The sequence below is a fragment of the Clostridium sp. genome, assembly GCF_047718555.1.
Classification (GTDB): Bacteria; Bacillota; Clostridia; order Clostridiales; family Clostridiaceae; genus Clostridium_I.
Genome location: NZ_JBDNRK010000028.1, coordinates 1 through 50,617, shown reverse-complemented (window position 1 = coordinate 50,617; position 50,617 = coordinate 1). Strand labels below are relative to the sequence as shown.

The window sequence follows — 50,617 nt, the reverse complement described above, 5'->3', positions numbered from 1 at the left end:
ATAGTGGGCTATCTGAGGGTTCTGCTGACGCAGTAGGATTCAAAATAGGCTAGCACTGACTAGCTATTTGTTTGAATATGCCTAAAATACTAAATAATAGAGCTTAGTGAGCATAGCCCAAATTATTAAAATTCCTCACTAAGTTCTATTTTACGTTATATAAATTATGTTTTAGCAAAGAGTGGCCACGTCCCTGGATAACGACTTACCCTAAAGGACAACGATTTCTAAGTATCAAAAATACTGATACTAAGAACTCTGTTAGTAAGCATCAGAGGTCATAACCAAAAACTCCACCTGATACCAAGAATTCTGTTTATCAGTGAAGATAGTATACTTGGAAATAGATATTAAAAATTTGATTTATAGGGTTATTGTTATTATTTGCTAAGAATGATAAAATAAGCTTATAAAATATATTTTAGGAGGTGCTTAAAATGACTAAAAGAATTAAAAATTTAAATGAATTCAAAGACGCCACTATAGATGCTTCTAAAGTTACTGCTAAAAAGGTAATTGATGCATCTGAAACTGCTAAAGAGAATATACAAAAAAATTTAAATGAACTTAAAGACGTTTCCAAATCTACAGCTCAAAAAGTAAAGGTTGCTTCCAGAACTGCTAAAAAAACAATAGCTAAGACTTCTGAAGACATAGCAAAAGTAGTTAACATAAAGGGGATCAAAGAAAATATAGAACCACCTTTAAACAAATCTAAAGAAAATATACAAAAGAATTTAAGCGATTTAAAAGATGTTACCCTAGATGTTTCTAAATCTACTGCTAAAAAGGTATTAAATGCTTCTGAAGAATTAGTAAACTCTGTTAAATCTAACATAAATAAACCTAAAACTTTTACTAAATCTCTCTATATACAATACCTCGGTAAGGAAATAAGTGAAGATTATTTAGTAGAACAATTTAAACTAAAATGGTCTGAAACTCATAAATTATCGGATATAACAGACTTAAAAATCTATTATAAAGTCGAGGAAAACACAGCTTATTACTTGGTAAATAATGAAATTACTCTATCCATAAAATTCATCTAAACTTTTATATCATCAGTATAATTCCGTAAAATAAAAATTATTTTTTAAAGGCACTATGAAAGCTTTATAGTAATCATAGTGCCTTTAAATTAATAAACAAAAGAGATTTGGTATAAATTTTTTTCATTTTAGTTAATATCATTAATTATACTTTCATTCCCTTGTTTTTTTGCTTCTTTCCAAAGTTTAAAGAGTACATATATTCCTATAAAGCCAACAATAATTTCTGCTAATAAAATAGCAACATATGATGGAGTAAATATTGAAATAATTGAAGGAAGCCCATCCCAAAATCCATGTAATAAAACCACTAATAAATATCCTTGAATAACTTTCAAGTTTAATCGAAAATGTCCCATTGCCCTTTCTCTTAAAAAAATGCCTGCAAGTATTGCTGTCCATGTGCCATGGCCTAATGGCGCCAGTATCCCTCTTAACAATGTAATATATACAGTAAGTGTTAAATTTCCACCACTACGAAGAAAAATAGTAAAAGCATATCCTGTACTTTCTAAAGCAGCAAATCCCATTCCTGCCGCAGCTCCAAGAATAATTCCATCTAACATTAACTTGTGCTGTTTACGTCTAATAATAAATAAAAATCCTAAAAACTTTGTAAATTCTTCAATAAAGCCAATAATAATTGCAGTTCTAAAATTAAGAGTATGAATAAAAATAGGCTCTAATACTGCAGCTGCAAAGGTTCCAATAAAACCACCATAAAAAAAGCTTGCAGCAGTTTTTAACATACCTACATTGCTTCTATTCTTTCTTTCATAAAAAAAAGTTAAATAGGTTACTGGTATCAAAAAATTCCCAAGCATAACTACAGATGGAAATACATTAGAATTTTGTGTAATTATTAATACCACAAGACCCATTACATATGTAACGAATCCAATAATCATAACCTTCCACCACTTGCTGCTCTTTCTAGAGTAATGATTATCTGTTTTTTCTAAAGTTTTATATTCCATTTTATCCTCTTTTATCCTCATTTCATAGTGAATTCTCTTCACTTTTATAACCACTATTATTTTCAAAACACATAAAAAGTATGCTTACTACATACTTTGTTCTATGGTCAACATGCTAAGTCCAGTTAAGAAAATATTAAAATTCATAATTTAATCTACATTAGTAACATAAATTTCCTTATATAAATATGCTATTATAGAGGTCTTTATTTAACATTTTGGAGGTCAGAATATGAATTACGAAATAAAGGATTGTATTGATGCTGGAACAGAATATTGCCCATGTCATCTTGCTGAAACCGGTGATTGCCTACTTTGTTCCCATCTTCAAGGGAAAAATTTTTGTGATTGTACTAACTGGAAGGGAGTTTGTATATATCAGGAATATGCCTGGAATAGTAACCATGCAAAAAACTTAAGAAAAGTATCACTATGCAAAATACTGAAAAAAGATTTATTGGATACAAATGTTATTTGCTTTACTATAGTTGCAAAACATAAGCTTGTTCAAGAACTGTCACATCCTGGTAGTTTTGTTTTTGTAAGAAATCCTAAAAGCAGCGGATATTTTGATGCTCCAATTTCAATAATGGATACAGATGTAAATGAAAACATTATAAAAATAGTAATTGAAACAAAGGGCATAAAAACTAAAACCATCGATGAACTTAAAGAAAATGACAACATAGCCATAAGAGGACCGTATTGGAATGGTATTTTAGGGCTGAAAAATATATATCAAAGTAAGGATGGTACATCTTTAATAATTTCCCGAGGTATTGGAATGGCACCTATGGTACCTGTAATGAAAAAATTATATGGAAATGGCAACGAAATTATTGCCGTAGTTGATAAAGGCAAATTCAAAGATATCTTTATTAAAGAGTATCTTGATTTATGCAATACTAAATTAATTCAGTGTAATATTTTAAACACTGATGGCACTCTTTCTGATGAACTAAAAAGTATTATAAATAAGTATGAAAAAGATATAAATATTATATATTGTTCCGGTCCAGATATATTTATAAGTAACCTTCTAGAAGCCACTAACGATGATACTAAAATAGCCTGCTGCAATAATGCAAGAATGTGCTGCGGTGAAGGTATTTGCGGTACCTGCAGCACCCGATATGATGATGATATAGTAAAAAGATTGTGCAAACTACAAATTGATCCCAAATATATATTTAAAGGCAGAAGGTCATTATAGTTAAAATTTTAACCTGACTAACTTGGCGTAAGTCTCCCACTTATTCAAGTGGGAGTTCAACGCCAAGTAAGCCATGCATTTGCAGTTCTAAAATTCAGATGGGATAAAAGAATCCCCACCTGAATTAAGAACTTGCTTCAATGAATTTATTGGGGAGGATTATTTTATATGAAAGTTATAATTATTGGAGGCGGCTGGTCTGGCTGTGCAGCAGCTATTACTGCTAAAAAAGCTGGCGCAGAAGTTGAAATCTACGAAAAGACTGATTTGCTATTAGGACTTGGAAATGTTGGCGGCATAATGCGAAATAATGGGAGATACACTGCTTCTGAAGAACTGCTTGCGTTAGGTGCAGGTGATTTAATAAACATAACGGATAAAAATACAAGGCATAGAAATATTGATTTTCCAGGGCATAAACATGCCTGGCTCTATGACGTAAATAAAATCGAGCCATCAGTTAGTAATTATTTAAAAGATCTAGATATATCAATAAACTTAATAAAAAGAGTAATTGATGTAAAAAAGGCTAATAAGAAAATAGAAGGAATTTATCTTTCAGATGGCACTTATATAACTGGAGATGTGTTCATAGAAACCACTGGTTCCACTGGTCCTATGGGCAACTGTCTGAAATACGGTAACGGGTGCTCCATGTGTATACTAAGGTGTCCTGCCTTTGGACCAAGAGTAAGTATAAGCAGTAGAGCAGGTGTTGATGATCTCCAGGGGGAAAGAGAAGATGGAGATCTTGGAGCCTTTAGCGGCTCCTGCAAGCTTGCCAAGGAGTCATTAAGTCCTGAAATAGTTGAAGAATTAGATTCAAAAGGTGTAGTTGTACTAAAAATTCCTTATGAAGATGTAAACTTAGATAAACTTAAAATAAAGGTTTGCCAGCAGTATGCTCTAAAGGAATTTGCTGAGAATGTCATACTTTTAGATACCGGTCATGCAAAACTTATGACCACCTTCTACCCATTAGAAAAGCTCAGAAAAATACCGGGTCTTGAAGGTGTTAAATTTATAGATCCTTATGCAGGTGGTAAGGGAAATTCTATTCGTTATTTATCTGTTGCACCTCGAAATGATGATATGAAGGTAAAAGGTATTGATAACCTGTTTTGTGGTGGAGAAAAAAGCGGTTTATTCGTTGGACATACGGAAGCTATATTAACAGGTTCTCTAGCTGGTCATAATGCTGTAAGAAGTGCTCTTGGAATTCCATCTTTGATTTTGCCAAGAGATTTAGCTACAGGAGATCTTTTAGCATTTGCAAATTATAAAATGCTGGAAAAAGACGGAAGAAGAAAGCGTTACACCTTTGCTGGTTCTGAATACTTTAAAAGAATGATCGAGTTAGGTTTATACACCACAGATAGTGAGGAAATAAAACGCAAGGTTGAAAAATTAAATCTTACTGATATATTTAATCAAAAGCTAGTTTGAAAAAGTTTTAATGTAAAAATATAGGAGTCTGTGTTAATAATTTTGTGTATTCTCAATAAAAATTTTTCCAGTATACATTATTTTAAGAGGATAACTTTGTAGATTATCCTCTTAAAATAATATTACATTTTTACAAAATATTTAATTTAATAATTTAATTGTTTTGCTTTTATAAGCTTGCAATTATTCATCATAAAAATGATATGGGTAAGTTGATACTATGATATTTTCATTATGTAAAATTGATTCTCTTAGCAAGAAACTTGTATGATTGTGAAGTAAACTTCCCCACCACTCCTTAACCATAAATTGTGATAATAGCAATGTTATTTTTTCATCTTTTCCAGCTGCTTTTGCTATAGTATCAATATACTTTATTAAAGGAGTAATTATGGCTCTATAAGGTGAATATTCAGTTACTAAAACTATATCCGTATTTAAATCTTTCCACTTATTTTGTAATTTTTTCAGTTCATTTTTATCTGTATAAATGCTAAGCGCTATTACATTAGATGTGATACTTCTTGCATATTGCAGTGAATTTAATGCAGCTTTATTCAAACTCTGCACAGGTACTATAACAATATGAGTGAATTCTTTACCTATGTTAGCATTAATCAAATCCTTATCAGATGTGCCTAAATTACGTGCAACGTTAGTATAATGTTTTCCTATAGCCATCATAATAAGCACAAGAATAGGTATAATTATTATAACTATCCAAGCTCCTTCATAGAACCTTGCATATATTATTATCATTGCTGTTATGAAAGAAATAATAGCTCCAAGTCCATTAATAAATGCACGAGGTTTCCATCCAACTTCTTTACTTTTTTTCCAGTGGATAACCATTCCTGTCTGAGCTAATATAAAAGAAAAGAAAACCCCTACTGAGTATAATGGAATTAACCTATGGGTATTTGCATTAAAGATAATAACAAGTATACAGGCAATGAAGGAAAGTGCTACAATTCCATTTGAAAAACTTAATCTCTTCCCCCTTACCGTGAATTGCCTAGGCGCCAAACCATCCTTTCCAACTACATACATAAGCATTGGGAATCCAGTAAATGCAGTATTACATGCCATAAGTAGTATGATTGCAGTAGTAATTTGGACTACATAGAACATAAATGTATTTCCAAAAACACCATGGGCAATTTGTGACACAACAGTTGGGCTACCTAGTGCTGTTGGATACGCATGATAAAATCTTGCCAGTAGTGAAGTACCACCAAATATAAGAAATATTAAACTTGCCAATAAAAGCATAACATAAGTAGCATTTTTTTGACTTGGCTCTTTAAAATTAGGGACAGAATTGCTTACAGCTTCAAGACCTGTTAAAGCTGAACATCCTGATGAAAATGCTTTTAAAATTAAGTATATACTTATATCCCCAGTAATTTTAATTTGTGCATTTATCATAGGCTTCGGAGCCCCATATAAAGAATATCTTATTAAGCCATAGACAATCATAAACAGCATACTGAATATGAATAAGTATGTTGGCACACTAAATATTTTTCCAGATTCACTGACACCTCTTAAATTTAATATGGTTAATACTATAATGAGTATTACAACTAATATGACTCCATGTTTCTCAAGACTAGGAAATGCTGATACAATTGCTTCCATTCCAGCACTAGCACTAACTGCAACTGTCAGTATATAGTCAATAAGCAACGCTGCTGCTGCAATTAATCCAGCTTGAACACCTAGATTTTCCTTTGCCACAACATATGCTCCACCACCCTGAGGATATGCTTTTATGATTTGAATATAAGAAATTGTAAGCATAAAAAGCAGCCCTATAATCATTAATGAAATTTTTCCAAGCCATTGATAAGATGCTAAGCCTATTACAACTATTAATACCCCTAAAATTTCTTCTGCTGCATAGGCCACAGATGAAACTGCATCGCTGGCCATTACTGCTAGTCCAAAAGGTACATTATATTTTTCACCAGAACGTTGTTCATTGGATAATGGTTTTCCTGTTAATATATCAAAAAATCCTTTTAACATTATATTTCCTCCTATGTATTATTTTTGTATATGATATCCATTATAAAGATATAATTACTAAAATAAAATATAGAGAAATCAATTACATTATTACAATTATGTTAATTTTGTTATCCAAACTTTATATATTGTAATATGCTTAAGGCATAAAAAGCTGTAATATAATCAAAAATCATTTTTTGATTATTTATATCCTCTATAAAAATGTAAATATATTTGATAGAGAATTGATAAGTCCATTTTTCAAAATAAATACCTCCATATTTGTTAACACTATGAATCAAGGAATTCATCAATATGCAACTTTGTCCTGGATCCATTTGTAGTTTTAGACATTTATAGCTTCTATTATTAAGACTTACAAAATATCAGATAGACGTTTTGAATATTTAAGAAATCCATGGTCCATATTTAACTCTATAATTCCTATCTCATTCAAATATTCAACATATGACTTTAACATTCTTTCTATTACGATATATTTATATTTGCTATTTACATGAATATTAAAATTTTTAATAACTGTCTTCAAAATATCTTCCATGGTCATTGCACCATCTATTACAGCATTTACCCTTTCTGCTATATTCTTATAGAAATTTATATTATCAGTTATAAGTTTTTCAATATCATCATACATACCTTTATGTGCCACTATGTATTTACTGCATTTTAAGTCATAAAGCTTTAATTTACTTTTCAAATCCTCTCTAAGTATATAGGCGTAAGGCATTTTAGCCCCCTTCATTATTTCGTAGCTTATGAGAACATCTCCTAAATATGCAACATCATCAGGGGTAGTAATGCATATATGTGCAGGACTATGTCCAGGTGTATGAAGAATTTTAAATTTAATGCCATACACATATATTTCATCTTGGTTATTCAAAATCATAATATCTGTTTCACAAACCATATGTCCAAAATGTTCTGTAACTTCTGATAATGTTTGGCTGCTGTAATAAACCTTTAGATTGACTGTGGAACTGCAAAAAAGAGCTTCATAGGCTGACATAGCTATAACACAATTATATTTTTTCTTCAAATATGCATTATTTCCTATATGGTCTATATGAGCATGACTGCATATTATGCCAACTACCTTAAAGTTGTTTCTTTCCAAAATCTCATCTATACCTTTTCTCTCCCCTTTTGCCCATCCTGAATCCAACATAATAATTTCTTTATCGTTAACTTTATAAAAAGGTATGTACGTCATTCCAGTATTAATAACAAATGTATTCCCCTTTACTTTTTTTATATCCATTTATTATCTTTAGTGAAAGAGTGTATAATAATTACACAAAGACACTAAATTTCACTTCCTCTCTATATCCAGCTTATAATCCCATGCTCAGGTGAATCCTCATTAACTTTTTCTTTTACGAAAAATATAAGTAACAAAAAATCCTCTATCATCTTGATTTTCAATATACTTAATTAAATCAAATAACTTATTAATATCTTCCAAATCAGTTGGCTGAATCAAATCCTCTTTTCTAATTTTAGGGTCAACTTTATGCTTTTCTCCAAAACCACATATAAATAAAATACCACCATCAATTATATGATTTTTAATATCTGCAAGTTGCTCTTTGTTTAATCTATAATGATTAATTAAAATATTATCAAATATGCCGATATTCTTTAATGAATTAGCTATACTTAAATCAATTTGTTTTGTATTCACAGAATAATTATTTCTTTTAGCAAACATTTGTAAACGAGCAAGTGCTTTACTGCTGAAATCAACGCCTGTTACTTCAAAACCATTTTCAATAAAAAATAGAGTGTTCCTACCATCACCACAAGCAATATCAAGAACAGAACCATTTCTAAAATATCTTATATTTTCAACTACTGATTTTTCAGGACTTAATAACTTATCACCCCTATTGGCAAATTTTTCATCCCAATATTTTTTGTTTCCCATGTACTCCATTTTGGACCTCAACCTCAATTTATTTCGTATAAAATTACTTCTCTGCATCATCAAACTTTCAATTATTCAATACATAAATAGTATAATACATCTCTTGAATTATCAATTAATAATTAGAATGCTTCATAAATATATCCATTATCTTTAAGTATTTGTTGTCTAATATCCATATTTCAATCCTCTTTATAATAACAAAATTTAATTTTAATTATGATTTAATATTATTTGATATCAAAGTATTATTAAATAAAAATACTTATAAAGTACCTAGACTACATACCTTTTATTGCATCGCCAAACAATTCTACTGCGTATTTCATTTGTGGAGTTCCAAACTTTCCTTCCAAATGGACTACCGCAAAGCCCACATATAACTCTTCCTGCAAAAGGATTATCTAATGTTGCATAGTCTAACTTAAATACACCATAAGTTTCAGCAAATACCCTCCTTCTTTCCATTTCAAGCTGTACTGCTTCCCACATTTCTTTATCTATTATTATTGTTAGATGGCTTTCTTCCACATAGTATTGGGGAACGTCTCCATGCTTTCCAAGCTGTCATTATGATAAGAATTATTAAAATCGCTAAATATATAACATATAAAGTCCATTTCATAATTGTCATTACATTAGCTATACTTGCAACGACTATTAATTCTTTAGGATAGTTAAAAAGCATTATTAATATAAAGCAGTTTTCTAAATAGTCAAAAGTGCCTCTAATATAAGGAAGTAGATTTATTTTTTGCATTTTCCCTAGGATTGATAGCTTCTTAAGAAAATATGTGATCAGTATTGAACTGAATATCATCAATGAAAGTGAGAATACATAATCTATAATTAGCCATTTAACATAAAACTGTCGACCTAAAGCTCCCATAGCCTTGATAGTATCATAGGCTTCTCTTGAACTATAACTTAACTTCATATCCAAGGTTCCAACACCATTACTAACTTCTTTAAGTCTAGCTTAGCCAGTAATATTATTAATAGACAAATATCCCATGAATAATAAAATTCCTGCAAAAACTAAGATATATCTTTTTGTTGATATCTTTTCCGTATTACTTGATAATTTTAATAATAACTTTCTCATAAGTCCCCCTTAAACAAACTTTCCTTTTACATTTATAATTTTACTTAATCAAACCCCTTTGCTGAAGGCTGTTATATGTGGCTTTTTCTTTTGCATCTTTATTACGTAAAATGTTCTTTTTAAAAATAGGTTTTAACTGAAGTGCAATAATTAATCTCATAAATAAGCACTGAAAAGGATATTTATTGTCGTTTTTAATATCTTTTGTGATTTTAATTCCAAGCTCATGTGCTTTCCTTAAATATTTAGGACTTTCAATCGCTTTCCTTTCAACTCCCTTAATCATTGTATTGAAACCTAATGATCCCGAAATGTAACTTCTTTGGAATATTCCAAATTTGAATATTTCAGTAAGACTCTTTGCAACTTTTTTTGCTATAGTTCCGTATGCTGAAGATATTCCAACACCATATTTCCCTCCAAGCAAAGATGCATACAGTGTATAAGGTCCCAACCTCTCAAAAAAAACCTTCATTATCGCATTATATCCCCTTTATCATCAGTATAAGAAATCACTTCAATTGGCTTTGCTACAATTTTCATAATACTTCATCTCCCCTATAACCTAGAACTCATGATTTATCTTTAGTGAGAGTGCGTATCATAAGTCCCAAATCCTCACTAAAACTAACTTCTTTTCTTTTTATACTTTTTTATGTGTATAACATGTTAATAACTTTATTAATAATTACCCCTATTTTAATGATATATCTTATGAACCAGTTGATTTATATCTACTCAAACCAAATCTAAAAAATGCATAACTGGGAATCAAAAATAACAATGCTATCACAGGCAAGAACATAAAAAGCGGGTTCCGTTCTCTGTCCATCAAATATAATAGTGGGTAATATTGAAACAAAGCCAGCGGAATTACAAACGTGAGAAATTTTAAAACACCGTTGCCGTAAACCGAAAATGGGTATCGGCCAAACTGGCGTGCACCATAAGTAAAGATGTTTATAAATTCCAAACCCTCCATTGTAAAGAATGCACATGCTGCGTTAATGAGAAATAATCCAAAAAACAAAGCTCCTCCACAAAGAATCATGAGGTCGAGTGTCAAAATTTTTCCCAAAGACCAAGCGATTCCACTGATAGGGATTGAATAGCATAACACGAGCACAGACTGTACCAGTAAACCAAGTCGTGTGAAATCCATATTTGGCATCAGAACTTGTAGTATGATATTTCTCGGCCTGACGAGAACGCGATCAAACTCGCCATTACTAAGCATACGCGGGAAGACAGCCAATCCTCCTCCAAACATTTCTCCCAGTGAAAAAGCCATCATCACAATCGCGAAGCATAGGAGTACTTGGCCGTAGGTGAAGTCATCTACGGAGTTAATCCGTGAAAAAATAAAATACAAGCCGAAAAACGCTGTAAATGCCGTGATAAACTGTCCAACTGTAGTTAAAAAGAAAGATACTTTATACTGCATCTGGCTTTTCAGATTCAAGGCTATCATATTTAAGTACAACTTCATATTATCCCCCCTGCACAATTACTTTTTTCAAAGCGCGGCTCATAGTAAACCTTCCGACGATAAACAGCACCGTAAGCCAAAATAATTGAAAGACGATACCCTTCAAGGCATCCACACCTGCAATATTGCCGCTATATATACGAAGTGGCATGTTTTGCATGGCCGCAAAGGGAAGCAGTTGAACAACGGCAAGAACCGGCGCCAGAAAAAACGGCAAAGGTATTACGCCTCCAGACAAAAATGTTGTCAACGCAGTTACTATTATTCTTATGCCTCTTTGAGACACAATATAGAACAACAAAATATACATAAGCATTGCAAAGGCCACAACTACACACAACGCAATCATTGTTGACAGTAAAAACAGTATAAACTGTCCCATAGCAAGCGGCATGGACATTCTGAACGGCTCAGGAATGATAAGTGCCACAAGCAGCGCAGGCAAGCAGTTTATTATTGTAAACGCCACGCGGTTGGCGGCGGACTGACAAAACCAGCGGCCATATAAATCCATTGGCCGGACGAGTTCATAGGCAATGGAACCATCTCCAATGGCCGAGTAAATTTCTCCGTCGGAAAATACCACCGAGAACAGCACTATTAACGTCTGCTGCATCCATATGTAGGAAACAGTCTGTGAAAAATTCATTGGAAAAGCGACACTGCCGGTGCGGTAAAGCGCCGAGTACGCCAATACCTCCATAAATCCCCACGCAAACCTAGTAATAATCGCTCCAACCGTCACGGCACGGTATTGCAGGCTATTGATAAACCGTATACGGAACACTGATATGTACATTTTCATATGCGATACTCCTTATATAGCGTGGCAACCATTTCTTCAGTGGTGATGCCGGAAATAGAAATATCAATCAATTCCGTCCGCTCAGCAATATACGCAATGGCATCCGACACCTGCAAAACTGACGGATCAAGCTCAATTACAAGATGTCCTTCCTTAGCTTCAGCAAGTGCCATACCCTCACAAATTTCAGGCTCTTTTCCACTATACTTTATGATAAGTGTCTTGCGTTCGGATACATGTTTTTTCAACTCATCCAAGCTGCCATTGAGCAGTATTCTCCCTTTTCCGATTAGCAATATACGTTCTGTCAGTGCCTCAATATCCTGCATATCGTGGGTTGTCAGAATGACTGATGTGCCACGTTCGGCATTCAACCTTTTAATAAACTGCCTTACAGCGATTTTAGAAACCGCGTCAAGTCCGATGGTGGGTTCATCCAAAAACAATATTTTGGGATTATGCAGCAGCGAAGCAGCAATTTCACAACGCATTCGCTGGCCAAGGCTTAGGCTTCTTGCGGGGGTTTTCAATAATTCGCCTAAATCAAGCAGCTCAGAAAGTTCATCTAAATTATTTTTATATAGTTTTTCGTTTAGCCTGTACATGTCACGCAATAACTCCAAGCTGTCTATTACAGGCACGTCCCACCAAAGTTGGCTCCGTTGGCCAAACACAACTCCAATTTCACGGACATGAGCCTTACGCTCTTTCCAAGGTGTACGCCCGTTTATAATGCATTTTCCACTGTCAGGGGTAAGAACACCGCACATGATTTTTAGGGTAGTGCTCTTGCCTGCACCGTTGGGCCCGATATAACCCACCATTTCACCATCATCGATGGTAAAGCTAACATCGCTCAAAGCGTTAACAAGCTCATACTGACGTGAAAACAGCGATTTCATGGCATTACCTAATCCGGCCTGCCGTTTTGCGACACGATAGGTCTTATTAATATTTTGAAATTCAATCATAAAATTGTCCTCCAATCTAACATAAATAATCTTAATGATAGCTGTAAAATAACCTAAAACCTCCAAAAATAAATTCTAAAATAATTTTACTTTAGATAGAGAAAAAAAGGAAATAATTGAATATACCTAATACACCTTCCCAAAAGAATTACAAACCTTTTTACTTATTTTCTCATTTTTCCTAAATATAGCTTGACAATATAGTATTTTTGATATATGTTATATATATGATTAGTGCTAAAGCTACTATGGTTAGCTTTGCTTATGTCAAAAAATACTGATTTAGTTTTTATGTAAAACAAGAGGTTGCCTCAAATGATTTAATAGGATCATTTTGTGGCAACCATTTTTATTGTATAACCTAAAACAATAAGTTCTGTTTTTGATTTTTGCTCACCTATGGAAAGAATATATTAAATTATCGAATATGGTAGATATGTCCTAAAAAAATACGAATTATAATTAAAAAATATAACTATTTACTCCTAATCATTTTTCTTATTTGCTCATAAATGTCCTGTTCAGTATATTCATTAACATTCCCATCTTCATCTGGCTCAGGGTCTTTGCCAAATCTTTCAAGAATAAGTTTTTCCTGTTCCTTGGATATATTTAAGAATAACTCTTCTCTTAACTTTTGTAGATACTTTTTAGTAATAATCACACTCTTTCTCCTTACCCCTTTAATTTTACGAGTTGTTCTCTTAATCTCTTATTTTCATCTTTAAGTTCTTCCATTTCAACTAATTGAATAATTAATTTTTCCTTATCTTCTTTAAGTTTTTTAATTTCTCCATACAACTGCTTTATCTTATCATCTTTAACTTTTGCTTTATCTTTAGGTGCAGCAACTATACCTTCGTAAGTAACACCTTTATCAATAGCCCTAAGACTTAATATACGCTCTTTTAAAATATCATTATTATACAGAGTAGCCTTAGATACACCAGTTTCCTCAGCCACAGTTTTGAAGTTAATAGACTTTGTTTTAGAACGCTTTAATTTATCAATAACTGCATTAACCTTGTTAATAGTTTCTTGGTTCTTCTTTTCTGCATATTCTTTGAGACCTTCAGATTGTTGTAGAGTTTCCTATGCCTTTCATCTCAATATAATTACTTTTTCTAACCTGCGAATTATCTATACCATTAGCATAATTCCATATTACTTCTCCATGGCTTTTTAGAATGTTTTTTAATATATTTACATCATAATTGGCTAAATCTCCAATTGTATTAATGTTTAACTTGTGTAATTTGGGAGCTGTAGCTCTACCCACCATAAATAAATCTTCAACGGTCAGTGGCCACATTTTCTTTCTTATCTCATGTGGAAATAAGGTGTGTATTCTATCTTGCTTTTTTAGGTCTGAAGCAACCTTTGCAAGCAGCTTGTTATTTGATATACCTATGTTTACTGTAAATCCCAATTCTACTTTTATTCTTTCTTTTATAGTTTCAGCCAGCCTTATATAATCTGTATATAAATTTTCCATGTTAGAAAAATCCAAAAAACTTTCATCCACTGAAAACCTTTGTATGATAGGTGTATATTCATATAGTATTTTATGCATTGCTGAACTGCATTTCATATACAGCCAATATCTTGGTGGTACTATGACTAGCTCTGGACACTTTATTCTAGCATCATGCAAGGTTTCACCAGTCTTGATATTATATTTCTTAGCAGGAATTGACTTTGCTAAAACAATTCCATGTCTACTTGTCTCATCCCCACCTACCACAGAAGGAATTGTTCTAAGGTCTAATGTTTCTCCTTGCTGAAGCCTATAAGTTGCCTCCCAAGAAAGGTATGCACTATTTACATCAATGTGAAAAACTAATGTACTCATAATTTTCAACCTCTTAATAAATATTAATATGCTAATTCAAGAACATATGTTCTTATATATTATATACCATTTCTATACTTTTTATAAGAGGTTTTGAAAAAATATGAAATGTTTATATAATTTAATAACATGAAGAGACTGTTTGTAGTTTGCTCTGGATCTTATATTTACAATTAATTACAATAAAAGTTTTTCATTACTATTTTTAAACATATTTCCAACAATAGTCTAAAGCATTACTTTAACTTTAGGTATGTCGATTATAGATAAAAAAGACTCACCATGTGCCTTTGCATGATGAATCTTTTTTAATTTCCATTTTATATATTTTCAGGAGCGACGATTGGAATATGGCCACTTCTTATTAAAATAAATAGCAACAGAAAACAAACTTTTCTGACATTCTTTCAATTTTCTGTAATGTAACTGTTAACTTTTAAAAATTGGTAACAGAGTGGAGAATTTTTCTTTCTATACACCAATGCTTATTGAATAAGCTTCATCATACTAAAGAATTGCATAACTAATTGTAAATCAACTGTGAAATTTAAAAAATTGTTAATATAGTAAACAATTTTTTACCACTTATATCCATTTAAATTTTTTCATCATTTATCTACATTACATATTATATCATCTATAGAAACTATTCCAAGATCATTGAATTTTTCTACATCCATTTCTTCTGGTATAGCAATACATAAAAAATCTTTTGCCCTACTAAAAGCTACATAGTAAATTCTACAATCATCTTCTTCATACTCAATATTAGGATTAATAATATTCTCTAGTTCTTTATCATCTTCCATATACACCAAAACAGATTCAAATTCTGCTCCTTTAGTTTTGTGTATTGTTCTAATGTTAGTACTTTTTTCTTCATTCAATTTCAAGTTATTAACAAGTTCTTTAAATGCTACTGATTCATAGCATTCTTTTATTTTACCTTTTTTGCCTATTTGAGAAATTTTCAAATTAAGTTTTTCTAATATATCACTATTTAATTCATTATAAAAGTTTATTAATTTTTTTTCTATATTACATAATCTATTATTTACTAAATACTCTAATATACTTACAGCACAACTTCGTTTTTCTATATCATTAAGCTCTTTACATGATTTAAATGGTTCTTTTAATTCAGCATTTTTAACACCTTTAAATATCTTTAAAATTTCTTTCATAGCCACTTCATACCTATGATCATTTGCATATTCTTGAGCTAATAATAAATGTTCTAAAAAACTAGCTCTATAAAAATGTGCTTTATAAACTTTATCCCAGACTTTACAATCACAATCATTATCGTTGTTCTTTAATTTAATTACTCCGTCATTACTTCTCGCAACAATGCAGTACTCATTTTTTAAACCTAAAAGTATTCTACATTCATTAAATCTTTTTATGATATGTGCTGGATCACTTGATTTAACATAAGAAACTTTTATGCCCTGGCACTTTCTAACCCCTTTTTGTATTATCTTATCTCCTTTTCTTATATAATTTAAAACGTTTAAAATGTTATCAGTGCTTCTTCTATTATTTTCTATTAAATAGTTTGTTTGACTTCGCAAATTAAAATTTAAAAATTCTTTTCTTGAAGCTCCATTAAATTTATAAATAGACTGTGCTGGATCTCCTATGACACCAATAATACTTTTTCCCTGTGCAAACCATTTAACTATTTCTGTCTGAATAGGATTTGTATCTTGAAATTCATCTAAAAAAATATATGGGAATTTTATCGATAGGAATTCTCTTAATATAGCATTTTCTTTAAGTATTCTATATGAAAAATATAAAACATCCTCATGGTGTATTATTCCTTCAACCCAATATAACTTTTTATATGACAACAGTTTATCTTCCATATAACCTCTGTTATATTCTTTTTTTGCTTTTAAAACTAAACTATCATCCAAAAACCAATCTAAATCTAAAAATATATGCTTAATTCTCTTTTCATTAACATGTTTATAAAGTTTGTTTTCTCTTATCCATTCATTTATCTTTCCTGGGCTAGCTACATTATTTGTATGACCATTCATCTTCTGATAATTTACAACACATTGTCCATTTTCATCTTTTAATAAGTAAATATAAGGTTTTACTACATTATTATATAGAAAACTATGAATAGTAGATATTTCTACTCTGTCAGAATTTGCCTTCAATCTCTCGTTTATTTCTTCAGCAGCTACCGTAGTATACGTTATACAAGCAATTTTTGAAGCTGATTTTAATATTTTTGATTCTTCTAATACATGCTTAATATGTTTTACCAACCAATAAGTTTTACCTGCACCAGGACCAGCTGTGATTTTAAAATTTGTATTTATGTCAATTAGCTGTTCTGAATTAATTGTTTCATATTCAGTATTACTCATCCTCTTTTAACTCCTTATTATCCATATAGCACACCCAAATAAATGCTTTTTGGATATGATTCGGCAATTTAATATCTATTTCCTTACTTCTTACTTTCTCTGCCAATTCAAATGCAGCCTCACCTTTAGTGTCTTCAGCATATTTCAAATAGGATGCTGCTTTTTTAGCTTTTACTTTTTCTTCTTGTTCCCAAGAACTTTTCTCTAATTCTTTAAAGTTAATAATCTCAATTTCATCATTAAAAAAATCTTTATTATCATAATTTTCAAGTGCAATATCATATTCTAGTGTTTTTCCTTTTTGAGAAGAATTATAAAATATGCTTACATTGTCACAATCTTTTGTATACTTTAATAAATTCTGAACTGCTCCTGAAAAAAACTTATATTCACAGTTTTCAGTATCTGAATTGATTTCAAAAGGCCAGCATTTTTTCCAAGCACGTCTTTTTTCCTGTGACTTTTCTTTTTTAATAATTTTTGATGGATCTGAATCAATTATACATGCTACTCTTTTTGTCAATGCATATTTAAGGTTTTCTTTCTTTATTCCAGCTCCAAATAATTTTATAAAATGTTTAAACGTTAAAGCATCTACTCGAACCATAGAAACATGGTTTTTATCAAAACTTCTATTAGCTTGCTCTGCTAACACTGGCAATAATATTTGTTCTGCAAGTCCTTCCCCTAAAAGAACTGATTTAGCAAATAACATTGTAGATTTTGTAGCATCTAAATAACGTTCAACATATTTTTTTGATTTTATATCTTCTTTATCAGCATCTGAAAAAACCTTGCCTGGATATCTAGCAGTTGTATTACCTGCTTCATCTGTCTCCATACATATTATTTTGTCTAATCCCACTGCTGCTGTTATATGTGTTGAGTGAGTTGTTATAAATATTTGTCTACTTATTTTTTGATTACTAACTTCATCTTTTAAGAATTTTAAAAAGTTGTATTGTAATGCTGGATGGAGGTGTGCCTCTGGTTCTTCAACCAATAATATTGGGAATACTTTAGCATTCTCACCATATTCATCCGAAGTAATCATTTTAAACTTTGATAATAACAATGATATATAAATTAAATTATTATATCCCATTCCATTGTTAATAATAGGAACTTCAATTCCTATCTTATTTTTAATCATTAATTTCAATACAGATAATACATCGTTTTCTTCTAGATTTCCTCCTAAAGTTGGAATGCCTCCTATTGAAGCACCTGTTTTTTCTGCAAAATCTAAAACATCGTTATTCCCTACTCTCTTACTAATGTTTTTTACAATCTTATCAGCATATTCATCAAACTCTTTTTTTCTATCTTTTTTTTCTTTCTCAACTATTTTCTTTTTATCTTCTACTGAAAGTTCATCTCCATTTTGAATTTCTATATGAGAATCTTTAAAATATCCTAAAACTTCTTTTAGCAAAGCATTTCTTCCTGTAAACATTTTACTTTCCACATCTCGTAATGCATCAAGTAACTCGCAATGGAATTTATCTAAGTATTCACTTTCCACCTTATTTTTACTTTCACTATTCCCTCCATATATCCTTGAAACATACTTTTTCAAATATTTTTCAAAGGTAGTCCACCTTTTCTGAATATAATTTCTTTGTGATTTCTTAATATTTTTTATTTCTTCTCTATATTCCTTATTATTGCTTTCTGGCAAATAAAATTTATATGTAAGTGTAGCTTCCCACGGTGTTTCTAACTTTGTAAGCCAACTAGCTACAACTGCTTTATCTTCTAGTTTGTCACTACTCGATGATTTGAGAGTTGCAATTATTGTTATTTCTGGTGGTTGTTCGCATATTTCTAGAGCTTTATTAACTAATTCTTTATTAAAATCATTAGTATCAGGTGTCCTCACTCTTGAACGATTAAATATATATTCCAACGCCCTCATTATAGTTGTTTTTCCACAATTATTTTCTCCAATAATTACATTTAAGCCTTCATTAAATTCTATCTCTACATTTTTACAGCATCTAAAATTATTAATTTCTAGCTTTGATATATACAAGATTATCCCCCTTTTCAATACCTACTAAAAATTTCATATTATACTTTTAATTGTAACTCACATTTCCTCAAAATTCCACAATATAGCTTCTATTTTCGTCTTTCTTTTATTATCTCAAATAAAAAGTCATGCAGAAATATTGTTTTCATATATCTCTACATGGCTATCAGTATAATCAACTATTATTTACTTTTTCCGTATACAACCCTATGATATATTAATACTTCTTTTTAAAAACACACCACACATCAAAGATTATTCAATTATATTATAATACTTGTAAATAACCTAACTTCCTTCAAAAACTAGAATAATTTTTGTTGCTAATTTCTTAGTTTTTAGATACAATATCATGCTCTTGAATAACTAATCTGCTTTCTAATTCTTTTGAAAACTTTTCAAGTCTTTTATTATAAAAAATATCGTAGTCATCATCCCATATACCGAATGATTCTAAATCATCGATAAGATGACTCTCCATTGCTTTCTTAAGCTCTTTATTATGTTTACTAAATTCTTTCATATATTTACTTGGAGCTTTATCCTTTATTTGACGTTTGTTTAAAAAATCATCTACAATTGTTATATTTGCTATATGATTAATAAAGAATTCATCTTCTCCTTGCTTTCTCAAATAAGCACGTGGAAAGAAATGATGATAATTTTTACTATTAGCTTGTCTTAGCCAGTTATTGTTTATATTTACTTCAGAATTATCAACAAATGATAATGGATGATGATATGCTAATAAACATAAAAATCCCTTTATATACGCTTTACCTGTTGAAAACCATCCATTAGTCGATAATGAATCTATGCTTATATCAACAACTTGTTCATATTTTGGCAATCCTTCATTCAATATTTGATCCATCTTCTTAATATCTTGTCCTACTTTAGTTTCTAAAGAATTTGAAAATCTTGAATTTAATACAGTACGCCAAAAGTAATCTTGTAGATATTTTTGCTTGCTCCCAATAGGCTTATCCTTATGTTTAAAAAAGAAATAAGTAAATGGTATTAATAAAGCATCATATGGTAATAATTGTGATACTGGTATTCTATAAAAATTTCTAAAATAATCTACTGCACTTTCAATTGCTATAATAACTTTATCCCAAATATCAATAAATGCATTTTTATCTAACTTAAGAATTTGCTTTTTTGAACATTCTTTTACTAGACAAACCGCTACTGCTTGTAATACTGTTGAGCTTGGAATGGTATCATAATTTACTGTTGCCAATTTTTCTATAAGTTCATCGTACTTCACAGATAAATCAAAATCTCTTTCAACATCAAATGTCTTAGCAACCATTATTTCAAATACTGATAAACTTTTTCCTCCAACATTTATACGTGTAAATATTTCTGTTGCTACATCTATTGGAGCTTCATTAACTGCTATTGTTGAAAATGCATAAGTTTTAAATCTATTAGCATACTCTTCAAGTTTTTCATGATATTTTTCATCATATTTTCTTGCTAATGATAGCCCCCCAGAAATCAGTTCTGTTACTTTAATTAACTCTTTAGCATCCCTATTTGATATATCAACAGTCACTATTTCTCCATCTTCATCAGCTTCAAGGTCTACATATATCTCTGAATAATCTTCATCTTTACCATCTTCATTTTTAATTGTAGCACCCTTGATACTGACATATAAACTTGTCATTCTTTGCTGTCCATCCAATACATATTGAACAAAATCACCATCTGGTGTATCTGGAAGTTCTATTCCACCTATATTTCTTATTGAACGTAATCTTTCTTTCGTTTTCCATAATATGAAAGTTCCTATTGGATACCCCTTAACAATACTATCCAATAAACTTGCTGATTCTTTTTTTGACCAAACAAATTCTCTTTGAAATTGTGGTATTTTAATTAATCCTTTTTCAATATCATTTATTAATCCATTATATTGAATTGTTCCTGGTGTTGGCTGATACATGTTATCACCTACTTCTATATAATATTTAAATTTAATTTAATAAATTATATCTTTTCAAATACTCTCTGTTTTCTCAATTCCTTTAATATCTGTTCAACTTCTCCTGATTTCTTTAAAGATTCTATAACAACTCCCATCTCTATATTTCCTTCAATCCCATGATAAGAAAGATTTGATGATGAAATAAGTGTTCTATATGAATCAATAACTATTACTTTTGCATGTAGAGCTGCCATTTTATCATTTGAATTTTTATTATAATCATAAATATTAAGATATCTGCTTTTGTACAATAATAATTTATCTAGTTGTTCTTTCTTGTTTTCAAAATCATTAAGATATAAATTTACATATATGCCTCTTTGACTTTTATTAATTATTTCATTAAATAATTCCATAGCATAATCAGATATTGAATATCCTGTTAATGTTATGCTTTTCTCTGCACTATATATTAGTTCTTTCATAACTGAGCTTGTTTTTCTTGCATGTAATTTAAAGCTATTGGGTGCTGTTATGACAATCTCAATTTTTTCAGTTTTTTTGTAGTTATATAATCCAATCGCAATTTGCAATAGCCTATTAGCTTCTTCAATTGATAGGTTTGGAAATTTCTTATGAATTTCCAAAAGAGATTCCTGAAAATTTGAAACTAAATCTGTATTTGTTTTAAATTTCTCAATATCAGACACAATTGTCTCTACCAAAAGTGCATCACTTATACTTCCATTCCACATAATTCTTTCACCAAGTCCTTAAAATAACTACAATTGCTATCTATTGCTAAGGGTACTACAAGTTTTCTGTCTAATAACCTATTTCCATTTTCGCAAGCTGTTTCTGAAATCATCGCACATGAATGACAAGCAGCGCCACTTAAACGTTCAGTTGAAGGCTCATTAGCCATGCATTCTGGATCTGTTGTACATGTTAAAGCATTTTCCAATGCTTGCTTTAATAATTTATTAAAGCTTCTGACTTCACCCATTTCAACTAATCCACCTAAAGATCCTTCCTTATCAGCGCTTCCAGTATAAAGTAAAATGCCACACATATTCTCACTACTATATATTCTTTCTTTAATAGCTGAAGATGAATAACCACATAGCATAGCCATTTCCTTAATTAACAAATGAGAAAAAGTATGTAAAAGTACATATTCAGCATTTCTTTCTTTAAATTTTGTCCATCCTCTTGCTTTGCAAAAATCATTATAATAATCTTTATACATTTCTGAAAGTTTTTGAGTTTTCAAGTTTTGTTTCCACTTTTTAATTGTATCTTGATTAAATTCAATAAAAATTCCTTCTCCATTGATTTCTACTGCTGGTAACCAAGGTTCCACTTTACTCGTTGTAAGAGGAACAATATTTTTAGGATCATCAACTTCTGGTTCTGGAGCTTCCATCCTCATAAATCCTAACAATACCATTACTTCTCTTAATCTATGAACTTTAATAATTCTGGAAAAATATTTTGAGAGATAATTTGGAACTTCTTCCTCTTCAGCTTTAAAATATTTTACATTTGTCTGATATATCATATCATCGTGGTGAGTAATAGCGGAATATTCCATTTCTTTTATTTCAGTAAACTCCTTTATTTTTTCATCCCTTTTTTTAACTGCATCATCAAATTCTTCTCTTGAGCATACATCTTTAAAGTACTTTTCATAAATTTTTGTTACTCCCATTTCTCCAAAGTCTTCTCTATAATTAAGAATATCTCTATAATGTTCATCGACTAATGCATATAATGGGTTTATCCATGGTGGAATTGATATTGCGCTTCTAATTACTGAAAAATATACATTGGACGCTCCACGTTGTGAAGGAATAACCTGTTTATTACATTTAGAATAATACCCTTTTGTATTTTTCATTATCTGTGGGTTATGTGGATGCCTTCCACTACATTTTAATTCTTTAAAGTTATCTGGATTTGTTGCACCACTCATATTTCTTGAATCTCCACATTCACACTTAACAATTAATTCTGCTAATGAAGATGTATTTCCAGTAGAAATCAACTTCATACTTTTCTTACATGTTGTTTCTCCTCTATGTACCCACCATCTCCAAGGGAAATCATCAAGATGTCCATCTGTACATGCAGTAATAAATCTTGCTGGATATGCTTTGAAACCACACAAAGGGCAAACTGGACCATTTTGAATGTATTTATCTAAATTAAAGTTCTCTGTTATATCAAACAAATTATTGCATTTACTATTAGAACAAACATGATAGCTTGGAAATGATACAACAGGAATATCCCCGGTAAATGAAGCTTTTGGTGTCTTAAAACAGTCTACTCCTAAATAAGAAGCTAGCCTTGAATCATATATGGTTTTCCCATAAGATGTCCAATAATTAATATCTAAAACTGTTACTGAGTCATTGAGAGCATCTAATATAGAACCTGGACCAAAAGTTGTTATTAATTGATTAGGTCTTAGCTCTCCAAGTTTATTTATTTTCATGTTTCTTCGCCTCCTCAGTAAAATAATATAGTGATGATGAACTTTCAACTTCTCTCATAGAATTAAGAGTAGGTTTTTCTTTTGGTGTACAATACTCATTATAGTAATTTAGTAATCTGTTATATTTATCAGTATATTTAATGTAATAAAGCAATTCTTTTTCTTCATTTGACAAACATTTCCAATCTTCAATAAATTGATTTATTTCAAATAAAGTATCTTCTTTTGCCTTAGCTGATACTATTGATAGTCTTTCTAATATAACTTTTTTTGCTTCTTCAACTATTTCACTTTCAATATCACAGATGTTCTTTGCTCCATTATTTGGTGCCATAGTTTCATTTTTTAATCTCAATAAAGCTACAACTATTGCATGTAAAACTCTATCTCTTGCACGAGCTGAGAATGGTGTAGCTGTAGTTCCCTCTACATACCTATACATATGAGAATGAAAGCCTTTAAAGTTTTCATAATGGGATAAATCCCTTGGTCTATATGGATTATAAATAGTTACTACAAGTCCTGGAAATTTTCTCCCTATACGGCTTGTAGCTTGAATATATTCAGAATTCTGCTTAGGTTGTCCCATTACAGTCATTAATCCTAATCTATCAACATCCATACCAACAGCAATCATATTTGTAGCTATAGCAACATCTAAACACTCCTCATTATCATGTGAAAGTGTTAATTGTTCCAATAATTCAGCAATCTTGTATGATGAAATACGTGATGTTATCTCCCTTGTTCTCCTTAAGAATCTTTCTTGCCCATAAGCATATCTTTTCTTTATTCTTTTTATTCTCTTAGGAATGTCATCTTGCAATAACCTTACTGTACCACCTAACTCTCTTATACTATTAAAATAGCCAATTAAAGTATAATAAGGATCTATCCATTCCTTATATGATTCATGAGTTGATAGTTCTTTAACTGCCTGTAATAACACTGCATATACCCTAAGTACAGTAGTTTTCATTGACTGTCCACTTGCACACACAGCACAATATTTTCTAAATGGTTTTTCATCTAAACTAATTTCTTTAATAAAATAACTGTCCCCAATATCAAAACCACTTGGAGGAAATTGAGTTAAACTATTTCTTCCATATAAACATTTTATCTGTGCATCTGCATTTTTAATAGTTGCAGTAGAAACAATGTATTTAGGTATTATTTTATATCCAGCTCTAGTAAATGAACACATTTCTTCTATTACAGTTTCATATCCACCATATATTGTTCCAAGTGGTCCAGTTATCAAATGCAATTCATCTTGAACAATAAGTTCTGGTGGATAAAATTGCCTTGTTTTAATAACCTTTGCTGCACTCAAGTTTTCTTTTTTATTATGGCTTTTTGAATGTTTTTCTCCACATGCTATATATCCATGTCTTTCGCAATATCTATCAGTTCTTCCAAAAATCAACCCAGTTTTTTCATCCCAAGGAAGCCTTGCAAATTTATCTACTGTGGAGATTATAACTGTTGGACATTTTCTGTATATTTCCTCATCTATAACATAAACTGGTATTGGCTTTCCTTTATATTTATAGAAATAACAATTAACATCATGGCAATAAATATTAACTTCTCCTTTTTCAGTATCAATTTCATAATCCTCTTTATTTATTGGACTTCCACAGAAAGGACAAGTAATTATTTGTTTTTTAAGTTTATTTTTAGCTTTATCGCTTGCTGTAGGGTCATCTTTATTAAACTTAAATTCATTAAAACTATTAGGTGTTACCCCTCCACCTACCCAAAATCCTATTGAAATTGGTGCTTTACCATAATCTTTTTCATGCTTACTTCTAATAATTTCTGCTGCACATATCATTTTAGTTAATCTATCACGCTGTTGTGTTGTCAGAAGTCTTAATGTATATCTTAAAATAACTGTAACTCCACCATCTTTTTCAAATTCTTTTTCAAGCTGAGCAGTTAGTCTTCTATATCCAATTACAAAAGCAATTAACCCTAAATAAGCCTCTGTTTTCCCTCCTCCGGTTGGGAAATAAAGCAAATCTACATTTTTACGTTCATCATCTAAAGGATTTAAGCATCCATTAATATTTAGTAATATAAATGCTATTTGGAATGGTCTCCACTTGCTATGATCTTTTTTACAAAATTCTTCATCTCTAAAACTACATTTTATTCCGCTACCATATTTTTTAGAGAATTCACTTATTCCTCTTTGCAAATACATAGATTGATTCATAAAACAGAAGGCTTTAAAAGCATACTCATTTTGTTCAATTTGTTCTATACCTTTAGAAATTCTGCTATGAGCTTCAAAACACGTATTTATTATCTTATTACCTCTGTCTTTAAATTCTTCATCTTGCATTTTAACATTATTTTTTAAAGCATCAATCCATTTAAAATACTCATTATTTAAAGCTTTTAGTCTACTAATTATTTCAGCCTTATTGGAAGGCTTTGCCATAAATTGCATAGAAAAATAATCTTCTGAAAATCCCTTAAGGTTTGGGCTAACAGAATTAATCTCATGTTCTGGTATAAAAATAGTTCTAACTTCTACAGCTTTTCCTCCATCTGATTTAATCCAATCTGCAGCACATCCATTACCACGAGCATAAATTGGTCTTTTTTCATAGTAAAATTCATCTTCTATTTCAATATCACGGCAAAGGTGTTCTGGTTCAAAAACAGCTTCATTATCAATACCTTTAACTATAAGTTCAGCTTGAAACATTACATTTTCAAAATCTCTATCATCTGAAGTTTCTCTGCAATTACTTAAATAAATAGCTACCAATTTAGAGGCATTTTTAAGTAATATTTGTGATGATTTAATTTTAATTGATTGATCTTCCTTTAATGATAACTCTGTATTCCTGTTTGTATTTCCTAAATCAAGAATCAATTCTTCTTCTTTTGGAACACGTACAAAAACAGTTCTGCCTGTTTTCTTTTTATTTTCTTCATTGTTGTAATTTTCTAGTTTTAATTTATCTTTATAATATTGTCCCCATTTAACCTTAACCTTTAACTTTTGGATATTATTATTGACATAGAACCTTATGCCCATGGATGATTGAAGCTTAAACTTAGTTCCTACTATTTCATCAATTTCATCCTCTTCCTCTTCTCCTCTATAATCTTCATCTCTAGCTGATGTGAAATCTTTATTTTCATATTCCACATCAGATGAAACAGAAGCTTTATGAGGATACAACATACCTGTTATATAGCTACTTAATGGAAACTCATCCAATTTTTCCTCCTCTTCCAAAGGACCCACTAAATCAATTCTTAGAGCATCAAGGATCTTATTTCTAACTTCACTATATGCTTTATCACTCATTCTCAATTACCTCCAAGTTTACAGTCATACCAGCTGTATATCTAAAAGAATTACCTATAATAACATTGTTACCAGCAATAAGTCTATATTTCCATTTTTTACTATCTGCATCTACTTTAGTTGCACACTCACACCACTTTATTGCTGCCTTTGCTTTGTCAAGAACATCTTTATTATCTGTTTCATTTTTAGCTTTAATCTCAACTAAATATTTTGAATCAGCTGTTTCCACTATAAAATCAGGATTATATTGTTTTCCAGCTTTATAGAATACACCCATTTGGTTTAGTGGTGGTTTAATCCATCTTAATACATCCTTATCTTCTTCTAATATAACTGAAAATCTTCTTTCATCATCACTATCAAAGCCATATTCAGGATAGTAAGATTTTTTATATCCTGTAAATAAGTACTGCCTAATATTCTTCTTGTCTTTTATATCTTTATGAAAATCAACAGTACCTTCTGGCTTTATATTTTTTACAAAGGCCTTAAATAAAATTAAGTCTTTTTCTATTCTATATACAAACTCAGTATGTTCTTCTTTTACTGCATAAATTTGTTTCTTAATATCGTTAATTATTAAGGTAGCATATCTTCTAACTATTTTTTTCTTATCTTCATAAGATCCATCAATAAGCTTAAGATATTGTTCTACAACATTTAATATATAATCAGCATCATCTGCACTAAATTCTGGTACACTTTCAAGAAGCATACATGCAAGTTCATTTACTGGATCATCAATTTCTAATGCTACTGCTTCAAGTGATTCAAGCAATTTATTATTTATAACATCATATCGCTCAATATAAGATAACTCTATTACAAAATCCTTTATATTCTTTTTAATAGTTATTGGTTTAAACTTTACTGTTGAACTATATCCTATACTTATTTTAGGTACAGAAATGGCAAATTGCTTTAATTTATTTATTTTTTCAATGAATTCATTCTTTTTAAGCACTGGTGTTTTACTATTCTTTCCCTTAGCATGTACCTTTGAAAGTTCTCCACCAGCTTTTTTTGAATTTTCATCTATCTTTTCTTCAACTGTCTTTTCCAGTTCAAATAATGACATTTGTTGAATATCAGAATCGTCTTTTGACTTTACCACTTTGGCATAGGTTTTTAAATAGCCTTTATACAATTCTTCCTGTATTCTACTATTACTAATATCTTGAAATGACTTCATATCAGTATAATTTATTGCTTTTTCAAATAATTCTAATTGTACATTATTAAACTCTGGCTCTACGTCTACTGATTCAGTTGACTCTATTTCTTCCTCGTCAAGATTACGTCTTTTAAATACTGGATTTGCTTTTATTTCATCAACTAATTCTCTATAATGATCGTGAGCCACTATGTCTAATGTGTCTAGTTCTTCTTGTCCAGTTATTTTTCCAAAAGGTAAACGTAATCCTCTTCCTATAGTCTGCAATGTGAGTATTTCACTTTTAGCAGCATTAAGAGGAATTATAGTAAATAGATTATTAACATCCCAACCTTCTTTTAGCTTGTACACATGAAGAACTATTTCTATTGGATTTGTATTTTCTTCTATAGTTAATAATTTTTTAATGTTGTCCTCAGTTTCTACACTACCTGTTTTTGAATGTATTTCTATAACTTTACCTTTATATTTTCCATCAAAAAATAAATCTGAATCTATTATTTGTCTTATCTCCATAGCATGACTAGTATCCTTACATGATATCAACACTATTGGTTTCACTTGAGTCAGACCATTTTCACTACAATATTTATATACCACTGCTTTACGATGTTCATGTAGCTTAATACCATCTTTTATTTTCATTTCTTCAATATCTTTTTCAGTAAATCCTGCGGTATTTGTTCTTCCCATAACTACTGGTATTTTAAGAAATTTGCCTGCTCCTTCTGCTAAGCCATAGCTATAAATAATATTCTTATTTGTTGGTTTTGGAGTAGCTGTAAACTCTAGCCCTAATATTGGCTTTAAATAATCTATAGCTTTCATAGATGCAGGTGCATAATACCTATGGGCTTCGTCCATACAAATCACTAAATCATCAAAACTAGCAAGTACCTCAGCAAATGATTTTCCAAGAGCTTCTTGAAATTCATGAAATTTAAACTGAACATCTCCTCTTTTGAATATCTTTCCAATATTAAAAACAAACAATTGAATTTCAGAAGATTTGTCAGTTTCTATTTCTCCCTGAACATATTTCACAGGATAAGATAAATAATTTTCACCATCATATACCTTAGGTCTTCCCATTTCCGATTCTAACCCTTTAAACATATATTTAGGATGGTGCGGCATTACCTCTTTACGTAACTTATCATATATTGTATTTCCAGGTGCTAAAATAAAAAAGTGTCTATATCCTTTTGTTTTATATAAATAATATATAGAAGCACCCATTAACCTTGTTTTACCAATACCAGTTGTCATTTCAAAACAGAAAGAAGGAAAACTAAGATTATCATCCACCTTTATCTTAGATTTTATTTGGCAACTTTCTGAGGCTGTTTCCTCTACTTGCTCTTTAGTATAGGCTTTATAATCAATTTTTGAACATATATTATCTAAAGTTTTCATAGCCTCAAATTGAGGTTCTCTAAGACTCATTGCCCAATTTAATTTATCAACAATACTCATTTTATATTCCCTCACTTTCAAAGGAACACTTACTTAAAAGGTCTTTTGGTATTTTCTTTATTTCAACATTATCTGGCAAAGCAATATCCGATTGCATTTTAGTACAATATACTAGTAAAGATTCTTTATCTCCCAATTCATTAACGAGAGAAAATACATACTTACTATTAACAAATTCATTTGTAATATGAATAAACCTATTTTCAGAGGACTTTCCTTGGAAATTTCCAACAGGCTTATACTTAAAACATTCTATTTTGCAAATAGCCTCTGCCATCATATCAAAGGTATAGGATGGATTGATTGTATAAATTGGCAACTTAGAATTTTTAACAAGTAGTGGTTCTGCAAGTTCATAAAATTTAAAACCACCACCACCTTTCCAACCAACAGATTTAGATATCCCTCCTTGTTCACCATTAACTACTAATTTGAGTCTTGGAATACAATGTGTATAACAATGTTGTCCAAGTTCTATACCTATATACTTTCTTCCCATTTTATGTGCTACAGCTGCAGTAGTTCCTGAACCAAGGAAACTATCGATAACTATATCGTTTTTATTTGTTGTTAAATGTAGTATCCTTTCAATTAATGCTTCTGGCTTTGGAGTACTAAAAATATCATTAGGATTTATTGCTTTTACTTCTCGCTTTGCATTTTGATTATCACCAACTTCACTTCTATACCAAATAGTTTTGCATACTGTACCTTCCTTAACTTCTGATAAAAATCTTTTTAATTGAGGAACATTATTACCATTTTTGCCAAACCAAATTCTATTGTCTGAAACAAGTTCATTGAACTTGTTTTGAGAAATCCCCCAGCTTCTTCCATCAGGAGGCATTACTTTTCTTCCGCTGGGTGTAATTATTTCATAAATATCTTTTGGAGTTACTCTTTTAACAGACAAATCACTTATTTTCCAATTCCCTCTTGGGTCATTATCTGGATTCTTATACCTAGCATTCATTTCATCTGTTCTTGATAATAAATTAGGCCTCCATATTTGCTTATTTTTTGCATAAACAATTATAAAATCATGGCTATCTGAAAGCCACTTAGCATCATTTTGTGGTGAATATTTCTTTTCCCATATAATATTTGCTACAAAATTGCTCCTTTGAAAAACTTCATCGCAAAGTATCTTTAAATATGCTTGTTCATCATCATCAATACTAATCCATATACTTCCATCTTCACTAAGAAGATTTCTTAATAATTCAAGCCTTGGTTTCATCATACATAACCACTCTGAATGCTCTAGACCATCATCATAATGTTCAAATGCACTACCAGTATTATATGGCGGATCAATATATATACATTTAATTCTTCCTGCAAAGTCCTGTTCTAAGGCCTTCAACGCAATAAGATTATCCCCATGTATAAGCATATTTTCTGTATTAGGGTCACCATAGGATTTTGACTTATCTTCTATTAATATTCTCGGTTCAATCTTTTTTTCTTCATATTTACCTACCCAAGTAAGTTCTAACTTGCCTTGTTTTAGCATTATTGTTCCTCCAATCAAAACTTTAGTATTAATCTAACTATCAAATATGGATCTATATTAAACTGTTTCTTAAAATCCTGTTTAAGATTGTCTGCTTCATTATCTATTGCTTGGATGGCCTCATGGTATTTTATTATAATATTATTCCGTTGTTTTTCTCTTTCTTCTGCTTGTCTTTTATAATCTATTTTTTCTTTGAAATTTTTAGTGGCAGCACACTGTTCTTTTATTTCTTCTATTTCAGAAGTAATAGTCTCTATCTCCATATTAAATTGTTCTTTTCTAATTTCAGTCCAATTATTTATTTTAGAATTGTTATATTCAATAATATTTTTGTATTGAGAATAATATTTTAGCATTAGTTCGCTATATATATCTTCTCCACATTTATCGACTTCATTTTCCTCTATATTTATCTTAGTAATTTTACTCTCATTAATATTTTTAATTATATTAATTATATTTTTTTCATCTAAATTAATTTTATTTTTACTTTCATCAAAAATATTTAACACTGGATATATAAGTTTTTCATTATTATAAAATCCACCGATGAAAATATATCCATGATTTAAATTATATTTATTTAAGTCATAGCTTTCCACTTTAAAAGCTGCTGGTAAATCTATTTTTATATTTGGCTTATCAATATTTTGCCAAACCTCATTTTCATCTAAAAAATTTATTATATTTGATAAGAAGCTTTTAAAATATTCACTTTTAGTATTCTCATCCTTACCAACAAGTAATGATTTTAATTGCTTAAATTTAGTATTTCTTTTTCTATCAAATTCCTTTTCAAGAGATTTAAATTCTTTATTAAATTCACCTATGCTATCACAACATTGGTATATTTGCAATATTCTCTTTTCAAAGTTCATGCCTGATTCTAACAAGCCAAGAGCTTGGTCTGATGCACCAAATACACCTTCAAACAGCATAAATTTTTGGGATAAAATTTCATAAACTCTCCTATCTGCTAGATTTTCGGTATTTAATAGATTCATTACAACTGTATCATTTTTTTGACCATATCTATGACATCTACCTATACGCTGCTCTATTTTTTGTGGATTCCAAGGCAAATCATAATTTATAACAGTATTACAAAATTGCAAATTTAAACCTTCTGCCCCTGCATCAGTAAGCAAAAGAATTTTACAATTATTTTTAAAATAATCAACAATAGCATGCTTAGCTTCCACATTTCTACTACCAAATACCTTTCCAAAACTTTTAGCCTTCCATGCTCTATAAATATCACCTGTCCGTTTATCTGAAGTACTTCCATTAAAAATTAGCACCTCATTCTCATATCCATTCCTAACAAGTTCATTAAAAAGGTATTCCTGAGTTCTAACAGATTCTGTAAAAATTACCACCTTTTCATTTATGCTAATTTCCTTCTGTCTTTTAAATGCAATTAATAGTGCCTCAAATAATGCAGATGCCTTTGTGTTTTTATCTATACTTTTAGCTAATTTTATAATGTTGTCTACTATATCTATTTCATGTTGAATAAATTCATTTACCTTTTCCTTATCATAAAGTTCACTAATTTTATTTTCTTCCTCTTCATCGCTATCATCATCTAAATAAGAAAAGAAGTAATCAAGTCCTTTATCCACATTCTCAATTTTTGTACTTTCTTTTAATAATTTAAGTCTTTCTTTTAGGACTTCAAAAGTTTCAGCAACTGCATAACTTGATGAGGCAAGTAATTTTCTTATAACCACTGTAATTAAAATTCTATTAGATGTAGGAATTGAATATAATATATTTCTCTTCAAATAATCATTAATTAATTTATATAGAATTGCCTCTGATGGTGATAATTTAAAATCTACAGTTATACATATTCTTTCCTTGAAAGACAAATAATCTGCTACATCTTTTCTTAAGGTTCTATGAATAATGTGATTTATATGCTTTTTTAATTCTTCATAATTCTTATCATTTAAATATCTATTTGCATATATTTGTTTATCAAAGAATATTCTTTCATCTATAAAATAAACTAATCCATATAAATCAAATAAGTTATTTTGAATTGGGGTTGCTGTAAGTAGAATTTTAGGAATTCCTTTTGTTAGTTGATATATATTTTTTGATGTCTTTGTGCCTGATTTATGCACATTCCTTAATTTATGAGCTTCATCAAATATAACAAAATCCCAAACTGTTTTACTAAATAAATCACCTTTTTTAGAAGCATAGTTATAAGAGCATATTATTACAGCTATATTTTCATTTGTTGTGTCAACCTTATCATAATACTCATCCATGTTGCAGCTATCAACAATTATAGAGTATATATTAAATTTTTCTTCAAGCTCTATTTGCCACTGTTTCCTAAGATTTGATGGCATAATTAACAAAATTCGTTTTCCACCGTTATGAATAACATATTTTAATACAAGACCTGCTTCTATAGTTTTACCTAATCCAACTTCATCAGCAAGTATAAGTCCACCTGTCTTCAAAAAAGCTACCGCTGAACAAAAAGCTTCTACCTGATGTGGATTAACATCAATATTGGAACCTATTAAACAACTATATGGATTATTTTGTAGAAATTGCTTTTTAATACTTGCATAATGTTGTATAAATATATTATCCCCCATAATTCTAACTCCCCCAAAATAACATTACTCTAACATTTCCTTAATTTTTTCTGCAATCCCTCTTGCCATTAGAGGTGGAACTGCGTTACCAATCTGCACAAATTTTGCTGTTCGAGGTCCTTCAAAAAAATAGTTATCAGGAAATGCTTGAATTCTTGCTGCTTCTCTAACCGATATTGAACGGCATTGCTCAATATCAGGATGGATAAAATGGTGGCCATCTTTTGAAATATGAGCTATCATGGTATGTGAACAGGCAATATCCGATGCCAGTACTTTAAATCTATCTAAAAAAGACTCTTTATTTTTATGGGTACATAATCTTTCCGGTAAATCAGTATATTTTAACCTTCTATGACCATTATTCCAAGCGTTAATAGCCAATCTGTATATTTCCCTATCCCTCTCATTATGAGTTCTGCACATATGAAGTGTTAAAACATCATTCTTTTTCCTAATACCACTCCACTTTAAATATCTGTTAATGGTCTCAACATATTCATTTCTTTCTTCTCCAGGACTAAGTGGACTTAAATCTCTTAAAATATCATTTACTTTCGCTTTTATATTTACTGTTTGCAGTTCTGGATATTTTAGTGCACTTCCTTTTTTCCATCCAATAATTATAATTCTTTTTCTGTGTTGTAAGACACCAAAGTCAGCAGAATCTATAGGTTTTGCCTCTACATCATAACCGACTCTTTTCATAAAAGATATAATGTCTTTAAATGTTCTCCCGCCTCTTGCAGTAAGTATACCCGGAACATTCTCAAATACAAACATATCTGGATTATATTTTTTTAAAAACTTAATATATTGTTTATATAAATAATTTCTCGGATCATTTTCCATACCATCATCATCTCTAGCTCTACCTATAAGTGAATAAGCTTGGCATGGTGGACCACCAATTATAACATTTATTTTATTTATTCCTCTATTTTGAATTATATTATCAATATTATCAAACAAATTATTAATTGTTTTATCTGATATTTCTTCGTTCATAACTGTGTCTAGTAAATCATTTGGTACTAAATCATATAGTTCTTCTCGAGAAATTTCTCCTCTTAGATACCTATAATATACTCTTAACCTTCTACGTTCTTTTAAATAATAATAGCAAGTTCTTGTTTTCAATGTTAATGATGCATATTCATTCATTTCTATATGTGCAATAGGGGTAAAACCTACTGAAACAAATCCATCTGAAAGTCCTCCTGCTCCTGCAAATAAGTCTATAAAATTCATATACTATTCCTCTCTAAGCTTTATAAGTTTTCATATTTTCTGTATTTTCCTGATACAATACGTGCATCAGATGGCTTTTCTGCATTTTCAGGAATTGCCCAAACAGATGCATGCTTCGTAGCCCCTTCTATTCTGCCTTCTGCACATAATGCTTGTACTCTTCTTATTGTAATATCCCATTTTTTTGCTGCATCCTGAACTGTAATATATCCCTTCATATTGCACCTCACTAATACCTAATTCATAGACTTTACTATTTTTTATTTTATTCGTTTCTACGCAGAATTACAATACAATTAGACTTAATTATTTAAATTACACCATATACCACTATAATAATCTAATAAATAATATTATTTATTAATAGTTATACTTATCTTTCAATATCCCTATAAACCTTATAATATATAGTTCATGGAGGGTACAAATTGTCGCCCACCCCATGACATATATAATTTATTGTTAATACTTTCCTAAAAATATTAACCTTTCTACCAATCTTTTTAAATGACTTAGGGTTACATTTTGGATTTTTAGTATAATTCCTATCACACGAAGGTTTCTGAAGTAAAATATTAAATGCAGTTTCTTTTTCCATATCCAAGTGATTTTCTTTTGTTTCATTTACCTCTATATAATCATTAAAAGTTATTGTTTCAATACTTTCCAGAACATCATTCTTTTCTTCCTCTGATTCTATATTTTCTTCTTTAACTTTATCTTCGTTAGTATCAGACTGATTATCAACTTTATTTTCAGGCTCTATTTGAAGTTTATACAAATTAGAGCTTTGACCTCCATTATCTCTATATCTATTGTCCTTAATTACAAATCCTGCTTCTAAAAGAACCTTCATAGTTCTCTGTACCGTTCTTTCAGATACACCACAATCTCTTGCTATAGTTCTTACAGAAGGAAAACAAGTTCCTTCTGCATTAGCTCTATTTATAAGATAAAACATTATTTGCTTAGCTCTGCTTGGTAAATTTGATTTATATACTTTATCTAATATTTCTCCATTTTTCATTGAAAGTTCCTCCTATAGTGTTAAATTTCAATAATATAATCTTTTGCTATTTCCTTATAAATTTTTTCATTTGTTTTTCCATCAAATAGGCTTGGTGAGTAATCTTGAAAATATATTTTATTTATACTGCTATCAAACATCTTTCTTATTCTCACCTTTTCTGTCTCCGCAGTAAAAGAAAATAAAGTGTTTAAATACATATCATCATGAAGATTAATTGCTTTATGAGTGTCATTTAACTCATAAGGCTTACTTCCACTGCATAAAATTTTAATATCACAGCTTTTAAATATTCCTATAGTACCAAAATTTAAAATACCTAAATCAAATATATTGAAGTTATAATCATCTGAAAATTGCTTATTAGGATAATATTCAATACCATTGTATTTATAATAATTTTCAACCTTTAAGAATTTATAATATGCTGCTATTTCCTTTAGATGCTCATTGCTATTGGCTTCTGTATAGCTTACTTTAGCACCTATTTCAAGTAAAAATTTTGCCATGTTAAAAGCAGTTGTAGTTGTACCAACCTTTGATGATACTCCTGCAACTGCTATTTTTATATTCTTATGATTAAATGTAAATTGAGTTTTTAGATTTTCTCCCTCATTTGTATTTATCCCACTTAAAATTGGCCAATCTTCCTGTGTTTTTCCTTTATTACTTATACATTTTAAAATTTCATTCTTAATCTCTGGTATTTCTTCTGATATTATTATATTATATATTTTTTCATCTAATAATCTTGATATAATTTCATTTTCTACTTTTACACCTTCTGCAAATAAAATAATCCTTGAATCATACATAGTTTTAAATGCTATAACTGCTTCAATTATTTCATTTTCAGTATCCTTAAGAGCTTTTAAATCAATTGCAAAATATGAATAATGGCTTAGATTTCTCATATCATGTATTACAAATTTTTTTAAATAAAATTAACCTGACAGCTTTTTTATAACCATTCCTTTTTCCTTCGATAAAAAATCAAATATGCCTATATTTTCATTGCTTGATAGATATAGAAGCATTACCCTCACTCCTTACAATTTTAAAATCTGATGGTACATCTATAGGTTTTTGATTAGGTTTATAAGTAAATAGCAATATAAAACTTATAATTACAATGACTACATATATGAATAATTCAATTAATAATTTCTTTTTCAAATTCTTCATCCTCCTATTATTTTATTATTTGCTAATTATCCAGAATGGACCTCCTGCATCTGCACCTTTGTTTGCTTCATCTAAGATAATAGATAAGTCCCATTTTTCTTCACTTCTTGTCCTGCTTACTGGATCAGCTACTAAAATCTTTTTATCTAAAGTTACTCCCCTAAGTACAATAAAATGGCCATTTCTTGTAAAATGACCTTTTGCCATAATAGCAATTACAAGTTTTCCTTGAGAAAGTGCATCAACTATTCTTTGAGGTTCATTTGATGAACACCCTTCTACTTTAAGACCAAATTGTTTGGCTCCAGCAGAAATTAAAGTATGATATGAACCAGCCCCTTCACAGTAATATCCATTTTCATAGGCCCATTTACTCATCTGAACTGGATCAACTTTTTTATCTGTAAGACTTGAAATAACAATTGAAAGGGAAGTTGGTCCGCAGCCACTTCTTCCTATTGTTCCTGTTCTACCATATGACTTGTCCTTCCATCTTTCATCAGCCTGATTATAATAAACTACTTCTGTAGCTCCATCCTTAAAAGATACCCCTGAAAAATTCAAACCGCTACTTTCTACATAACTATTATCCTTAGTATTTATTAGTTGCTCATACCCATATTGACTTCTTATATTTTTCACCACATTTAATTCATTTACCGTAAAAAATGTACCTGTCATTTCAATGGAATTAGTAAGTACGTACACTATAAAAGCCAAAATTAAAAGCACCGAAATAATCGGTGCCAATGAAATAAATATTATTTTGTTTCTGGTTTCATCATCATTTGCAGCTTGTATTGCTATTTTAGCAAGAGTTGCTGCTGTTTTGGGAGCTAATGGCATGGTATCGCCTCCTTGTCCTTTCAAAATAAAAATAGCACCTGGTGTTTAGATGCTATTTTTTCATATATATACCTATTTGATAAATTTGAAGTTTAAAATTTAACTTTTAAAAATATATAGCCATTATCATGATTACAATATTCTAAGCTTTTTGTTACAAAAATACCCAATAAATCTTTATGCTCCTTTTTATATATAAATGTTGATTAATCAATCCTCATACAATGAGAATAAATTACCAATCGTATGTTTTATTATTTAATTCAAAAATGAAATATTCATATAGCTAACCTCGTCTAAGTACCTTAATATAACCCGAACCACTCTTTTTTTCTTTGCTAACTTCTTTAACATTTTCTACAACTATGTTTCCTGATCCGCTTAAATTTAAAATAGCTTTCTTTACACTAATCATTGCATTAATTGACCCTGAACCACTAACATTTAGATCGACCTCATCTATAATACCCTTATTAATACATACATCACCAGAACCACTAATGCTAAAGCTTGAATTTTCAAGTAATGAATTTATTTTTACTTCACTACTACCTGATATATTTACATTTGCCTTACCTACTTCATTTAAATTTATTGTGGCTGAACCTTTAATATCAGAATAAAGATTATTAATTGGCAACTCGCAATATACATTCGATTTATTATTAGAAATAAATTTAAGATTATTCAATTTACTAATAACAATTGTAATTTCACCATATAAAGGATCTGGTTCAGGCTTTTGACGCTTACCATTAATCCACACCTCACCAATAACAATACTATTTTTTTCTACATGACCTTGCACTTCAAGCTGCCCTCTTGTTTCATTTATATATAAGGATTTAAAGAACTCTTCTGTACCTATAATGTTTACGTAATTTTCATTATTCTCGCTCTTTATTATATTTACGTTGGTAATTCCTCCTGTTAGGCTAATGCTATCTACTAAGCCTATGCTTTTCCTTTGTGTAATAAGATTGTCTTGCTCTGGCTTTTGAGGCAAATAAACTATTTCAATTTCGCCAACACCAAAATTTGTTATTATGTAGTCAAATAAATCAACAGTACTGCCATCTGAAAATTCTATATATCTTCCATTATTTTTAATAAATTCCTTATCACTAAAAATTGCTACTTCGTCATTTTCACAAATTTTTTTCATTTAAATTCTCCCTTCACTTTATTAATAAAGTATATCTAAAGTTTAGTGTTTTAGTTAATATAAATACACCCTATTTCATTAATTATACCACCAATTTCCATAAATAAAGACAATAAGTCATAAATTCTCCCATTTTTTATCTTCCCCCAGCCTTACCCATGTACTCAAATTTATATTCTGGTATTTCAAATACTACATGAAGCCTTTTTGAACCTATCATAACTAAAGCATTTCCTCTCTTTTTACTTGCAAGAAGCTCTTCCTCTGCATCTGTAAGATTATAAAGTTCTTTTGTTTCCTGTAAATTTCCACCATCTGTGCCCATTATAATCTTGAAACATGGTATGTCTAAGAGTGCCTGTCCATACATTTTTATTTGTGGATCAAGGAAATCTACAACAGAGTGGCTTATTATAGCCACTCCTGCTTCATATTTTCTTGCTCTCTTTTCTACATTTCTTAGAAATACTAAGCTTTGAGGTACATTAGTATCAATCATTAGGTATGCTTCATCACATATAAGCAAAACTTTTTCATTTCTATCTTTACTCATTTCTTGCCAGCACCAAGTAAGTATATTAAAATATTGAGTTCTCTTAATATCATCATTGGTATTTTACAAATCATGAGTATCAAGACATATACATCTTGTTTTAGTTTTTATGGAGCTGTGTCCGTTCCATAGGAAAGAATCACTTCCCATGGCAATATCTTTTAAAAGTAAAGCAAGGTCAGCATATATGTTTATCTCACTTTCCTTGCGTGTTTTTTCTTTTTCCTTTGCATTTTTTTCTATTAAATTATAAAGGTTTAAGAATATAGGAAAATCCTCATTATTTAATCCATTTATATCTGTATTCCGAGTTATATTAAAACTATTATATAGCTCAATAATGCAATCTTTGAGTATTGCTCTTTCTCTATCTGTTAAGGATGGAATGTACAGACTAAAGAATATTTCCAAGTTTTTAATATAAAGAGCCATATCTCCCATGCCTTGACCTTCATCTTTGTATACTTCATCATTATCATCAACTGGAGTAGGTCTTATTTGAAGTGGATTTATTCTTCCGTTACTTTCACCACCAGCATTTATATCTCTGCTTGCTTTTAATTCTTGAGTAAGAGTTGCTGCAAACCTTGGTAATTCATATTCTATTTCTTCTCTCTGTTTTTTTACTTTATCCTCTGCACTTTTAATTTCTTTAAAATATATAGCCACAGATAAGAATATAATTACTGGAGTTATTATTGGTAAAATAAATAAAGCAGGGATAATACTAAAAAGTACTAAACCTGCTTTAACATAGGCTCTTGCTATATATGTTTCTGGGGTAAGATTTATTTCTGCTGATTTTAAAGCTGCTGCTAGTTTTCGCTTTTTATAATCATTAAGCTTAACCATCTTGGAAAGCTTCGTTGATAGTTGAAGAATATACAATTCAAAATTGTGTGTCTTTTTCTTTTCTCTCCTACTTATCCTTAAAACTGCCCTTGAAGCTTTAATATTAGGAAACTTCAATAAGTCTGCCATTATCATATAAGCTCCAAAGGAGAATAATCAAGTAAAAGTAAATAATATTATTAACATAGTTTCACCTCACAAAAAAACACGCAGAGTATTTTACTTTGCGTGTTTAAAATATTTATATTATCTTAATTCAATGTGAATTTCTTTACCTAATCCTTTTGCAAGTTTGCTTAGAAAATCTAAAGAGGGATTGTAATTACCACTTTCAAGCCTGCTTATATTTGATTTTTGTGTCCCTATACGAGAAGCCAATTCTTCTTGAGTTAAATTTAACTCTCTTCTTGCCTTTATCACTTCTGAAATCAGTTCATAACGAGGTTTCAAATTTTCATATTCCTCTTTAAATTCCTGATCTTTCATAAGCTCTTCCTTAATCGTTGAAAAATCAACACTTGCTCTACTCATCTTCACACCTCTTTTCAAAATCACTTTTATATTTTCTTGCTTTATCAAGTTCTGTCTTTGGAGTTTTATTTGTCTTTTTTAAAAAACCACTCAATAATATAAATGTGTCTCCATGATAAGTGAAATAAAATATTCTCGATGCATCTGAACCCAATTTTATTCTTAATTCATATATTCCTTTATATTGTTCACCTTTAATAGATTTCACATAAGGTTCCTTTAAATAAACACCATGCTCTTTTAAAAGCTCTATCTCACTATATGCTTTTGCTCTCATTTTAGGTGAAAGTGACAATAAAAATTCCATAACAGGGATGTTACCATTTTCTCTTTGGTAAAATTCAACCTTCCATTCCACTTTTTACTCTCCCTCTTTAACTAGTATATGCACCTTCTAATTAAATGTTATCATATACGATAACTTTAGTCAATATAATTACCTTTTATATTCTACAGGTCTAGTTAACCTAATAACTGCTGCAAGTGATATAAATATTACTGCTGTACAAATCGCAAGTATTGCCTTACCAAGGCTTGTAAACATCAAAGTTTCATACCATTCCTTATTTAGAAAATACATTAATGGTATATTTCCTATTAAAAGTATGGTCATGGTTATAAACTCTTTCATAGGTTCATAAAGTAAATAATCAAGTTCTGCACTTACTATTCTCATATCTGAAAGCTTTGATACTATTGGTATTAAGGTAGTTTTTAAATTTTTATCATCTTGACAGGCAATTACTGCATCTATCCATTCTCTAAATACATCATTATCTATTTTTCCTTTTAAATTTACAAGAGCCATTTTTATATTTGAATTTATGAGCTTTGTCTGAGTTAAAAAGCTCTTAAACACATCAGATACTGGTGGATTTATATAGGTTATATTTTCGTCTACTGCTGTAATTATGCTCTCACTTCTCATGTAAGATGTAGTGATTACAGATAATGCCGTTTCAAGTTCTGCATTTAATTGCTTTTTAAAAAAGTTGGCTGTAAATTTTATATACCAAAAGGGAACAAGTGAAAAACCTACTCCAAGCACTGGAACTAAAAAGAAATTATTCATTGATACTGCAATAATTACGCCCATTACAAATAAGAAAAATGATGCTGTGCAAAGTATAGAGAACTTTTCTGTTTTGCCTGTGATCTTAAGTATTTCTTTTGTTTCTTGTATAAGAAGCTTTATAACTTTTGGATTTTTCTTATTTACTGTTTCTTTAACCTTTGTTTTCATTGTCTTTCTCTTACCATTAAATTTACATGCAATGGACTCTAAAAATTCAAAAGGTGACAGAGATAATTCAATAAAGCTTCCTGACACCAGTCCTAAAAACGCTATTAATTTTAGTAGTGTCATTTTGCTTCACCTACTTCTACTGTATTTTGCTTTAATAAGCTTTCAAGGACACTTAAAGGCATTCCATTTTCAAGAAGTCTTTTTTGAAGACTCTTTGATATGTCATTTACTTTTTCATAGTTACCCATTATCTTCAGCTTACCTTCTATAACTTTATTTTCTCTAATATGGTAACGAAAAAGAGTGTGAATTTGCCTTTTACCATTAGACAATATTTCACACTCGGTTATCTCCATTATCTTTCTTGAATTGTCTTCAAGCTTTTTTGTAAATAGAACTATTGGAAAAGCTTCTGTAACTAGAGAATAAAGCGTGTTATCATTTATGTCATATTTCATTTTACATAAGGTCATCATACGAAAATATGTTGCTTCACAGGAGTTTGCATGGGTAGTAGTTATTACTGCATGTCCAGTTCTTGCTGCTTCCTGAGCCGCAAAAGATTCTTCTCCTTTCATTTCAGCTACGCATATATAATCTGGATTAAAAGTCAAAGCACTTTCAAGTAGTTTTTCCTGATCTATACTCTGCCTTTTATCCTCGCTGTATCTTGTAACTGTATGAACTACATTATTTATAACATTGCCTTTTTCATCTGTTTTAACAAGTTCAAATTCTCTTGTACCATTTTCTATGGTAAATATTCTCTTATCATCAGGGATAGTTGATAAAAGCCAGCTCATTAAAGTAGTCTTACCAGAAGAAGTAGCTCCTGTGGCACACATACTTATTCCATATCTTAAACATATACTTAGAAAATCAAGCATTTCTCCTGTAGCAGTTCCATTATTAATAAAATCTTTCCTTGATAATTTTTGAGGATTTACAATACGAATTGATGCAGAAATTCCCTTATCATTGTCTATGACACCAGTTCCAAATACAGTTATTCTTATTTTGTTTGAAAGATGTCCTCTAACTATAGGCTGAGAATTATCAAGTATCATACCGGATTTATGAAGTAATCTCCTTAGAACATCAATGGCATGTTCTGGTGAATTAAACTTATCTTTTGTAGGTAATATCTGTCCGTCAGTGTAAGTTATTTTAATATCTTTCCACTGATTTATGTTTATTTCTTCCACATCTTTTCTAAATAAATACTTTGTTATAAATGAGAATTCTGCCATTTCAGAATACAATTTTTCCACAAGCTCATCTGAAGTTAGTCCTTCTACTGCCAAAGAATAATCCATAATATATTTTGAAATATAAAATTTTATCTGCTCCCTCCGCTCTTCTGAAGTATCAGAAATTAAGTTTGGATATTTATTTGACATATATTCTTGCACATCTTGCAGTACATCAGAAAATTCTTTTATATTTTTACCTATGTTAAAAAATAAAGCTGCATTATTCACTATCTAATACCTCCTTTTCCAAAAGAGAAAGCTTTCTTTAATAATGATATCTCTTTCCCTTTAGATTTTATTTCAATAGTATTTTCTTTTAATGCCTTATTTTTAATATTTACATTTTCATCTAAAAGAAATGAAATTAAATCTTTTAAGGAATTAATATATTCCAAACTATTTTTTGATTTTAATTCATTAAAAAGTTCTCCGCTCAGAAACTGATCTTCTATCTCTTCATTGTAGAAAAGTTCTATTGATGTGGTTATAAGGCTACGATTTACAATGTAATTAGGGCATATAAAAAAATAAACTGATGCCTAAAGGAAAGTGAGTTTAAAATGTTAGAATCAATCTTATCATTACTTTGAGATTACTACTAAAGATACAAAAGCGTAATTATAATGATTATTATTGTATTTCATACTATGGTTACTACGTATAATAATAATGCTACATAATATGTATTGCAGCATATCAAAGTATCTTCTCAAAACAAAGACTGTATTTACTGTTTACATACTCTCCATAAAGTTCAATATCAACATATCCAAATTTCCTATATAAAGCGGTAGATTCTGGTTGAAGTGGTCCAGTTTCTAATTTTATTGAATTATATCCTATACTTTTTGCTTTATTCTCTAGAAACAAAAGAATTTTAGATGCTATTCCTTTCTTTCGGAATTCACTGTCAACATAGAATCTTTTTAATTCTATACTATTTGAGTTTAAAGGACGTATACCGCCGCATCCAACAGGATAATCATTAATGTATGCAACAACAAAAACTACTTCGTTCACTTTTGGGTCATTAAAATCCAAACCAAATATACCTTCTTCAGGGTATTTTTTTAACATCTCACTATCAAGTTTAAAAATCAATTCGTGTAAATCATTATTTTTTGGATTAACTTCCTTCAAAACCACATTCATCATTTTATTCTTAGCCCTCCTTCATTATACTTTTGCACCATTAGAAGCATATGATATTGCTATAGCCTTGCCTATTCCTCTCCCTGTCCCTGTAATAACTACAACTTTGTTTTCTAAAGGACTACTCATAAAAAATCTCCTTATTATTTTAATGTTACTACTATTAATCAAAGTAACTTTTTCATAGCTATATGGAAAATCCCAGCCTCTAGAAATGGTTCTCTATTCAAACTGGAATATCCACATTTTTCATAGAATCTTTTTGCCTGCATTTGAGCCTCAACATAAACATATGAATATCCATTCTTCTTTGAATACTTCTCTAAAAATATCAACATTTTCTCTCCTACACTTTTTCCTCTGTAATTTTTACTTACAGCTACCCGATTTAATTGCACAGTATCCTTTGATATGTATTTCAACCTGCTTGTTCCAATAGGTAAATTATCTTCATAAGTAAGAATATGAATACTTTTCCTAAAATCTATTATGTCAAATTCATCCTTGTCTAACTCTGATGGAACCCCTTGTTCTACTGAAAAAACATAATTTCTGATTTTATAACATTCTGCTAACATATCATAATTATCAACAATTTTAATCTCCATAAATGCCACTCCCGTTTATATCTCACATATCATCAACTTTTAATACAATGCTAATCAAATATTCAATTTTACACTATACATCTTACAAATATGTAGTATCTATACTCTAATAGAATAAATCAACTATATAAAATCTCTAATAAAATACACACTGCCTATTATAGACATTATCTTAAAATTTTTAGAATATTTACTTTAATACCACTATTCTACAAATAAACTTAATTTCCTTCAAAAATATCTTTTGGTCATTTCCAATACTACATATGGTCTGATCTAGAGATTATTTCTACAATTAGCCTAAGCATTCTTATAATATACTTTTCGAAGAATTGAAACATATTCCTTTAATTGATTATAAGCTTCATGAATTTTCTGATAGCCATTATCCTCAAGTGATTTATATAGTGAAATATGTTTTTCCAAAATCCCGTTCATAGACATAATTATTAATTCTATGGCCTTTTGCTTATCGATATCATCCCTGAACAATGTATAGTCAATATCCTCCACAGTTAGCTTATACCCTTCAGCATATAATTTATTATATCTAATCTCAATATCGGCTTTTAATTCTTCAGGAACATTTATAAATGCAGTTGCAAAGAACTGATAAGTTATTGGTTGCTCCATAGCAATAGAAAGTTTTAATTCAGCCCATTCTAAAATACGTTTAAGAATGTCAGGATTATTTATATTCATTTTTTTCAGCATTAAATTGACATAGAAATTAATTGCATAATCCAGAATATATAGGTAAAGATTCTTCTTGTTATCAAAATAGTTAAATAGAGAACCTTTTGAGATACCTGCATTTAAAACGATATTATTAGTGGAGGCATTAACATACCCATTTTTACTAAATTCTTTTATGCAGGCATCAATTATTTTCTTCTTCTTTTCTTCTGGAAGTTTTTCAAAATTAGTACACAATTACTTCACCTCATATTATTTGTTTAGCAGGATTTAATTATAAAAATTCATGGATTTCTAGTGGTAAGGGCTGTTTATTGATCCATGCATCCAGCACCTCATTAAATAGTTTTGGATTAGCAAGGGAAGCACCATGCTTTACATCAGGTATAATATATCCTTTGCAGTTTGGATTTAATTTCACCAAGGTAATTAAGGATTTTTTCATGATACTTGGCTCCTTAGAACCTATAAGAACTAAGGAAGGAACAGTCATTTCTTTAAAAGTATCAAGTAATTTATAATTAAAATATCCAATCATTAAAGTTGAAAGTGTTTTTGCAGTAATACACTTAGAATCTTGATAATATTTTTCAAAATAGCTATCACTGATATACATATCTTTAGATTGAAACCTAGCAAATTTTCTGTTGCGGGCGAGAGGCATTGACCACTTCAACATTAATGGTATTATAGAATTTACTAGCTTAAAAGGTCTGACAATGCCACTGTTTATTAATGTACATTCTACTAAATCTGGTCTTACGCTCAGAATATCCACGACTATTTGTGCTCCAAGCGAAAGACCTACAAGAATAACTTTTTTCCACTTTGCTTTTGTTTCAATAATTTCAATAATTTTTTCTGTACAGTCCCTAGTTGATATATACTCTTCATCTCTGCTATTTCCATGACCAGGTAAATCAGGAGTCAAACAGTAATATTGATTTTTAAAAAATTCAACTTGATTATCCCACATCCAACTGCCGATTCCTCCTCCATGAATGAAAACTATAGTTTTTCCTGATTTATTACCTGTTTCACTACAAAATAAGGCCATTATGAATCACCCCTTTTGACCATACGGTCAATTTATGGTTATATTATAGTACTTTTGTGACCATATGGTCAAGCTTTGATTTGATCTTATTTTATTTGAAACATCGACAGCTTTATATGGACATTTTCGCGTTTACTTATCTTATTATTTTCCATAAACATAACTTCATTTCAATTTATTATAGATCTTATATGTAAAATCATTGTAAATTAGGAAATTTAATCCTTCAATAAAATTTTTTACTGAATGTAAATTTTAAGATATAATTAAAGATACAGGTATTGACGAATCCATAAATGAAAAAGAAATACAATTTAATAATATATTTCATCTTGTTAATAAAATCATTAAAGCAGGAATAATCATTTTCGGACAATTCTTAGAATCTTGTTTATCTGCTAATAGTTCAGATAAAATAATAAAAGAAATTATTAAACTTGATAGCTATAAAATAAAAGGATTAGGTCCTGCCGTAGCTAATATTCTTTATTTTTTACATCCTACTTTAATGCCTCCATTTAATACCGCCATGCTCAAAGGATTCAATGCTATTTTTAATGATAAGAAAAAACTTGGTTCATGGCAGCAATATTTAGAAATGAGAGAAATACTCCTCAAAGTAAATGATGAATATAAATCTATACTATCTAAAGATTTAGGTGCTTTATCCGGGTTTCTATTTGATGTAGGTATAGGTAAAGTAGCTATGGATGAGAATTGGAAAAATGCACTAAAATTTGATAAAGATAAATTAGAAAAAGCTCTCAAAAAGCGTCATAGTGAGGTTGAAATTGAACTTAAAGAGGAAAATGAACATCTGAAAGTTCAAATATTATTAACTGAAATTGGCAAAAATCTTGGTTATGATGTTTTTGTGGCTTTAAACGATCGTTCTAAATCCTTAAATGGAAAAAGCCTCAAATTTATGACGCTACCAGAACTTCCATTCATGGATATTCCTAAGGATGTATTAAAAACGATTTCTTTAATTGATGTTATTTGGATAAATAAAGAAAGAAAAGAGATAGAATGTGCTTTTGAAATAGAAAAAAGTACATCTATATACTCAGGTATTTTAAGACTTTTAGATTTAGCATCTTCTCTTGGTAATAAACGATACAACTTTTTCTTAGTAGCACCTAATTTGCGTGAGAAAGAATTATTCGCTCAATTAAAGAGACCTTCATTTAAGAATCTTGACTGCATAGAATTAAAATATATACTATTCTCAGATTTATATGAAAATTGTGATGGAATCTGTAGATTTGGTGACAACTATAAGATTTTATTCAAAATAGCAAAATAATATTGATTGTTATATAAAGAACGGTATCTAATAGCAACTTCTGTAAATTAGAAGTAGAATAATGTACAAAAACTTTGCACTAAATATAAAAACATAGATTTATCCAATGACCAGCCGCTGTAGTATCAACTCTATTAATGTGTAGATACCAGCGGTACGTCTTGGATAATCAATTTAGACTTATTCTCTATTCATTCTTTTAAAAAAGTTATTTATTATAGAATTATGTGCTTTCACAGTGTTGGTCGCTATTAAAGGTTCAGCATAAACTAATTTATCATTTTCATATACCTGTATTTTTCCAAAATTATCACCTTTATTTACTGTTTTGGCCACCACTTTAGGTACTACATATTTTGTAGTATAATTTTTATTGTTTTCACATGGTAATACTAGATCATTCTTTAAAGATAATTTAATATTATTTTTCTTATTTACTGGAACTTCTGCAATAAGTTCATCCTTTGAATACAGTTTTTTATAAGAATAATTATCTTTAACATATTCATATATCTTACCTGTTTCTTTCCATCTAGGTGTGCAATTTAATACTACAAAAATTACATCATGACCATCTATATCTACAGATGTAACCAAACACTTTCCTGCCTTTCCTGTAGATCCTGTTTTCACTCCATTTGCACCAGGTATTTGATATAATATCTTATTTATATTATGATAATCTCTTGTAAAATCCATATCTTCGGCAGCAACATCTTTACAACTAACTATATCATTAAAAAGTTTATTTTCTTTAGCCTTTGCAGTTATCAAAGCTAAATCGTAAGCCGTACAATAATGATTTTCACTATCCAGTCCATGAGGAGATTCAAAATGAGAATTAAAAGCACCAATTTCCGCCGCATATTCGTTCATTAATTTTGAAAATCCATCTATGCTTTTTCCTATACCTTCTGCTAAGGCAATGGCAGCATCATTACCAGATCTAAACATCAATCCATATAATAATTCCCTCTCTGTTATGCTCTCTCCTGCTTTATAGCCTACAGTAGATCCTCTAATACCTGCAGCAGCTTTGGATATAGTAATCTTTTCATCTAAATTTCCATATTTTATGGCTACAAGAGCAGTCATAATTTTTGTTGTACTTGCCATTGGAAGAATCATATCTGAGTTTTTTTCATATAGTACAAGCTTAGATTTGCTATCTAATGCTATTGCAGCCCTTGCATTTACATTTATATCTGCTGCGTATACATTACTGGTAAAATTGTTTATTAAACATAAACAGATTACTAAAATAATAATTTTATTGAGCTTTTTAACTTTCATCTTTTCACCTTCTTTATGTGTTGTATAATTATTGTCTGTTTCTTATGACTTATTTATTATTTGTATAAAATTAAAATCTATGCTTTTGGTTTACTTTTTATTTGATTTACATAATTAATTTTATGTAAAATACAATCATAATTAAAATAGCGAATATCTTATTGGAAATATTAAAAAGTCCCACTGGATATAAATAAATTACATCTATTACTATTTAATTATAAAATTAGTTGTTATGGTTATAATATGTAATATCATCAATAACGGAGGATAAGATATGACTATTATAATAATTATATCTATAATAATATTTTTTCCTATACCGATACATTTTAAATTTCATTATTACAATAATAATTTACATACATATATATATGGAAAAGAAATAGGTTTTAGAAAAAGAGTAACTAAGAACATAAAACATGATGTGAGAAGCAAAGATTTTATTGGAATTATTGAAAAGTACTATACAACAGTTAAAAATATAAAATTTAAATTAGAAAATAACAGACTAAAACCAAAATTAAATTTTATTTTTAATATGGAATATGGCACTGAAGATGTAGCAAAAACAGCTATATATTATGGCCTTTTAAATTCCTGTTCACCATTTCTATATTCCTTCATAAATAAATTTTTTAATGTAAAAAAATACAGCTTCTCTGTTACTCCTAATTTCAGAGCTTCAAAAATAGATTTAGTATTAAAAAGTATATTACAAATAAGTATAGTAA

The 50,617-nt window shown here is 29.8% G+C and carries 43 protein-coding genes and 3 pseudogenes; 5 read left to right on the top strand and 41 right to left on the bottom strand.

Features of this window, described 5'->3' with window-relative positions:
* The first annotated feature begins 437 nt into the window (after window positions 1-437).
* Window positions 438-1,052: a DUF6465 family protein gene (locus ABF633_RS12410; RefSeq protein ID WP_415524119.1), complete on the top strand. Its 615-nt coding sequence runs from the start codon at window positions 438-440 to the stop codon at window positions 1,050-1,052.
* A 128-nt stretch (window positions 1,053-1,180) separates the two neighbouring features.
* On the opposite strand, the gene ABF633_RS12405 is transcribed toward ABF633_RS12410, so the two are convergent.
* On the bottom strand, window positions 1,181-2,029 hold the full coding sequence (locus ABF633_RS12405; protein WP_415524117.1) for a PrsW family intramembrane metalloprotease: 849 nt from the start codon (window positions 2,027-2,029) through the stop codon (window positions 1,181-1,183).
* A 232-nt stretch (window positions 2,030-2,261) separates the two neighbouring features.
* Between ABF633_RS12405 and ABF633_RS12400 the strand changes: the two genes are divergently transcribed.
* Complete coding sequence (locus ABF633_RS12400; RefSeq protein WP_415524115.1) at window positions 2,262-3,242, top strand: sulfide/dihydroorotate dehydrogenase-like FAD/NAD-binding protein; 981 nt, start codon at window positions 2,262-2,264, stop codon at window positions 3,240-3,242.
* Window positions 3,243-3,410: 168 nt separating this feature from the next.
* Window positions 3,411-4,688, top strand: coding sequence for an FAD-dependent oxidoreductase (locus tag ABF633_RS12395; protein WP_415524113.1), 1,278 nt, complete (start codon window positions 3,411-3,413; stop codon window positions 4,686-4,688).
* A 183-nt stretch (window positions 4,689-4,871) separates the two neighbouring features.
* Here ABF633_RS12395 and ABF633_RS12390 read toward each other — a convergent pair whose 3' ends face one another.
* From ABF633_RS12390 to ABF633_RS12200, 39 genes and pseudogenes are all read right to left on the bottom strand, one after another.
* On the bottom strand, window positions 4,872-6,719 hold the full coding sequence (locus tag ABF633_RS12390) for an APC family permease (RefSeq protein WP_415524111.1): 1,848 nt from the start codon (window positions 6,717-6,719) through the stop codon (window positions 4,872-4,874).
* Window positions 6,720-7,077: 358 nt separating this feature from the next.
* The gene (locus tag ABF633_RS12385) at window positions 7,078-7,986 is read right to left on the bottom strand and encodes an MBL fold metallo-hydrolase (RefSeq protein WP_415524109.1); all 909 of its coding nucleotides are present in this window, start codon (window positions 7,984-7,986) and stop codon (window positions 7,078-7,080) included.
* Window positions 7,987-8,088: 102 nt separating this feature from the next.
* Window positions 8,089-8,661 carry a class I SAM-dependent methyltransferase gene (locus ABF633_RS12380; protein WP_415524106.1) on the bottom strand — a complete coding sequence of 191 codons (573 nt, stop codon included), beginning with the start codon at window positions 8,659-8,661 and terminating at the stop codon, window positions 8,089-8,091.
* Window positions 8,662-8,928: 267 nt separating this feature from the next.
* Complete coding sequence (locus ABF633_RS12375; RefSeq protein ID WP_415524104.1) at window positions 8,929-9,183, bottom strand: zinc ribbon domain-containing protein; 255 nt, start codon at window positions 9,181-9,183, stop codon at window positions 8,929-8,931.
* Window positions 9,149-9,589, bottom strand: a complete 441-nt coding sequence (locus ABF633_RS12370) for a hypothetical protein (RefSeq protein WP_415524102.1) — start codon at window positions 9,587-9,589, stop codon at window positions 9,149-9,151. Before ABF633_RS12370 ends, ABF633_RS12375 begins: the two co-directional genes overlap by 35 nt.
* Before the next feature lie 42 nt (window positions 9,590-9,631).
* On the bottom strand, window positions 9,632-9,757 hold the full coding sequence (locus ABF633_RS12365) for a hypothetical protein (RefSeq protein WP_415524100.1): 126 nt from the start codon (window positions 9,755-9,757) through the stop codon (window positions 9,632-9,634).
* A 40-nt stretch (window positions 9,758-9,797) separates the two neighbouring features.
* The gene (locus ABF633_RS12360) at window positions 9,798-10,232 is read right to left on the bottom strand and encodes a hypothetical protein (protein ID WP_415524099.1); all 435 of its coding nucleotides are present in this window, start codon (window positions 10,230-10,232) and stop codon (window positions 9,798-9,800) included.
* 237 nt (window positions 10,233-10,469) lie between these two features.
* On the bottom strand, window positions 10,470-11,246 hold the full coding sequence (locus ABF633_RS12355; protein WP_415524098.1) for an ABC transporter permease: 777 nt from the start codon (window positions 11,244-11,246) through the stop codon (window positions 10,470-10,472).
* 1 nt (window position 11,247) lies between these two features.
* Entirely contained in the window at window positions 11,248-12,051 is an 804-nt protein-coding gene (locus ABF633_RS12350) for an ABC transporter permease (RefSeq protein ID WP_415524096.1), read from the bottom strand.
* Entirely contained in the window at window positions 12,048-13,022 is a 975-nt protein-coding gene (locus ABF633_RS12345; RefSeq protein ID WP_415524094.1) for an ABC transporter ATP-binding protein, read from the bottom strand. The genes ABF633_RS12350 and ABF633_RS12345 overlap by 4 nt, the downstream gene beginning before the upstream one ends.
* A gap of 475 nt (window positions 13,023-13,497) precedes the next feature.
* Window positions 13,498-13,686 carry a hypothetical protein gene (locus ABF633_RS12340; protein ID WP_415524092.1) on the bottom strand — a complete coding sequence of 63 codons (189 nt, stop codon included), beginning with the start codon at window positions 13,684-13,686 and terminating at the stop codon, window positions 13,498-13,500.
* Between the two features lie 11 nt (window positions 13,687-13,697).
* Window positions 13,698-14,084, bottom strand: a pseudogene (locus tag ABF633_RS12335) (DUF6262 family protein); the annotation flags it as partial.
* A 16-nt stretch (window positions 14,085-14,100) separates the two neighbouring features.
* Window positions 14,101-14,877: pseudogene (locus tag ABF633_RS12330) on the bottom strand (Y-family DNA polymerase); the annotation flags it as partial.
* Between the two features lie 605 nt (window positions 14,878-15,482).
* On the bottom strand, window positions 15,483-17,261 hold the full coding sequence (locus ABF633_RS12325; protein ID WP_415524090.1) for a UvrD-helicase domain-containing protein: 1,779 nt from the start codon (window positions 17,259-17,261) through the stop codon (window positions 15,483-15,485).
* Entirely contained in the window at window positions 17,254-19,296 is a 2,043-nt protein-coding gene (locus ABF633_RS12320) for an ATP-dependent nuclease (RefSeq protein WP_415524088.1), read from the bottom strand. Before ABF633_RS12320 ends, ABF633_RS12325 begins: the two co-directional genes overlap by 8 nt.
* 331 nt (window positions 19,297-19,627) lie before the next feature.
* The gene (locus ABF633_RS12315) at window positions 19,628-21,253 is read right to left on the bottom strand and encodes a DUF262 domain-containing protein (RefSeq protein WP_415524086.1); all 1,626 of its coding nucleotides are present in this window, start codon (window positions 21,251-21,253) and stop codon (window positions 19,628-19,630) included.
* Window positions 21,254-21,297: 44 nt separating this feature from the next.
* Entirely contained in the window at window positions 21,298-21,990 is a 693-nt protein-coding gene (locus ABF633_RS12310) for a phospholipase D-like domain-containing protein (protein ID WP_415524084.1), read from the bottom strand.
* On the bottom strand, window positions 21,972-23,735 hold the full coding sequence (gene drmB, locus ABF633_RS12305; RefSeq protein WP_415524082.1) for a DrmB family protein: 1,764 nt from the start codon (window positions 23,733-23,735) through the stop codon (window positions 21,972-21,974). The genes ABF633_RS12310 and drmB overlap by 19 nt, the downstream gene beginning before the upstream one ends.
* On the bottom strand, window positions 23,722-27,069 hold the full coding sequence (gene drmA, locus ABF633_RS12300; protein ID WP_415524080.1) for a DISARM system helicase DrmA: 3,348 nt from the start codon (window positions 27,067-27,069) through the stop codon (window positions 23,722-23,724). Before drmA ends, drmB begins: the two co-directional genes overlap by 14 nt.
* On the bottom strand, window positions 27,062-29,722 hold the full coding sequence (locus ABF633_RS12295) for a DEAD/DEAH box helicase (protein ID WP_415524078.1): 2,661 nt from the start codon (window positions 29,720-29,722) through the stop codon (window positions 27,062-27,064). The genes drmA and ABF633_RS12295 overlap by 8 nt, the downstream gene beginning before the upstream one ends.
* A 1-nt stretch (window position 29,723) precedes the next feature.
* A complete protein-coding gene (locus tag ABF633_RS12290) occupies window positions 29,724-31,238 on the bottom strand; it encodes a site-specific DNA-methyltransferase (protein WP_415524076.1) in 1,515 nt (504 codons plus the stop codon).
* A 14-nt stretch (window positions 31,239-31,252) separates the two neighbouring features.
* Window positions 31,253-33,862, bottom strand: coding sequence for a DISARM system SNF2-like helicase DrmD (gene drmD / locus ABF633_RS12285; protein WP_415524074.1), 2,610 nt, complete (start codon window positions 33,860-33,862; stop codon window positions 31,253-31,255).
* 24 nt (window positions 33,863-33,886) lie between these two features.
* The gene (locus ABF633_RS12280; protein WP_415524072.1) at window positions 33,887-35,113 is read right to left on the bottom strand and encodes a DNA cytosine methyltransferase; all 1,227 of its coding nucleotides are present in this window, start codon (window positions 35,111-35,113) and stop codon (window positions 33,887-33,889) included.
* Window positions 35,114-35,133: 20 nt separating this feature from the next.
* Window positions 35,134-35,331 carry a DNA-binding protein gene (locus ABF633_RS12275; protein WP_415524070.1) on the bottom strand — a complete coding sequence of 66 codons (198 nt, stop codon included), beginning with the start codon at window positions 35,329-35,331 and terminating at the stop codon, window positions 35,134-35,136.
* A 194-nt stretch (window positions 35,332-35,525) separates the two neighbouring features.
* Window positions 35,526-36,140, bottom strand: coding sequence for a helix-turn-helix domain-containing protein (locus tag ABF633_RS12270; RefSeq protein ID WP_415524068.1), 615 nt, complete (start codon window positions 36,138-36,140; stop codon window positions 35,526-35,528).
* Window positions 36,141-36,160: 20 nt separating this feature from the next.
* Window positions 36,161-37,054, bottom strand: a complete 894-nt coding sequence (locus ABF633_RS12265) for a hypothetical protein (RefSeq protein ID WP_415524066.1) — start codon at window positions 37,052-37,054, stop codon at window positions 36,161-36,163.
* Between the two features lie 97 nt (window positions 37,055-37,151).
* Window positions 37,152-37,316, bottom strand: a complete 165-nt coding sequence (locus ABF633_RS12260; RefSeq protein ID WP_415524121.1) for a hypothetical protein — start codon at window positions 37,314-37,316, stop codon at window positions 37,152-37,154.
* A gap of 24 nt (window positions 37,317-37,340) precedes the next feature.
* Window positions 37,341-38,171, bottom strand: a complete 831-nt coding sequence (locus tag ABF633_RS12255; RefSeq protein ID WP_415524064.1) for a C39 family peptidase — start codon at window positions 38,169-38,171, stop codon at window positions 37,341-37,343.
* Window positions 38,172-38,457: 286 nt separating this feature from the next.
* On the bottom strand, window positions 38,458-39,336 hold the full coding sequence (locus ABF633_RS12250; protein ID WP_415524063.1) for a GIN domain-containing protein: 879 nt from the start codon (window positions 39,334-39,336) through the stop codon (window positions 38,458-38,460).
* A gap of 136 nt (window positions 39,337-39,472) precedes the next feature.
* A pseudogene (locus ABF633_RS12245) lies at window positions 39,473-40,432 on the bottom strand (hypothetical protein); the annotation flags it as partial.
* A 555-nt stretch (window positions 40,433-40,987) separates the two neighbouring features.
* On the bottom strand, window positions 40,988-41,272 hold the full coding sequence (locus ABF633_RS12240; RefSeq protein ID WP_415524062.1) for a helix-turn-helix domain-containing protein: 285 nt from the start codon (window positions 41,270-41,272) through the stop codon (window positions 40,988-40,990).
* On the bottom strand, window positions 41,265-41,630 hold the full coding sequence (locus ABF633_RS12235) for a type II toxin-antitoxin system RelE/ParE family toxin (protein ID WP_415524061.1): 366 nt from the start codon (window positions 41,628-41,630) through the stop codon (window positions 41,265-41,267). Before ABF633_RS12235 ends, ABF633_RS12240 begins: the two co-directional genes overlap by 8 nt.
* A gap of 78 nt (window positions 41,631-41,708) precedes the next feature.
* A complete protein-coding gene (locus ABF633_RS12230; protein WP_415524060.1) occupies window positions 41,709-42,638 on the bottom strand; it encodes a hypothetical protein in 930 nt (309 codons plus the stop codon).
* Window positions 42,635-43,999 (bottom strand): ATPase, T2SS/T4P/T4SS family, encoded by a 1,365-nt coding sequence (locus ABF633_RS12225; RefSeq protein ID WP_415524059.1) that lies wholly within the window; start codon window positions 43,997-43,999, stop codon window positions 42,635-42,637. The genes ABF633_RS12230 and ABF633_RS12225 overlap by 4 nt, the downstream gene beginning before the upstream one ends.
* Window positions 43,999-44,166, bottom strand: coding sequence for a hypothetical protein (locus tag ABF633_RS12220; RefSeq protein WP_415524058.1), 168 nt, complete (start codon window positions 44,164-44,166; stop codon window positions 43,999-44,001). Before ABF633_RS12220 ends, ABF633_RS12225 begins: the two co-directional genes overlap by 1 nt.
* Before the next feature lie 301 nt (window positions 44,167-44,467).
* Window positions 44,468-44,926, bottom strand: coding sequence for a GNAT family N-acetyltransferase (locus ABF633_RS12215; protein ID WP_415524057.1), 459 nt, complete (start codon window positions 44,924-44,926; stop codon window positions 44,468-44,470).
* A gap of 164 nt (window positions 44,927-45,090) precedes the next feature.
* Window positions 45,091-45,531, bottom strand: coding sequence for a GNAT family N-acetyltransferase (locus ABF633_RS12210; RefSeq protein WP_415524055.1), 441 nt, complete (start codon window positions 45,529-45,531; stop codon window positions 45,091-45,093).
* 300 nt (window positions 45,532-45,831) lie between these two features.
* Window positions 45,832-46,464, bottom strand: coding sequence for a TetR/AcrR family transcriptional regulator (locus ABF633_RS12205; protein WP_415524054.1), 633 nt, complete (start codon window positions 46,462-46,464; stop codon window positions 45,832-45,834).
* A gap of 37 nt (window positions 46,465-46,501) precedes the next feature.
* A complete protein-coding gene (locus ABF633_RS12200; RefSeq protein ID WP_415524053.1) occupies window positions 46,502-47,284 on the bottom strand; it encodes an alpha/beta fold hydrolase in 783 nt (260 codons plus the stop codon).
* Between the two features lie 508 nt (window positions 47,285-47,792).
* Here ABF633_RS12200 and ABF633_RS12195 point away from each other — a divergent pair.
* Entirely contained in the window at window positions 47,793-48,590 is a 798-nt protein-coding gene (locus tag ABF633_RS12195) for a hypothetical protein (RefSeq protein WP_415524051.1), read from the top strand.
* Window positions 48,591-48,770: 180 nt separating this feature from the next.
* Here ABF633_RS12195 and ABF633_RS12190 read toward each other — a convergent pair whose 3' ends face one another.
* Window positions 48,771-49,883, bottom strand: a complete 1,113-nt coding sequence (locus tag ABF633_RS12190; protein WP_415524050.1) for a D-alanyl-D-alanine carboxypeptidase family protein — start codon at window positions 49,881-49,883, stop codon at window positions 48,771-48,773.
* A gap of 277 nt (window positions 49,884-50,160) precedes the next feature.
* Between ABF633_RS12190 and ABF633_RS12185 the strand changes: the two genes are divergently transcribed.
* The coding region (locus tag ABF633_RS12185; protein WP_415524049.1) for a DUF2953 domain-containing protein at window positions 50,161-50,617 on the top strand (457 nt) is incomplete at its 3' end.

Coding starts and splice junctions, on each gene's coding strand:
- ABF633_RS12410 (WP_415524119.1), top strand. CDS start 438: ATGACTAAAAGAATTAAAAATTTAAATGAATTCAAAGACGCCACTATA.
- ABF633_RS12405 (WP_415524117.1), bottom strand. CDS start 2,029: ATGGAATATAAAACTTTAGAAAAAACAGATAATCATTACTCTAGAAAG.
- ABF633_RS12400 (WP_415524115.1), top strand. CDS start 2,262: ATGAATTACGAAATAAAGGATTGTATTGATGCTGGAACAGAATATTGC.
- ABF633_RS12395 (WP_415524113.1), top strand. CDS start 3,411: ATGAAAGTTATAATTATTGGAGGCGGCTGGTCTGGCTGTGCAGCAGCT.
- ABF633_RS12390 (WP_415524111.1), bottom strand. CDS start 6,719: ATGTTAAAAGGATTTTTTGATATATTAACAGGAAAACCATTATCCAAT.
- ABF633_RS12385 (WP_415524109.1), bottom strand. CDS start 7,986: ATGGATATAAAAAAAGTAAAGGGGAATACATTTGTTATTAATACTGGA.
- ABF633_RS12380 (WP_415524106.1), bottom strand. CDS start 8,661: ATGGAGTACATGGGAAACAAAAAATATTGGGATGAAAAATTTGCCAAT.
- ABF633_RS12370 (WP_415524102.1), bottom strand. CDS start 9,589: ATGAAGTTAAGTTATAGTTCAAGAGAAGCCTATGATACTATCAAGGCT.
- ABF633_RS12365 (WP_415524100.1), bottom strand. CDS start 9,757: ATGAGAAAGTTATTATTAAAATTATCAAGTAATACGGAAAAGATATCA.
- ABF633_RS12360 (WP_415524099.1), bottom strand. CDS start 10,232: ATGAAGGTTTTTTTTGAGAGGTTGGGACCTTATACACTGTATGCATCT.
- ABF633_RS12355 (WP_415524098.1), bottom strand. CDS start 11,246: ATGAAGTTGTACTTAAATATGATAGCCTTGAATCTGAAAAGCCAGATG.
- ABF633_RS12350 (WP_415524096.1), bottom strand. CDS start 12,051: ATGAAAATGTACATATCAGTGTTCCGTATACGGTTTATCAATAGCCTG.
- ABF633_RS12345 (WP_415524094.1), bottom strand. CDS start 13,022: ATGATTGAATTTCAAAATATTAATAAGACCTATCGTGTCGCAAAACGG.
- ABF633_RS12325 (WP_415524090.1), bottom strand. CDS start 17,261: ATGAGTAATACTGAATATGAAACAATTAATTCAGAACAGCTAATTGAC.
- ABF633_RS12315 (WP_415524086.1), bottom strand. CDS start 21,253: ATGTATCAGCCAACACCAGGAACAATTCAATATAATGGATTAATAAAT.
- ABF633_RS12310 (WP_415524084.1), bottom strand. CDS start 21,990: ATGTGGAATGGAAGTATAAGTGATGCACTTTTGGTAGAGACAATTGTG.
- drmB (WP_415524082.1), bottom strand. CDS start 23,735: ATGAAAATAAATAAACTTGGAGAGCTAAGACCTAATCAATTAATAACA.
- drmA (WP_415524080.1), bottom strand. CDS start 27,069: ATGAGTGATAAAGCATATAGTGAAGTTAGAAATAAGATCCTTGATGCT.
- ABF633_RS12295 (WP_415524078.1), bottom strand. CDS start 29,722: ATGAGTATTGTTGATAAATTAAATTGGGCAATGAGTCTTAGAGAACCT.
- ABF633_RS12290 (WP_415524076.1), bottom strand. CDS start 31,238: ATGCTAAAACAAGGCAAGTTAGAACTTACTTGGGTAGGTAAATATGAA.
- drmD (WP_415524074.1), bottom strand. CDS start 33,862: ATGGGGGATAATATATTTATACAACATTATGCAAGTATTAAAAAGCAA.
- ABF633_RS12280 (WP_415524072.1), bottom strand. CDS start 35,113: ATGAATTTTATAGACTTATTTGCAGGAGCAGGAGGACTTTCAGATGGA.
- ABF633_RS12275 (WP_415524070.1), bottom strand. CDS start 35,331: ATGAAGGGATATATTACAGTTCAGGATGCAGCAAAAAAATGGGATATT.
- ABF633_RS12270 (WP_415524068.1), bottom strand. CDS start 36,140: ATGAAAAATGGAGAAATATTAGATAAAGTATATAAATCAAATTTACCA.
- ABF633_RS12265 (WP_415524066.1), bottom strand. CDS start 37,054: ATGAGAAATCTAAGCCATTATTCATATTTTGCAATTGATTTAAAAGCT.
- ABF633_RS12255 (WP_415524064.1), bottom strand. CDS start 38,171: ATGCCATTAGCTCCCAAAACAGCAGCAACTCTTGCTAAAATAGCAATA.
- ABF633_RS12250 (WP_415524063.1), bottom strand. CDS start 39,336: ATGAAAAAAATTTGTGAAAATGACGAAGTAGCAATTTTTAGTGATAAG.
- ABF633_RS12240 (WP_415524062.1), bottom strand. CDS start 41,272: ATGAGTAGAGCAAGTGTTGATTTTTCAACGATTAAGGAAGAGCTTATG.
- ABF633_RS12230 (WP_415524060.1), bottom strand. CDS start 42,638: ATGACACTACTAAAATTAATAGCGTTTTTAGGACTGGTGTCAGGAAGC.
- ABF633_RS12215 (WP_415524057.1), bottom strand. CDS start 44,926: ATGATGAATGTGGTTTTGAAGGAAGTTAATCCAAAAAATAATGATTTA.
- ABF633_RS12210 (WP_415524055.1), bottom strand. CDS start 45,531: ATGGAGATTAAAATTGTTGATAATTATGATATGTTAGCAGAATGTTAT.
- ABF633_RS12200 (WP_415524053.1), bottom strand. CDS start 47,284: ATGGCCTTATTTTGTAGTGAAACAGGTAATAAATCAGGAAAAACTATA.
- ABF633_RS12195 (WP_415524051.1), top strand. CDS start 47,793: ATGCCTCCATTTAATACCGCCATGCTCAAAGGATTCAATGCTATTTTT.
- ABF633_RS12190 (WP_415524050.1), bottom strand. CDS start 49,883: ATGAAAGTTAAAAAGCTCAATAAAATTATTATTTTAGTAATCTGTTTA.